The sequence below is a fragment of the Mesorhizobium sp. M6A.T.Ce.TU.002.03.1.1 genome (assembly GCF_003997275.1).
GTDB lineage: Bacteria > Pseudomonadota > Alphaproteobacteria > Rhizobiales > Rhizobiaceae > Mesorhizobium > Mesorhizobium mediterraneum.
In genome coordinates, this window is sequence record NZ_RZTI01000009.1 from 1 (window position 1) to 56,430 (window position 56,430).

General features: G+C 60.6%; 56 protein-coding genes (1 of these 56 only partly in view). 21 read left to right on the plus strand and 35 right to left on the minus strand.

Features of this window, described 5'->3' with window-relative positions; genetic code table 11:
- The 7 genes from EOC93_RS04615 to EOC93_RS04645 form a co-directional block, all read right to left on the minus strand.
- Positions 1-2,542: NAD-dependent epimerase/dehydratase family protein (locus tag EOC93_RS04615; RefSeq protein ID WP_127203990.1), on the minus strand; the 2,542-nt coding region annotated here is incomplete at its 3' end.
- 92 nt (positions 2,543-2,634) lie between these two features.
- A complete protein-coding gene (locus EOC93_RS04620; RefSeq protein WP_206532212.1) occupies positions 2,635-2,931 on the minus strand; it encodes a hypothetical protein in 297 nt (98 codons plus the stop codon).
- An 85-nt stretch (positions 2,932-3,016) separates the two neighbouring features.
- Entirely contained in the window at positions 3,017-4,327 is a 1,311-nt protein-coding gene (locus EOC93_RS04625; RefSeq protein WP_127203991.1) for an HlyD family type I secretion periplasmic adaptor subunit, read from the minus strand.
- Complete coding sequence (locus tag EOC93_RS04630; RefSeq protein WP_127203992.1) at positions 4,327-6,072, minus strand: type I secretion system permease/ATPase; 1,746 nt, start codon at positions 6,070-6,072, stop codon at positions 4,327-4,329. The genes EOC93_RS04625 and EOC93_RS04630 overlap by 1 nt, the downstream gene beginning before the upstream one ends.
- Positions 6,073-6,177: 105 nt before the next feature.
- Positions 6,178-7,569, minus strand: a complete 1,392-nt coding sequence (locus tag EOC93_RS04635) for a family 16 glycosylhydrolase (protein ID WP_126103051.1) — start codon at positions 7,567-7,569, stop codon at positions 6,178-6,180.
- A 242-nt stretch (positions 7,570-7,811) separates the two neighbouring features.
- A complete protein-coding gene (locus EOC93_RS04640) occupies positions 7,812-9,155 on the minus strand; it encodes an SGNH/GDSL hydrolase family protein (RefSeq protein WP_127203993.1) in 1,344 nt (447 codons plus the stop codon).
- Between the two features lie 266 nt (positions 9,156-9,421).
- On the minus strand, positions 9,422-9,715 hold the full coding sequence (locus EOC93_RS04645) for a hypothetical protein (RefSeq protein WP_127203994.1): 294 nt from the start codon (positions 9,713-9,715) through the stop codon (positions 9,422-9,424).
- Between the two features lie 328 nt (positions 9,716-10,043).
- On the opposite strand from EOC93_RS04645, the gene EOC93_RS04650 reads away from it, so the two are divergent.
- Positions 10,044-11,057 (plus strand): alpha/beta hydrolase, encoded by a 1,014-nt coding sequence (locus EOC93_RS04650; RefSeq protein ID WP_127203995.1) that lies wholly within the window; start codon positions 10,044-10,046, stop codon positions 11,055-11,057.
- Positions 11,058-11,428: 371 nt separating this feature from the next.
- Complete coding sequence (locus tag EOC93_RS04655) at positions 11,429-12,103, plus strand: protein-L-isoaspartate(D-aspartate) O-methyltransferase (RefSeq protein ID WP_127203996.1); 675 nt, start codon at positions 11,429-11,431, stop codon at positions 12,101-12,103.
- 246 nt (positions 12,104-12,349) lie between these two features.
- Here the strand turns inward: EOC93_RS04655 and EOC93_RS04660 are convergent, their stop codons facing one another.
- A complete protein-coding gene (locus EOC93_RS04660; RefSeq protein ID WP_127203997.1) occupies positions 12,350-12,976 on the minus strand; it encodes a CDP-alcohol phosphatidyltransferase family protein in 627 nt (208 codons plus the stop codon).
- Between the two features lie 355 nt (positions 12,977-13,331).
- Between EOC93_RS04660 and EOC93_RS04665 the strand changes: the two genes are divergently transcribed.
- Complete coding sequence (locus tag EOC93_RS04665; protein WP_095486364.1) at positions 13,332-13,805, plus strand: phosphatidylglycerophosphatase A; 474 nt, start codon at positions 13,332-13,334, stop codon at positions 13,803-13,805.
- Between the two features lie 161 nt (positions 13,806-13,966).
- Here the strand turns inward: EOC93_RS04665 and EOC93_RS04670 are convergent, their stop codons facing one another.
- The 7 genes from EOC93_RS04670 to EOC93_RS04700 all read right to left on the minus strand — a co-directional run bounded on the left by EOC93_RS04670 (position 13,967) and on the right by EOC93_RS04700 (position 21,546).
- Positions 13,967-14,659, minus strand: a complete 693-nt coding sequence (locus EOC93_RS04670; protein WP_095486363.1) for a class II aldolase/adducin family protein — start codon at positions 14,657-14,659, stop codon at positions 13,967-13,969.
- Positions 14,656-16,110, minus strand: a complete 1,455-nt coding sequence (locus EOC93_RS04675; RefSeq protein WP_127203998.1) for an FGGY family carbohydrate kinase — start codon at positions 16,108-16,110, stop codon at positions 14,656-14,658. Before EOC93_RS04675 ends, EOC93_RS04670 begins: the two co-directional genes overlap by 4 nt.
- A 4-nt stretch (positions 16,111-16,114) precedes the next feature.
- Positions 16,115-16,963: a sugar phosphate isomerase/epimerase family protein gene (locus EOC93_RS04680; RefSeq protein ID WP_127203999.1), complete on the minus strand. Its 849-nt coding sequence runs from the start codon at positions 16,961-16,963 to the stop codon at positions 16,115-16,117.
- Positions 16,964-16,968: 5 nt separating this feature from the next.
- Positions 16,969-17,964, minus strand: coding sequence for an ABC transporter permease (locus EOC93_RS04685; RefSeq protein ID WP_095486360.1), 996 nt, complete (start codon positions 17,962-17,964; stop codon positions 16,969-16,971).
- A complete protein-coding gene (locus tag EOC93_RS04690) occupies positions 17,961-18,962 on the minus strand; it encodes an ABC transporter permease (protein WP_127204000.1) in 1,002 nt (333 codons plus the stop codon). The genes EOC93_RS04685 and EOC93_RS04690 overlap by 4 nt, the downstream gene beginning before the upstream one ends.
- Entirely contained in the window at positions 18,955-20,469 is a 1,515-nt protein-coding gene (locus EOC93_RS04695; protein WP_127204001.1) for a sugar ABC transporter ATP-binding protein, read from the minus strand. Before EOC93_RS04695 ends, EOC93_RS04690 begins: the two co-directional genes overlap by 8 nt.
- Positions 20,470-20,556: 87 nt before the next feature.
- On the minus strand, positions 20,557-21,546 hold the full coding sequence (locus EOC93_RS04700) for an autoinducer 2 ABC transporter substrate-binding protein (protein WP_095486357.1): 990 nt from the start codon (positions 21,544-21,546) through the stop codon (positions 20,557-20,559).
- Between the two features lie 210 nt (positions 21,547-21,756).
- Here EOC93_RS04700 and EOC93_RS04705 point away from each other — a divergent pair, with 210 nt between their 5' ends.
- Positions 21,757-22,815: a LacI family DNA-binding transcriptional regulator gene (locus tag EOC93_RS04705; protein WP_095486356.1), complete on the plus strand. Its 1,059-nt coding sequence runs from the start codon at positions 21,757-21,759 to the stop codon at positions 22,813-22,815.
- A 223-nt stretch (positions 22,816-23,038) separates the two neighbouring features.
- Here the strand turns inward: EOC93_RS04705 and EOC93_RS04710 are convergent, their stop codons facing one another.
- The gene (locus EOC93_RS04710) at positions 23,039-23,920 is read right to left on the minus strand and encodes a hypothetical protein (RefSeq protein ID WP_127204002.1); all 882 of its coding nucleotides are present in this window, start codon (positions 23,918-23,920) and stop codon (positions 23,039-23,041) included.
- A 214-nt stretch (positions 23,921-24,134) separates the two neighbouring features.
- On the opposite strand from EOC93_RS04710, the gene EOC93_RS04715 reads away from it, so the two are divergent.
- Both EOC93_RS04715 and EOC93_RS04720 read left to right on the plus strand, forming a co-directional pair.
- Positions 24,135-25,046: a hypothetical protein gene (locus EOC93_RS04715; RefSeq protein WP_095486354.1), complete on the plus strand. Its 912-nt coding sequence runs from the start codon at positions 24,135-24,137 to the stop codon at positions 25,044-25,046.
- Positions 25,047-25,129: 83 nt separating this feature from the next.
- The gene (locus EOC93_RS04720; protein WP_126103067.1) at positions 25,130-26,620 is read left to right on the plus strand and encodes an FAD-dependent oxidoreductase; all 1,491 of its coding nucleotides are present in this window, start codon (positions 25,130-25,132) and stop codon (positions 26,618-26,620) included.
- 46 nt (positions 26,621-26,666) lie between these two features.
- On the opposite strand, the gene EOC93_RS04725 is transcribed toward EOC93_RS04720, so the two are convergent.
- The 3 genes from EOC93_RS04725 to EOC93_RS04735 form a co-directional block, all read right to left on the minus strand.
- Positions 26,667-27,104 carry a DUF2267 domain-containing protein gene (locus EOC93_RS04725; protein WP_095486353.1) on the minus strand — a complete coding sequence of 146 codons (438 nt, stop codon included), beginning with the start codon at positions 27,102-27,104 and terminating at the stop codon, positions 26,667-26,669.
- Positions 27,105-27,264: 160 nt separating this feature from the next.
- Entirely contained in the window at positions 27,265-28,671 is a 1,407-nt protein-coding gene (locus EOC93_RS04730) for a Do family serine endopeptidase (protein ID WP_127204003.1), read from the minus strand.
- Positions 28,672-28,734: 63 nt separating this feature from the next.
- Positions 28,735-28,941, minus strand: coding sequence for a sugar phosphorylase (locus tag EOC93_RS04735; RefSeq protein WP_095486351.1), 207 nt, complete (start codon positions 28,939-28,941; stop codon positions 28,735-28,737).
- A 358-nt stretch (positions 28,942-29,299) separates the two neighbouring features.
- Between EOC93_RS04735 and EOC93_RS04740 the strand changes: the two genes are divergently transcribed.
- A complete protein-coding gene (locus EOC93_RS04740) occupies positions 29,300-30,226 on the plus strand; it encodes an NADP-dependent oxidoreductase (protein WP_245461362.1) in 927 nt (308 codons plus the stop codon).
- Between the two features lie 106 nt (positions 30,227-30,332).
- Here EOC93_RS04740 and EOC93_RS04745 read toward each other — a convergent pair whose 3' ends face one another.
- Genes EOC93_RS04745 through EOC93_RS04755 form a run of 3 tightly spaced genes read right to left on the minus strand, consistent with a single transcriptional unit; the run spans position 30,333 to position 31,559 of the window.
- Positions 30,333-30,797 carry a YbhB/YbcL family Raf kinase inhibitor-like protein gene (locus EOC93_RS04745; protein ID WP_245461363.1) on the minus strand — a complete coding sequence of 155 codons (465 nt, stop codon included), beginning with the start codon at positions 30,795-30,797 and terminating at the stop codon, positions 30,333-30,335.
- Entirely contained in the window at positions 30,794-31,099 is a 306-nt protein-coding gene (locus EOC93_RS04750; protein ID WP_127204004.1) for a hypothetical protein, read from the minus strand. Before EOC93_RS04750 ends, EOC93_RS04745 begins: the two co-directional genes overlap by 4 nt.
- A gap of 28 nt (positions 31,100-31,127) precedes the next feature.
- On the minus strand, positions 31,128-31,559 hold the full coding sequence (locus EOC93_RS04755) for a hypothetical protein (protein WP_127204005.1): 432 nt from the start codon (positions 31,557-31,559) through the stop codon (positions 31,128-31,130).
- Positions 31,560-31,725: 166 nt separating this feature from the next.
- On the opposite strand from EOC93_RS04755, the gene EOC93_RS34595 reads away from it, so the two are divergent.
- The gene (locus EOC93_RS34595) at positions 31,726-31,908 is read left to right on the plus strand and encodes a hypothetical protein (RefSeq protein ID WP_095486348.1); all 183 of its coding nucleotides are present in this window, start codon (positions 31,726-31,728) and stop codon (positions 31,906-31,908) included.
- Between the two features lie 9 nt (positions 31,909-31,917).
- The gene (locus EOC93_RS04765; protein WP_095486347.1) at positions 31,918-32,139 is read left to right on the plus strand and encodes a hypothetical protein; all 222 of its coding nucleotides are present in this window, start codon (positions 31,918-31,920) and stop codon (positions 32,137-32,139) included.
- A gap of 102 nt (positions 32,140-32,241) precedes the next feature.
- Here the strand turns inward: EOC93_RS04765 and EOC93_RS04770 are convergent, their stop codons facing one another.
- Complete coding sequence (locus EOC93_RS04770; protein ID WP_095486592.1) at positions 32,242-32,703, minus strand: DUF2267 domain-containing protein; 462 nt, start codon at positions 32,701-32,703, stop codon at positions 32,242-32,244.
- Positions 32,704-33,119: 416 nt separating this feature from the next.
- Here EOC93_RS04770 and EOC93_RS04775 point away from each other — a divergent pair, with 416 nt between their 5' ends.
- Both EOC93_RS04775 and EOC93_RS04780 read left to right on the plus strand, forming a co-directional pair.
- Positions 33,120-33,284 carry a DUF3309 family protein gene (locus EOC93_RS04775; RefSeq protein ID WP_095486346.1) on the plus strand — a complete coding sequence of 55 codons (165 nt, stop codon included), beginning with the start codon at positions 33,120-33,122 and terminating at the stop codon, positions 33,282-33,284.
- Between the two features lie 172 nt (positions 33,285-33,456).
- Positions 33,457-34,863, plus strand: coding sequence for a PAS domain S-box protein (locus EOC93_RS04780; RefSeq protein ID WP_245329922.1), 1,407 nt, complete (start codon positions 33,457-33,459; stop codon positions 34,861-34,863).
- Positions 34,864-34,923: 60 nt separating this feature from the next.
- Here EOC93_RS04780 and EOC93_RS34390 read toward each other — a convergent pair whose 3' ends face one another.
- On the minus strand, positions 34,924-35,265 hold the full coding sequence (locus tag EOC93_RS34390; RefSeq protein ID WP_206072970.1) for a hypothetical protein: 342 nt from the start codon (positions 35,263-35,265) through the stop codon (positions 34,924-34,926).
- 249 nt (positions 35,266-35,514) lie between these two features.
- On the opposite strand from EOC93_RS34390, the gene EOC93_RS04790 reads away from it, so the two are divergent.
- Both EOC93_RS04790 and EOC93_RS04795 read left to right on the plus strand, forming a co-directional pair.
- Complete coding sequence (locus EOC93_RS04790; RefSeq protein ID WP_127204006.1) at positions 35,515-35,751, plus strand: hypothetical protein; 237 nt, start codon at positions 35,515-35,517, stop codon at positions 35,749-35,751.
- Positions 35,752-36,027: 276 nt separating this feature from the next.
- Positions 36,028-36,444 (plus strand): HD domain-containing protein, encoded by a 417-nt coding sequence (locus EOC93_RS04795; RefSeq protein WP_126103074.1) that lies wholly within the window; start codon positions 36,028-36,030, stop codon positions 36,442-36,444.
- A 54-nt stretch (positions 36,445-36,498) separates the two neighbouring features.
- Here the strand turns inward: EOC93_RS04795 and EOC93_RS04800 are convergent, their stop codons facing one another.
- Positions 36,499-36,909, minus strand: coding sequence for a DUF427 domain-containing protein (locus EOC93_RS04800; RefSeq protein ID WP_126103075.1), 411 nt, complete (start codon positions 36,907-36,909; stop codon positions 36,499-36,501).
- 335 nt (positions 36,910-37,244) lie between these two features.
- Here EOC93_RS04800 and EOC93_RS04805 point away from each other — a divergent pair, with 335 nt between their 5' ends.
- Together EOC93_RS04805 and EOC93_RS04810 are read left to right on the plus strand one after the other, a co-directional pair.
- Positions 37,245-37,682, plus strand: a complete 438-nt coding sequence (locus tag EOC93_RS04805; RefSeq protein WP_126103076.1) for a CBS domain-containing protein — start codon at positions 37,245-37,247, stop codon at positions 37,680-37,682.
- A gap of 97 nt (positions 37,683-37,779) precedes the next feature.
- Positions 37,780-38,910, plus strand: a complete 1,131-nt coding sequence (locus tag EOC93_RS04810; protein WP_127204007.1) for a site-2 protease family protein — start codon at positions 37,780-37,782, stop codon at positions 38,908-38,910.
- A 91-nt stretch (positions 38,911-39,001) separates the two neighbouring features.
- Here the strand turns inward: EOC93_RS04810 and EOC93_RS04815 are convergent, their stop codons facing one another.
- A complete protein-coding gene (locus EOC93_RS04815) occupies positions 39,002-39,658 on the minus strand; it encodes a TerC family protein (protein ID WP_127204008.1) in 657 nt (218 codons plus the stop codon).
- A gap of 396 nt (positions 39,659-40,054) precedes the next feature.
- Here EOC93_RS04815 and EOC93_RS04820 point away from each other — a divergent pair, with 396 nt between their 5' ends.
- The gene (locus EOC93_RS04820; protein WP_245458079.1) at positions 40,055-41,164 is read left to right on the plus strand and encodes an ionic transporter; all 1,110 of its coding nucleotides are present in this window, start codon (positions 40,055-40,057) and stop codon (positions 41,162-41,164) included.
- A 275-nt stretch (positions 41,165-41,439) separates the two neighbouring features.
- On the opposite strand, the gene EOC93_RS04830 is transcribed toward EOC93_RS04820, so the two are convergent.
- The 4 genes from EOC93_RS04830 to EOC93_RS04845 are packed head-to-tail and all read right to left on the minus strand — an operon-like array spanning position 41,440 to position 44,856.
- Positions 41,440-42,078, minus strand: coding sequence for a phosphoribosyltransferase family protein (locus EOC93_RS04830; protein ID WP_126103079.1), 639 nt, complete (start codon positions 42,076-42,078; stop codon positions 41,440-41,442).
- A 5-nt stretch (positions 42,079-42,083) separates the two neighbouring features.
- Entirely contained in the window at positions 42,084-42,788 is a 705-nt protein-coding gene (locus EOC93_RS04835) for an energy-coupling factor transporter transmembrane component T (protein WP_245458080.1), read from the minus strand.
- A complete protein-coding gene (locus EOC93_RS04840) occupies positions 42,746-44,239 on the minus strand; it encodes an ABC transporter ATP-binding protein (protein WP_245461364.1) in 1,494 nt (497 codons plus the stop codon). The genes EOC93_RS04835 and EOC93_RS04840 overlap by 43 nt, the downstream gene beginning before the upstream one ends.
- Before the next feature lie 44 nt (positions 44,240-44,283).
- Complete coding sequence (locus EOC93_RS04845; RefSeq protein ID WP_095486336.1) at positions 44,284-44,856, minus strand: aminotriazole resistance protein; 573 nt, start codon at positions 44,854-44,856, stop codon at positions 44,284-44,286.
- Between the two features lie 385 nt (positions 44,857-45,241).
- On the opposite strand from EOC93_RS04845, the gene cyoA reads away from it, so the two are divergent.
- From cyoA to cyoD, 4 genes are read left to right on the plus strand one after another with little or no spacing between them, the layout of a single operon-like run.
- Positions 45,242-46,192 carry a ubiquinol oxidase subunit II gene (cyoA, locus tag EOC93_RS04850; protein ID WP_127204010.1) on the plus strand — a complete coding sequence of 317 codons (951 nt, stop codon included), beginning with the start codon at positions 45,242-45,244 and terminating at the stop codon, positions 46,190-46,192.
- Between the two features lie 3 nt (positions 46,193-46,195).
- Positions 46,196-48,190 (plus strand): cytochrome o ubiquinol oxidase subunit I, encoded by a 1,995-nt coding sequence (cyoB, locus tag EOC93_RS04855; RefSeq protein ID WP_127204011.1) that lies wholly within the window; start codon positions 46,196-46,198, stop codon positions 48,188-48,190.
- A complete protein-coding gene (gene cyoC / locus EOC93_RS04860) occupies positions 48,187-48,870 on the plus strand; it encodes a cytochrome o ubiquinol oxidase subunit III (protein ID WP_127204012.1) in 684 nt (227 codons plus the stop codon). Before cyoB ends, cyoC begins: the two co-directional genes overlap by 4 nt.
- Entirely contained in the window at positions 48,867-49,268 is a 402-nt protein-coding gene (cyoD, locus tag EOC93_RS04865; RefSeq protein WP_095486332.1) for a cytochrome o ubiquinol oxidase subunit IV, read from the plus strand. The genes cyoC and cyoD overlap by 4 nt, the downstream gene beginning before the upstream one ends.
- Before the next feature lie 157 nt (positions 49,269-49,425).
- Here cyoD and EOC93_RS04870 read toward each other — a convergent pair whose 3' ends face one another.
- Positions 49,426-51,495 carry an NAD(P)-binding protein gene (locus EOC93_RS04870; protein WP_127204013.1) on the minus strand — a complete coding sequence of 690 codons (2,070 nt, stop codon included), beginning with the start codon at positions 51,493-51,495 and terminating at the stop codon, positions 49,426-49,428.
- Between the two features lie 242 nt (positions 51,496-51,737).
- On the opposite strand from EOC93_RS04870, the gene argE reads away from it, so the two are divergent.
- Entirely contained in the window at positions 51,738-52,901 is a 1,164-nt protein-coding gene (gene argE / locus EOC93_RS04875) for an acetylornithine deacetylase (RefSeq protein WP_127204014.1), read from the plus strand.
- Positions 52,902-52,936: 35 nt separating this feature from the next.
- On the opposite strand, the gene EOC93_RS04880 is transcribed toward argE, so the two are convergent.
- The 4 genes in view from EOC93_RS04880 to EOC93_RS04895 are tightly spaced (at most 50 nt apart) and all read right to left on the minus strand, a layout consistent with a single transcriptional unit that may run on beyond the window.
- On the minus strand, positions 52,937-53,887 hold the full coding sequence (locus EOC93_RS04880; protein ID WP_095486329.1) for a LysR family transcriptional regulator: 951 nt from the start codon (positions 53,885-53,887) through the stop codon (positions 52,937-52,939).
- Between the two features lie 50 nt (positions 53,888-53,937).
- Positions 53,938-55,428, minus strand: coding sequence for an aldehyde dehydrogenase (locus EOC93_RS04885; protein ID WP_095486328.1), 1,491 nt, complete (start codon positions 55,426-55,428; stop codon positions 53,938-53,940).
- A gap of 27 nt (positions 55,429-55,455) precedes the next feature.
- Entirely contained in the window at positions 55,456-56,130 is a 675-nt protein-coding gene (locus tag EOC93_RS04890; RefSeq protein ID WP_095486327.1) for a DUF1028 domain-containing protein, read from the minus strand.
- Between the two features lie 5 nt (positions 56,131-56,135).
- Positions 56,136-56,430, minus strand: partial view of a RidA family protein gene (locus tag EOC93_RS04895; RefSeq protein ID WP_095486326.1) — the 3' portion only. Its footprint extends 146 nt past the window's final position; the window shows 295 of its 441 coding nt (coding positions 147-441); its start codon lies off the right edge, out of view; the stop codon is at positions 56,136-56,138.

Below are 56,430 nucleotides of genomic sequence, written 5' to 3' on the forward strand. Positions count from 1 at the left end.
CAATCGCTCGATCCCAACCGCCATAATGTTGGTCGCTGCGCGTGCCGCGCGGCAAGCTGAGCACGATCAGCGCCAGACCGATCACAACGTCCGCCGCGATCGCGATGGTTCCACCGCCGGCAAACACGAAGGGTGACACCGCGATCCATGCACCAAGCACTACATTGAGGAAGCGCAGCGGCCGGACAATTTCGGCCATGGCCGTGACTGCGACCATGATAATGAGACAGCCGACGACGTGATCGCTGAAATAGAGCGGCGGTTGCGTGCCAAAGATCAATGGCGTTGTCATCAGCAAGGCGCCGAGCAGCGTGCTCGCAACCAGCGTCCACGGGAAGTTCACGCCGCCGGTGACAAATTCCTTCAGCAACGCGGAAGCTGGACGGTCTAGGTCGGTGTCAGGCGTCTGGTTCTCCGACAGCGCAGGTCCGCCCCTCCAGAAGGTACGCCAGAACGGCTCGCCCGCCCTCGTGGCGCCCCAGAGATACTGGATGGTCGCCAGCACCTCATCGACCGAGTAGGGGATCAGCACCACCGTGACGGCGGCCTGGAGGATGCAGAGCGTGCACAGCGCACCAATCAGCGGTGGCTGGATGATGATGAAGGAGACGCTGACCACGCCGAGCGGAACGATCAGCAAGCCGAAGAGGAGCACCATCCACGGCATGGTGCGCCAGCGCCGGCGGTCGCCGATCGCGCCGGCGAGGATATCGAGGCAATAGGCGAAGGCGCCGACCCCTGCATCGGCTATTGGAAAACCTTGCGAGACCCATGACGTCACCACCGCTTCGCTGCCGTTGCGCACCGGTGCGCCGCCGGGGCCGAAGAACGGATCCCATAGCCCATCTATGTGGCCCATCTGGTAGGCGGCGAGATAACGCGAAACGAATAGGCCGACGAAGGCCAGCGCCACGATGGGGATCCGCTGCGTGAAGGTGGATGGCGAATAGGTCCAGCCCAGCGGGCGGTCGTCGTCGGCCGCCAGCGCGCGACGGCTGATACCTGGGGTCGGCGGGATCATCACCGCGAAGGCGACGATCAGCATGCCGACAAGCGTGTCGACAGCATAGGCGGCAGGGCTGGTCGTCCAGAACAGCAACGGCGCAAGCATCACCCAAAGACCGAGCGACGCCGTGATCCACTGCACCCAGCGCCAGCGTTGGAGCATGCCCAGCAACGCAAAGACCGTCACGAGCAGGCCGGAAACGATTTCGCTAACACCGAGACCGGCGTTGCGGAATTCGGGCTCCGCAATAGCATGTCCCAGAGCGGGAGGTATTGCGGCTGCGACGGGATCGAACAGGCCAACCGTCATCGGCGACGTGACCAGCCACAGTCCGAGCGCAGCGTTGGTCATCGGCGCCCAGAGCGTTCTGAACCGATGCCGTTTTGTGGCCGCCTCGACGTCTTTCTTGCTTCGCTCGAGCGGTCCCTTGAGGCGCCTTTCCGCCTGCTCGATCTCGGGATCCGAAGCCGCGACAACGGGCGGATTGAGCTTGTTGGCCGCGTACCAATCCGTTGGGTCCTGTTTCAGCCGCCGGATCATCTCCGGCAGTGTGTCCAGCAGGCTGTGTCGTGGTGCCCAACCCAGCAGAGCCTCGGCCCGCGAGATATCGATCTCGTAGTGATCGTCCGAGTTCTCGATCATCCACGGCTTGATGTCGGTGTCCTGATCGAGCACCTCCGTCTGCAACCAGGCGCCCAGCTTCGTCAGCTCCTTCGGCAGCGCCAAGGTTCGCCAGTCCTCGCCATGGATGAGCCGGCCGATGCGCTTCTGCATCTCCTCGTATGAGGGTGTGTTTTCTTCGCCGATCAGAAGCACGGTCTCGACTGGAAGTTCGGCGCGCCGGTCGACGGTGCGCACCACCGCATCGACGAGATCGTCCTTATGCAGATAGGGCTGGCCGGCGGTGATATCGCCGGCGAACAAATAGGCGGTCGGCAAGCGCTCGAAGATGCGAGCGATCTGCTGGGCAACGAAGGCCGCCCGGCAGTCTTCGTCATAGACGCCGGCGAACCGCAGGATCACCGTTTTGATTTCGCCGCGCTCCCTCGAGATCAGCGCCTCGGTTTCGGCTTTCGATTGGGGGTAGGCCCAGGCCGGGTCGAGCGGCGAGTCTTCATCTATTTTCGTGCCCTTCCCCGGACTTGGCGCATGAACGAGAAGCGTGCTGGAAAACACGAACTGCTCGGTCTTGATCGCCGTCAGCGCATTCAGGAGCCGGCGCGTGCCCTGCACGGTGACGGCGTCATATTTCGGATTGTCCTTGCCGGTCGTGTCGTAATAGGCAGCAAGATGGATGACCGAGGCGATGCGGCCACCGCTGCGCACCCGTGCCGCCTCCACAGCCCTCCCCACGCCCTCATCGGAGGTGAGATCGATCTCGATCGTTTCCATGTTGGCGGGGGGATGTTTCGGCATTGCTACATCGAGGCCGATGATGCGGTAGCGGTCAATCAAGCCTCGCGCAATCGCCTGCCCGAGGAAGCCGCTGCTACCGGTGATAAGAACCGTCGGAAGGGTCGTGCCGTGATTTGCCATAGGTCAGGCCCGTTTTCGTGTTTTAAACAAGACCCGATGACACGATGCGCTTTGGCCATGGTGCAGCATCGCACTCGCTGGGCTCGCGATTTTCAGCTAGCCCCTCTTATGGGTGGCTTGTCCGTGTCGTTCCATTCGGCGTTGCGTGCCCGCGCTTCGTCGGCGATCAGCTTGAACTCCCGCATCATCGCGCTCTCAATGGCGAATGCACTGCTTGGCAAGGCGCCGGGGTCTTCCTGATTATTCTGGAATTGAAAACGGGCCTCCAGTTCTGCCCATATTCGCTCGGAAGTGGCGTCGAGGCCGGCAAGCAGCGCGACGACTAGCGACAAAGTCTCCCGCTGGGCATTCAGCCGCCCCTCGATCTCTTCATTCGTCAACTCGGACATGTGGGATCGCTTCCAGTTTCAGGCGAAACGGCAAAATCGCGCCCTTGTTCCGGAATTTAGCTCGGCGGCTCGCCCAGAGACGCGGCTACTCTTCCCTGAACGCCCGTTGGATTTGGTCCGCCAAAGGTTTCACGAGATAGGACAGCATGGTGCGGCTGCCGGTGGAAAAGAACACCTCGACGGGCATTCCAGGCGCCAAGGTCAGGCCGTTGAGCCTGTTAAGCTCGGTGCGCGGCAAAGCAACATGCACGGTGTAAAAGCCGGCGCCTGTTTTCTCATCAAAATTCAGGTCGGCGGAAATCTTACCCACGACACCATTCAGCTCCGGTGTTGTTTGCTGATTGAATGCCGACAGCCGCAAGGTCGCGCTTTGCCCTGGCGTCAATTGATCGATATCTTGGGGTGCCACGTGCGCCTCAACAGTCAGGTCGTCGGTCACCGGGACTATCAGCATGATGAGTTCTCCCGGAGAAATCACACCACCGACCGTGTGCACGCCGAGCTGATGAACGACGCCGGTCTGCGGACTGCGAACATCGATACGCTTGAGCTGATCTTCAGCCGAGACCTTGCGCTCCACGAATTCAGAGATCCTTGCCTGGACGTCACGCAGTTCGGTCGCCACCTCGCTGCGCAAATCCTGGTCGATCTGAATGATCTGCAAACGGATCTCCGACGTACGACCCTTCGATTGCGCTATGGCCGCAGTCAGTTGCCCGTGCTCACCTTTAAGCCGCACGGCATCGCGTTCAAGCGCAGTTATGCGATCAATTGAAACCAGCTTGCGTTGCCAAAGTCCGCGCATGCCTTCGAGCTCAAACCCGATCAACTTGATTTCCTGGCTCTTGGCATCTCTTTGCTCGGTCAGGCCGGAAACTTCTTCGGCAAGCTGCGCAATGCGCTCTTCCAACTGGGCCTTCTGACCGGCGCGTGCCTGTCGGCGAAATTCGAATAGAGATTGCTCGCCGGCCATCGCCCGACCAACCTCAGGGGCATCCTGCCGTGACACAAGCGAAGCTGGAAAGGTGATGCTTCCTTTGCCGTCGCGTTCGGCCTCAAGGCGAGCCAGTCGCGCTTCGAATTCGTCCAAGCTCTTGGTAACGATTGCCAAATTGGCCCGAGTGATCGTCTCATCGAGGCGGATCAAAACCTTGCCCGATTGCACGGCATCGCCTTCCCGGACGAAGATTTGACCGACCACGCCACCAGTTGGATGCTGGACTTTCTTGACGCTGGAATCGACGACCAATTTTCCCGAAGCGATAACGGCTCCGGAGAGCGTGGTGACCGCAGCCAAACTCCCCGCCCCGCCGACCAGCAGGATGCAGGTTGCGACACCGCCAAGCAGATAGCGTCGAATAGTGCGATCCGCCGCGAATATCGTGCGTTGCGCCATCAGGATGCCGTCTCTTCAAGCCCGGAAACGACCTTCAAGGGAACGCCTGCTGGGCGAGTTATCTTGTTCAAGATCTCATTCTTCGGGCCAAAGGCCACGATGCGGGCGTTCGCCATCACAAGAACCTGATCCAGGCTTGCCAGCGCGCTCGGCCGGTGTGCGACCACGATGGCAACGCCGCCTCGAGCGCGGACACTTTGAATTGCTTCCGTCAACGCGGCCTCGCCTTCCGCATCGAGGTTGGAGTTAGGCTCGTCGAGAATAACAAGAAACGGGTCACCGTAGAGAGCCCGTGCAAGCGCAATCCGCTGTCTCTGGCCAGCCGAAAGTGCCGACCCGGCCTCGCCGATCCGCGTCTCGTAGCCTTCCGGCAGGTGGATGACGAGATCATGGACACCAGCCACGCGCGCAGCCGCCAGTATCTTGTCCGAGGGCGCTTGCGGTTCGAAGCGCGCGATATTCTCGGCAATGGTGCCGTCGAACAATTGCACATCCTGCGGCAGATAGCCGACATGGTTGCCCAGCTCTTCCGGCGACCACTGGTCGAGCGTTGCGCCATCCAACCTGACGGTTCCACGAACTGGGAGCCATATACCGGCAATAGCGCGCACGAGCGATGACTTGCCAGAAGCGCTCGGCCCGACAATGCCGAGGCCGACGCCCCTTTCCAATGCAAAGGTGGCGTCTTGCACGACCATACGGCGCTCTCCTGGCGGTGTGACACTGATATTTTCGACCGAAAGAGCAGATCTCGGTGCAGGCAGGGAGACACTTATCGCAGTTTCGGGAAGCAGGACCAAAAGCTGGGTCAACCGGGTCCATGCCTGGCGGGCGGTGACGAAACCCCTCCAGTGCGCGATAGCCAGTTCGATTGGTGCGAGCGCCCGGCTCATCATGATCGAACTGGCGATCATGATGCCGCCGGTCGCTTCCTGATGGATGACCAGATAAGCGCCTATCGCCAGGATACCCGATTGCAGCATCATGCGCAGGATCTTCGAGATCGTTCCGAGCGTCCCGGCAAGGTCACTCGCCGTGGCATTGGTGTCGAGATAGTCAGCATTGATCCCTGACCAGCGCTCGGCGATGCGTGATCCAAAGCCCATGCCCTGCAGAACCTCGACATTGCGACGTGTCGCTTCGGCAAGCGTATTGCGCGCTGCCGCTTGACTGTTTGCCTTTCTGGCGGGCTCTCTCGTGCGAATTTCGGCAAGCAATGTCAGGCTGAAGAGAACCACCACGCCGGCCAGCGCCGTCATGCCGATCCAGAAATGGAACAGGAAGCAAATTGCGAGGTAGAGCGGCATCCAGGGCAGGTCGAAAAGCGCGGTCGGACCGGCGCTCGACATAAACGATCGCACTTGGTCAAGATCGCGCAACGATTGGAGGCCGTCGCCTGCGAGCTTGGTGCGCAACGGCAAGCGCATGAGAGCGGCATAGACCTGTCCGCTCAAGCGCGCATCCAGCGCCATTCCGATGCGCACCAGCAAACGCGACCGGATGAGTTCGAGAACGCCCTGAAAGACGAAAAGTGTGCCGGCAAACACGGCAAGCCCGACGAGCGTCGGCACGCTGCGGCCGGGTATGACGCGATCATAGACCTGCAGCATGAAGAACGAGCCGGTCAGCGCCAGGACATTGACGACGCCGCTCATCAAGGCAATTCCCGCCAACGCTCGCCGGAAGGAAGCCAGAACCGCCGCGAGGGTCGTTCGCGGCGGCTCGGGTGGATGGGGATGCGACATCGCCTTCACATCAGTCCCGGTTCAGTCTCAGGCGGCAATGACCGCGCCCGAAATCAGGCCTGATGACGAACGCGTCCGTGCCGAGCCCACCGTCAGGTGTTACGCCTAGATAATCCAATCGTTCAACGCATAGGCATGGATGTAGTCGATCTGCATTTCCGCCGGCGTCGCAAGCCCGTCGGCAGGCGCTCCCGCGATGCCACCAACCGCCAGATCGACCAGCATATACATCGGCTCGTGCATATCGGCAGGCGTTGCGGCACGAGCAACTTCGACGTCATCGAAATACCAAACGAGTTCGTCTTCTGTCCACAGCACGCCATATGTGTGGAACCCTTCGGTATCCGCGGCATACGCCGTCGAGGTCACTGTCGTCTGAGTCCCCGTCTCGTTCGAGTGGCTTGTCAGAATGAGCTTGTTTGGATCCTGACCGACCATCTCCACGACGTCCAGTTCCGGTGGCCAGGAGCCGTCTGCCGGGAGAAGCCAGAAGGCCGGCCATACACCCTGTTTTTCGGGCATGTCGGCTCGAATTTCGAAATAGCCGTAGGTCTGCGCGAAGGATTCGTAGGTCGTCAGCAAACCTGACGTGTATTGGTAGTTGTTTATCTCGGGCCGGATCGCCGCAGGGGCCTTGGCGGCGGTAATCGTAAGAATACCGTCGTCAACGCTGAACGGGTTGACGGAACGCGTCGGGGCGTAGTTGGTATCGATATACCATTGAAGCTCTTTGTTGCTCGTGAGCGAGCTGCCGTTTGCGGCTCCCCACCAGAAATTCGAGTCCCAGGTGCCGCTCGAGCCATTCCACAGGTCCAGCGTGTCGAACTCGTCCGAAAAGGTGAGTTCCAGAGCCGACCTGTCCACGGCCATCTTGAACTGACTTGCGGTAAACTCGCCGATGGTCTTGTTGGCGAAGACGAGAAACTCGTTGTCGGACAGATTGAGTCGAACGTTCGCTCCCGACTGGACCATGTTGGCGCGCACCTCCTCGAAGGAGGTGAAGCCGTAGCTCCCGACACGGACGGTATCCTGAGCGCCAAAGTCCAGGATCAGATCACTGCCGTTGCCGGGGGTCACGATGAAAATGTCCGCCCCGGATCCGCCCTTGAGCACGTCATCGCCCTGTAAGCCGTCGAGCGTCTGTTGGCCGGAGCCGCCGGTAATGATGTTGTTCAGCTCGTTTCCGAAAGCATAGCGTTTGTCGCCCGTGACCGTCAGGTTCTCGAAATTCGCTGGGAGCTTATAGCTCATCCAGGTCGAGATGGTGTCGACACCCTCGCCGGGCCGCTCGACCGCCTTGTTTTTCGAGGAATACAGATAATAGATGTCATCGCCCTTGCCGCCATACATCGTGACGGTGACACTGCCGTCCCCATATATCGAGTCGTTGGACGTGCTGCCATAAAGTGTTGGGCCGGAATTCGTCGCTGAATACCACTTTACGGAGGACCCGCTATAGGGAAGTGGAACGCCCTTGGCGTTCAGTACCGTGGCCATCCCGGTCTTTTCTCCTTTTGTCTCGCCCCGATGTCAGCCCTAACACCTATCGCGGGCAAAAGGAGCCAATACCTTTTGGCTTTCGACTTAGGAGAGTTACCAAACGCTTAACACGTCGTGGGACCTGTGTGGGAAATCCGGATCCCAGTCCCAAGCACCAGGTTGCAATTCTCGGTCTCGATATCCGGGGGAACCGACCTTGCCGCGCAATACCTGAGCAGCGCGGCAAGGTCAGCAGTGACCTATTTAGCTGAACCCAACAGGACGTCGAGATCGACCGCGTCTGCCATCGCCTTGTATCCCGCGTCGTTGGGATGAAGATTATCGCCGCAGTCGTAGTCGTCGCGCAGATACCCCGGTTTGGCCGGGTCTTCCATCACCTTGTCGAAGTCGACCACGCCATCGAAGCCGCCACCGGTGCGTATCCATTCGTTCACTGCGACGCGTATCTTTTCCTTCTCGGGTGTGTAGTAACCCTCGGTGGGAAGTCCTTTGAAGGTGTCGGCGAAGGGGGTCAACGTCGCGCCTACAATGCGTATGCCGTGGGCATGCGCGCGGTCGATGAGCTGTTTGTATCCGGTGATGATCTCTTCGGCGGCCGGTTCCTTGTCGTCCGGCGTGATTGCATTTTCGCCGGGCCAGCCGATATCGTTGATGCCCATCATTACGACGACGGTCGAGACTTTCGGATGGCTCAGGATATCAGAATCGAAACGCGCCAGCGCATTGACACCCATACCGTCGGTCAACACGCGATTGCCCGAAAAAGCTTCGTTAATCACCGCGACCTTGTGGGCGGTTTCCTGCAATCGCTTGGCGATATGGTCTGGCCAGCGGTTATTGGCGTCGGGGGTCGAACAATTCCCATCCGTGATGGAATCCCCGAAAAACACGATCGCCTGGGATTCCGGCGCGGCGTCAACCCATATATCGCTCAGAAAAAGGCGTGATTTGAGTGTGCTGTCAGCCTTGAACGCCGCCTCGTTTGTGAAGTTCCCCGGGCCGGAAATGTAGGCGGTTTGCACACCATCCCAATGCACCGACGAGAGCGCCGTCTTCTTCGGCAGGAAGATGCTGACCGAGATTTCGGAAAGCGCTTCTGCCGGCAGGTCGACGGGGTCGCTGAGGATCGGGGCTCCCGGCGGAACGACCACAGAACTCTTGCCGCCCCAGGTCAGGGGCTTCAGGGTCGCCTGATCGACGTCGCCGTTCTTGCCTGCTATTCCGACGCTGCCGGCCCCGATAGTCAGCGGCCTAGCGCCGAAAGCATTCGATAGGACGACCCGGACGGTATTGCCGCCAACGCTGATGCGGGCAACTTGGCGGACGGTCTGATTCTCCAATACCTCCGGCACTCCAAAAGGCGCAGGAAGATCACCCAACCAGCGCGGAGCAGGTGTGGCAGCCCAAGTGGTGATCCAGGCTCCCGTTTCGGCGCTTTGTGCCCCGAAACCAACCGTCGCGGAACCGGCCGCCACAGCTGCACATATCAGGATAGTCTGACGCAGACGCCGTTTCCTCCCTGCTGCGGGAGAAAGCACCGATGAAACCTTACCTGCAAAATTGAAACACCTATTGAGCCGCATTTTCATCTCCTCCTCGAGACATTGCTGGTAATGCCGCCGCCGGCCTAATTATGACGGGCTTCAGAGGAAATGAAATTGAACTTCCGTTGCGATCTAGACCAGCGCCAGGAGCAAGATGTCCGACCGTGGCAGAGGGATGCCGCCCGCCTGTTTCCTGCGAGCGGCGGACTGAGCAGGCCGTCCGATCGTGACCGCGGTACTATATCAAAGTCATCGCTGCGGTTCGAGTGAAGGCCCCCAGAACCAGACTTGGCGTGCGGAAGGCGTCAGCTTTGCCCCAAAAGTGCACGCGCTAACTCTTGCCATTCCTCATCAAGCGTCAAGGTCGACGGCGCGGCGCCGCAGCGACGATACCAGTATTCCGCATTCGATTGATCGCCTTCCTTGCGATGGAGGTAGGCATGCACGCGCATACCCGCGATATCGCCGCGCACCTGCGCGTGCTCGTGCGCCTTAACCCAATCGCCCTTTGCATCCCACCACAGCGCCTGCAGGGCAGGGTTCAAGCCGGCGGGCGGCTGTAATTGCACAATCGAATCTCTGAAGGCTTGCAGATCCATCTCTCTACCGACGTAATGTATATGGGCGGCGCCGATGATAGTGTAGCCTCGAATTCTCCAACAGCGAAGTCGCGCCGTGCACGGCAAAGAGCCTGCCATTGTCCAATCTCGGGCGGTACAAAAGCGCCGCCGATTACGGTTCGCTCGCTCGCGGTAACTGATGGCCGGTGAGCTAGGACCCGAGCCCATCGGATCACACCGCGAGGCTCACATTCGGCTCCCACGATCAACTGATCGTTATCTCTGTGCCGACATGGTGATGAGGCCTGTCACAAGCCGCTCGTATTGATGGCCATAGTTCTCGCCGAGAATTACAGAGAGGACTTCCATGCGCATTCCAGCCAGCGCCGCCATCTTCTTCACCATAACGACATCGACTCTCGCCCAAGATCCCGGCGCGACCGCCTCCAGTGCCGTCTATGGGCCTCGGCTGGAGGGCTTCAGCTATGCCCATCCGGTCAAGATCCACCGCTTCACTTCGCAGCGCCAGCCCATCGAAATGGCTTATCTCGATGTTCCGGCGCGCGGGAAGGCGAACGGCAAGACCGTCGTGCTATTGCACGGCAAGAATTTCTGCGCCGGAACCTGGGAAGTGACCATCGACGTGCTGACGACAGCGGGTTACCGTGTCATTGCGCCGGATCAGGTCGGCTTCTGCAAGTCGACTAAGCCGCAGAAATATCAATTCTCGTTTCAGCAACTGACCAATAACACCGCTGAGCTCATCGAATCCCTCAATGTATCCGACGTCATCCTTGTCGGCCATTCTATGGGCGGCATGCTGGCAGCACGCTACGCTCTGCAGTTTCCTCAAACCGTGGAGCGCCTGGTGCTGGTGAATCCGATCGGTCTCGAGGACTGGCAGGCGAAAGGTGTTCCCTATGCCACCCTCGACGTGGCATACGCCAGCGAACTGAAAACCAGCTTCGCCAGCATCAAGGCCTACCAGCAGCGCGTCTATTACAATGGCGACTGGAAGCCGGAATACGACCGTTGGGTGAGCATGCTGGCTGGCATGTACGCCGGCGAGGACAAGGAGATAGTGGCGTGGAACCAGGCCCAAACCTCGGACATGATCTTCACCCAACCTGTGATCCATGAGTTTGGCAATATCTCCGTACCGACAACGCTGATCATCGGAGGCAAGGATCGCACAGCCCCGGGCAGCAATCGCGCCAGCGCGGAGGTCGCGAAGACGCTCGGCCAATATCCAAAACTCGGACGCGCCGCAGCCGCGGCCATTCCAAACGCGACGCTCGTTGAGTTCCCAGAGCTTGGACATTCACCACAGATAGAGGCACCCGACGAGTTCCACTCAGCACTCGTGGAGGCGATAAAGTAGCGGCCTGCCCGGACTTTGGCTCGACCTTTGGGAACGCCCGTTGTGGCATTCCGCTGCCCGAAGCCATGCAGCAGTCGCTGCATCGCTCGGTGAAACCGGCGTCCACTACTACAACGACAACGCCCCGATCGCGATCGCCGGCTGCCCACGCATGCGGCAATTCAGCCGTTCGTCGTTCGATCACCGCGAGCTAGGACATACCGTTATGGTAGCCGGATCTCCAGGGCTGCCGCCGGTATATACCAGACGCAACGCTAAATTGCCTCCGGTCGCGGTGGCCACCCGCAACTGGAAACCATGACGGGCATTGCTGTGACGAACAGGATATAAGCCTATTTGGCAGCAAGCTGGTTGAGGAAAGCCCCACCGTCATGAAGCCAATGAACGAACAACATCTCGCAGTTTTACGCCGACACATGGTTGAGATGATTGCGATCCATACCGACCTTGCAAACGACGAACTCGGCAAGGCGGCGCTCGATGAGCGGGTGATGGCAGCGATGCAGCGGGTGCCGCGCCATCTCTTCGTGCCAAGCTCAGTCGCTCCTTATGCCTATCAGGACATGCCACTGCCGATCGGCTTCGACAAAACCGTCTCGCAGCCGTTCATCGTCGCTCTCATGACCGATCTCCTTGCTCTTCAACCGCGCGAGGCTGTGCTCGAGATCGGCACTGGCCTGGGCTACCAAACCGCAATTCTCGCGGAACTCGCCGGGCACGTTTGGAGCGTCGAAATCATCGAGGAATTCGCGAGCCATGCCGAGGCTCTCCTGCAGGGCTTCGGTCTATCCAATGTCAGCATTCGTGTCGGAGACGGGTCTCGCGGCTGGCCCGAGCACGCCCCGTTCGACAAGATCCTAGTCACCGTGGCGGCTGGGCGGGCGCCGTCGGCTTTGCTTGAGCAACTCAAGCCGGGGGGCCGCCTGGTTATGCCTGTGGGGCCCGAACAAGGGCAGTTGCTGACGGTCATCGACAAGGATTCGGTAGGGCAACTGAAGACCCGCAAACTCATCCCGGTTCGGTTCAGCCGGCTCGAAACGGTCTAACGAGGGTGCGGACATCGGCCCACAGGGTCAGCAACTTCGCTATGCCAGAGGACGCAGGTCGCGCGTGGATCGTTTTTAACCCGACTGCGCCCGTGCTAGCGCCTCACGTTTTCCACCGGCCAGACCGTTGTCATGACCGCCTTTTCTGGGCCAGGGCGCGCTTAGGAAACGTGGGAGCAGATCGACCAGACGGGTCTCCCAGGTGAGGCTGCCGTCATCGATGCTTGCGTTATGGATTTCACCGTCTCATGGCTGCTTCGCGTCCGCTCGTTTGAGCATCGCAAATGCGCGATTGGTCCGTTGCAGCGCTGTGGCGTTTGCCAGCAGTGCGTAAAGCGCGAACCCGCCCGTGAGAATCCAGGGCGAAGTGGCGCCCGTGGCGATCGCGATTCCGTCGGCGACCAATAGCACGCAAATGAACACCAGGCGCTCCATCCGTTCCAAGAAGTCCGGCCACGCCTGATTTTCTATGGGGATTTCGATCGCCGTCCGCGCCTTGGCGTAGCTGGTGAGGATTCCGCCGGCGAACGCGATCATTGCGATCGCCCACAGATCGGCGACCCAGCCTATTGCCGCAAACGCGGCAAGTTCCTGATACCGGTCGGCCATCGCGTCGAAATAACCACCGGCCTTGGTGCTCATATGTCTCCGACGGGCAACCGCGCCGTCCAGCGCGTCGAAGGTAAACGCCAACGCGAGGCAAAGGCCAAAGGCAAGGGTTGACTGGTGGTACACATAAGCGGCGCACGACAGGGCGACGAGCACCAGCCCGCCTGATGTAACCTGGTTCGGGGTCATGCCGATCCCGATCAGCGGGGAAGCGGCGTGCTCCCATAGCGGGTCGATACGACGTTTCATGAGGCCGGCGATCATGATGACTTGGCTCCTCTGATGATGTCGCTTTGCGAAGTTTAACCGGCAAATTGTGGGTTCGTTCCAGCCCGTCGGCGCAGATCGAGGTGGTCAGCGCGGTCGAGACCGGATCAGGCTCTTCCCCGGCTCAAGTCTTGGCGAATGCGCCCATGGATTGAGGCAGTCAGAGAACTGTCAAGCCGACGGCGAAACACAAAAGCTCCGGTCGCTGCGATAACATCCGATGTTGTTTCGAAGTTTCTGCAATGCCCCTTGTGTCCGCCGTCGCAAATCGACCGGCGGTCTAGCGGCAGTAATCGGAAAGATGTGAATATAATGCCTATTTACAATTCACGGGGAAGCCGCCCGAAACTCGATGCGTAAATTTCTGCCTAAGTTCGCTTACCTGCTCGCGACCTCGGCCGGCGCAGGATTATCCCCGTTATGGCCGGGCACGGGCGGCGCGGCTGTTGGAGTGGTTCTTGCCGCGATCCTGATACCTGCATCGCCTTGGCTGGTCGTGGTTGCCTACATGGCCGTATTCGCCGTGGGAGTATGGGCGTCGTCGCATGTCGTCTCCCGTACCGGAACGGAGGATCCGCAGATCGTCGTCATTGACGAGACCTTCGGTACCGCCGCAACACTTTCCATGCTGCCGCTCGACCCGGTCTGGTGGGCAGCAGGTTTCCTTGCATTCCGGTTTTTCGATGTCGTCAAACCCTGGCCCATCCGCGTCATGCATGACAAGGTAAGGGGTGGTCTCGGCATCATGCTGGACGACGCGGCTGCGGCTGTGTTCGCCGGGGCGTCGCTGCTCTTGCTGAACGATTTGATTCAACGTTTGTCATAAGGGCGACATTCAGTCTTCACCTGCCACAGTCGAGCTCAAGGCGGCGATTGGGATAAAGCGAGAACGATTGGCAGGCGATCCCTCAGCCTCGCACAGCCGCCGCCAGTCCGCTGCCCACGCGGCCTCAGGCATCTCTCCACTAAAAATCTGCCAAAGCCGTGCTAGGCCGCAGCACCGCGCGGCCGCGCCAAATCGTTCGTTCCTTCCGGATCCGGCGCTTGGCCATAGCTCATCTTCTTCATCTGCTCGATCACCCGCGCCATCTCTTCGTCGGAAAGGACCGGCGGCTCGCCAAGGGTAAGCGCCTGGACATACATGCGCGACAGGGTTTCGACCTCGTTCGCCAGCCACAACGCGGCTTCCATGGTCTTGCCGAGCGAAATCTGACCGTGCTGGCCGAGCAGGCAAGCGAGGCGATCCTTGAGAGCAACCAAGGCATTGTCGGACAAGGCCTGCGTGCCAAAGGTTGCGTAGCCCGCGCAGCGGATGGTCGTACCGCCCGCCACTCCTGTCATATAGTGGAAGCTCGGGATCGTCTTATGATGGCAGGCCAGCGTCGTGGCATAGAGCGAGTGGCAATGCAGCACGACGTTGATCTCCTGCCGCTCCCTCAAGATGTCACGGTGGAAGCGCCACTCCGAGGAGGGTCGTCGGCCGACATAGGTGCCGTCAAAGCCCATCTCGACGATGTCTTCGGGCGTCATCGTTTCGTAGGGTAGCGATGAGGGCGTGATCAGGAAACCGTCGCTGGAGCGCACCGACAGGTTGCCGGCATTGCCCTGGTTGATACCGCTGGAGTTCATCCGGCGGCAAACATCCACCATCTCGCGGCGCAGAGCGCTGTCATCAGTCATCGGTCAGTCCTTCTGTCTTGTCTCGGAAGAATGTGTCTGTTTGCCAGTTCGCGCCACCGCTGCGCATAGGCCGCGAGCGCCGCACGATCGCCGGCAAAGGCGGCCGGCAGGCTGAGCGCGATCGGAGCCGGCGTGTCACGGGCTTCATGTTCGCCAAGTAATGCCGCACCCGAAGCGGTGCCGTAGGAGTCAAGGTTGTAAACCGTTTCGGCGTTTGGCCGCAGCGCGGCAACTAGCGTGGCGTAGAGCGGGTCCCGCAGGAATGTGCCATCCAATGCAACCAACCCGTTTTCCTTCAGCGCATCGATACATTCCGCTGTCAGCAGCGCGGCATAGAGCACCGCGAGCGCCTTGCGCTCCTCAGGGGTTTCTGCAGGCGGCCCTTCAAACCGGCCGCGCCCAGCGCTGCCGGGAAACAGTCCGTCATCGTCGCCGAACGACGGCAATGCGAAGGTGCCTCGCCCAATCAACGAACTGACCAGCGCGGCGTCGGCCGCATTTCCTTCTTGCCCCTGCCCTGCCACATGACTGAACTCTCGTCCGCCCATGGTCAAAACACCGCCAACCGGGCGTCCTGTCACGTCGCTGTTCAGCACCATTCCGCGATTTTCATCGAGTTGGTCGAGAGGTGTCGCGGCGCACATTCCGACAATCCAGGTTCCGGTGGAGATCACGCAGGCGTCGCGCATGCCTGCCGCCTGATAGCGGTAGAGGTTCAGGCTGCTGTCGTGGCCGCCGGTCAGAACAGACAGCTTTTCCGATATGCCGTGCCGGCGCGCTAGATCCTGCCGGATTGGCCCCAACGTCTCCCAGGCCGGATGGAATGGTGGCATGAGGCGCTTCCAGCCCTGCCCCGCCACAATGGGCGACCACTCCTTGCGCACGTTGTTCCATAGATGTGATTGCGCCGAAAGAACCGTCGTTTCGGCCGATGGCACGCCTGACAGCCGCCAGGCCCAATATTGGGGCAAGCCCAAGTACCAACGAGCTTGAGCGACGCGCTCCGGATCAACCTGCTGCATCCAGTACAGCTGGCGCGCCTGGTGGGCGGCCTTCAGCATGATCGAGCTGCTGCGATCGAAGAAATCGCCCGAAAGGGGCGCGTAGCCATCGCGAATTGCAGGCGGCAGGTCCTGCTCGTAGTCAATCATCGGCAGGGCGGAAGTGTCGTCGGGATCTGCGTTCACCAGAACCCCCGCGGAGCCATGTCCGGTGCCGACCATTTTTTCCAACGGATGACGACGGCACAAAGTGGCGAGCGAGCCGAACAGCCAGTCGCTAATGCCATTGAGATCGTGGTGCCGCCAAGGTGGACCGGGCCGCACTTCGTTGCGGACGCAGAGGCTCTCCGCGAGCATGCCGTCGAACGTCATCGCGGAGAGCTTTATATTGGTCTTGCCGACATCGAGGACGGCGATCCTTGCGCCGTCCACCTTCTGCCTGTCACCCATCGTTTCAGATCAGACCGTATTGGCGAGCCTTGTTGCGCAGGAACGGCAAGCCATTGCCCATCACTTCGGCCTCGTCCTTCGCGACTGGCCGCCAGACTGAGAGACCGTAGGAGACTTCCGGCGGCATGTTGATGAAGCTTTCCATGGCAAGTCCGCCCTTGAAGCCGATCGCCGCCAGCGTCGCGTAGATCTCGTCCCAGGGGCAGTTGCCGGTGCCTGGTGTGCCGCGATCGCTCTCAGACAAGTGGATGTACTTTAGATAGTCGCGTGCGGCCAGAATGCCGTTGGCGGCCCCCTTCTCCTCGATGTTCATGTGGTAGGTGTCGAGATGAACAAAGATGTTGTCGGCCCCGACCTTCTCGACCATCCAGACGGCCTGCGCGCCGGTATTGATCAAGTGGTTCTCGTAGCGGTTCACCGCCTCGATTCCGAGCTCTATGCCGCGCTTTTTGGCGTGCTTGGCGGCGACGGTCAGCACATGCGCAATATTGTCGTATTCCTTCTCGGTCGGTGGCAGGCCGGTGCGTTCGCCGATACCGCCGAAAATCACGCCGGAAAGCGCCAGCGCGCCCATCTCGGCGGTCTTGTCGATCGCCACTTCGAGATGTTCGATGGCAGCATCTGGCCGCACCGAGGCCCAGGCGCGCTCCGGCAGGCCAAGCGAGCAAACGGCAGGAAGATTGTGCTGTTCGAGCAAGGCGCGCGTATGCGCGGCATCGACCGCCGGCGCGTTCAGAAGCGCGATCTCGATAAAGTCCATCCCGTATTTGACCGAAGCCGCGATCGCCTTCTCAGCGCCGGCCCGATCCCAGTTCATCGTCCACATCGAGGTGTGGACCCCAAAACCATGCATCTAACTCACCCTCTGTTTGTGTTTAGGAATTTGAGACGCCCGGCAAGCCAGCGCAGGATCATAACCGTGATCATCAAAATGCCCCAGACCGCCGTCGCAAGATGCTGGTTTGCGCCCATCAGATTGAGCCCCGAGGACAGAAGCTGGAGCACGACCAGCGCAACGAAGACCGGGATCACCCGACCGAAGCCGCCGAACGGATTGACCCCGCCAAGAAAGCAGGCAAGCACGGTGATCAGCAAGTAAGACTCGCCGTGGCCGACACGCACCGAATTGAAGCGCGCCAGCATGATGATACCGGCGACCGCGCACATCGCGCCGGACAGTGTGTAGACGAGAACCTGTACCTTGCGCGTATTGATACCGGAATAGCGCGTGGCTTCGATGTTGGAGCCGATCATGTAGGTGTTGAAGCCTAGCTTCATGCGTGTCAGCAGGATGTGCCAGATCAGCACGCTAGCGATGAAGATGAGCAACGGCACCGGAATGCCAAAAATCGAACTATAGCCGATCCGCGCCAGGAACCCGGGAATGCCGGACACGTCGCCGCCACGCGTCAGGAATTCGCCGAGACCGCGCAGGAAGATCATCATCGACAGCGAGACCAGGATCGGGTGAGCCTTGGTGTAGGCGATGACGAGCCCCATGATCAGCCCACTCAGTGCTCCAACCGCGACAGCAAGGACCGAGCCAAGGACAAAGGCGCCGATGCCCGCGTCGACGCCTCCCTGGCTTTGCAGTACCCAAGCCAGCGTCAGGCCGGCCATGTTGGCCGTGAAGGTGATGGCCAGGTTCAGGCCGCCGGTCAGGATCGGCAGCAGCATGGCGAGTGTGAGGAGGCCGAGCTCCGGCAGCTGGAAGGCGACGGATCCAAAGGTGGCGCGGGAAAGGAAGTTCGGCGCGGCAATGCCGAACACGACCATGACCACCGCGAACGCGGCAAGCGGACCTGCCAGTTCGGGGCCAAGCGCATTGCGGGCGCGGTCAATCAAAACCGTCATGAAGGCACCCGTCGGCTTTTCAGGAACGGCAGCAGGCGTTCGATGCTGGTGTTCGACAGGGTGATGGCGGCAAGAATGATGGCGCCGACGATCATCTTGAACGCGAAAGGCGACACACCCATCAAATTGAGTCCGTTCTGGGTGATCGAGACCAACAGAACGCCCAGAATGCAGCCAAGCACGCTGCCTTTGCCGCCGCCGAGCCGCGCACCGCCAAGGACTGCCGCTGCCAGGACGTCGAGTTCGCGCCCATAAAGGGCGTTCGGCACGACTTCCTGCGCGTAATGCGCTTGGACGAGACCGGCGATGCCCGCCATCATGCCAAGCCAGCCGAAGGCGATAAATTGCATGGCACCGATATTGATGCCGAAGCGGCGCGCGCCCTCCGGATTGTCGCCAAATGCGTAGAGCTGGCGACCAGTGGTGGTGCGCGTGATCAACGCCCAGGTAGCGAACACGCATATGGCCATAATGAGCACAGGTAGGGTGATCTCCGCCCAGGTCCCGTCAGCCATCTCTCGCTCGAACAGCACGACGCGGGTGGTGAGCCAGTCCGGCAGATTGTAGATCGACACGCCACCTGTGAAGAACATCAGCAAGCCGAAGAAAATGTTGAAGGTCGAAATCGTGGCGACGATCGAGATGATCCTGAACCCGTGGATCAAGAAGGCATTGATGCAGCCCAACGCGACGCCCAAAGCGCCAGCGATGATGAGGCCGACAATCCAATTCCCGCCGCCGACCCAACCGAGGACAGTCGCCGTCAGATATTGCACAACGGAGGCAGCAACCGCGAAGGAGATGTCAATGCCGCCGGCAATCAGCACAACGAGCAGGCCGACAGCGAAGATGATGTTAACCGAGCTGGTGTTGAGAAGGTCAAACGCGTTGCCGAGGGTGAAGAACCGGTCTGTCGCAAACGAGAGGAAGACGCAGATGACTGCGATCACGGCGAGCAAAGCCAGTTCCGTTGCGTGGGAGCGGACAAACCTACGCATAGACCGCCTCCTCGATCGCCTGGAGGGTCGTAGCGCCCGGTGCATATTCGCCGACAATGCGCCCCTGAGCCATGTGCAGCACACGGTCCGCGTTGAAATAGACTTCAGGGACCTCATCCGAGATCAGGATAATAGCCAGGCCGCTGTCCGCCAGCTTGGAAACGATGTCGAAAATGCCGGCGCGCGCGCCGACATCGACGCCGACTGTCGGTGCGTCGAGGATAAGCAGTTTCGGATCGGTCGCCAGCCATTTTGCGATGGCGACACGTTGCTGATTTCCCCCAGACAGGGTCGAGATCGCGTCGTCCTGCTTTCCGATCTTGACGCCGAGATCCCTTATCCAGCGATTGACCAGAGATCGCTTGCGATCGCTCGAAATGAAACCGCGCGAAAGGATCTTGTCTAGCGACGCGACCACCATGTTATCGGCGATTGCCTGGGGCTGAATGAGACCGAGCGACAGCCGGTCTTCCGAAAGATAGGCGACGCCGGCGGCGATCGCGTCACGGTTGGAACCGAAGCGAACGGGGTTGCCATCCAGGACGACAGAGCCCGACTTCGGCTTGCGCATGCCAAACAGCGTCAGCGCGAGCTCGGTGCGCCCTGCCCCGAGAAGCCCGGTGATGCCGAGTGTCTCGCCGCGCCGGACCGTCAAGGATACATCCTGGAATTCACCGGGCCGCGACAGCCCCTTAACCTCAAGCATGACCGGGCTCGTGCCCAAATCCCGATGCAGGGCGGAATAGCCGAAGGTCTTGCCTGTCATCAGCTCGGTGATGCGCGATTGGGTCAGGCCTTTGGTTGGATAGACGCCAACGAGCGCGCCGTCGCGCAGCACGGTCACGCGGCTGGAGATTTCAAGAACCTCCGCCAAGCGATGGCTGACGAACACAACGGCGACGCCCGACGCCGACAGATTGCGCACGATATCCAGCAGATAGTCGGTTTCGGATTGAGTGAGCGACGCCGTCGGCTCGTCCATGAAGACGAGCTTCGCCTGGCCGACGAGGGCGCGTGCGATTGCTACGATCTGCCGCTGTGCGATGGGGAAATGGTGAAGTGCGAGATCGACATCGAGGGTAACACCAAGACGTTGCAAGGCATTGGTCGCGACACGGCGCATTTCGGCATAATTCACCAGCCGCGGCCAGCGGGCGATGACCGTCTGGAACGCGATGTTCTCGGCGACAGTCATCTCGGGAAACAGGGCGAGGTCCTGCCAGATGACCTGAATCCCGCCCGCCTGCGCCGTTACCGGCGACATGTGGGAGTAGCTCTGGCCGTCATAGTCGATCACGGCGCCCGCCTCGGGCCTGTACACGCCTGTAATGACCTTGATCAGCGTGCTCTTGCCGGAGCCGTTCTCGCCGGCCAGGCAATGCACCTCGCCCGGCAGCACCTCAAAGCTGACATTCTTCAGCGCCTTCACGCCGCCGAACGTCATGTTGACGTTGCGGAGCGACAGCAGCGGCCGTGATGCGGCGCCATCGAGTGCCTGATCAGCCATCGAGTTGAAACCCTGGATCCAATCGCATTTGCAATCCTGCAGCCGGGCGGCTCGAGGCCAGCCCGGCTGCCATAGCCTCGGGAGGCTTTACAGGCCCATCGCCGCGAGATCGTCGACAGTATCCTTGTTGATGGGGACCAGCTGATCGACGATGATGTTACGGTTTTCGAAGTCGGGCTTAACTGTCCCTAGCCCTTCGATCGTATCACCATCCTTGATCTCGTTGCCCTTCATGAGATGGTCGGCCAGCGTGACGAAAACCTCGCCCGCCTGCTTCGGATTCCACATGAAGCCGCCGGAGATCGCGTCGCTTTTGATGAGCTTCTGGCCCTGGCCTGGCGAGAAGGGGCCGAGCACGAATATTTCGCCCACCTTCCGGCGCTCTTCGATTGCGCGGCCAGCGCCTATCGGTCCTTGGCTGCCGAAGGCGAGAAAGCCCTTCAAGCCGGGATTGGCGGAGATCAAGTCAAGTGCAGTGCTGCGGCTCTTGTCCACATCCTCGGCGACGCCATAACGTTCGCCGACAAGTTTCATGTCGGGATTGTTCTTCTTCAGATACTCGATTGCCGCATCGGCCCAGGCATTGTGCAGCGGCACCGTCAGCGAGCCGACGAACACTGCATACTCACCCTTGCCGCCCATCTTCTCCGCCAGGAGCTTGGCATGAGCTTCGCCGAAGCCGGTGGCAGACGCGAGTTCGAAGTCCCAGTCGGCGCCCTTCTGGCCAGGCGATTCATGCGTGATGACGATGATGCCGGCGTCCTTGGCCTTCTGCAGCACTGGTTCAAGCACTTTTGCATCATTCGGCACGACGCCGATGACTTTGACGCCCTGAGCGATCAGATCCTCGATTGCGCGAACTTGCAGTGCCGGATCAGCGCTGGTCGGGCCGACCATGAATGCGTCGATCCCGAGCTTCTGGCCGCGTTCCTTGATACCCGCCTCCATTGCGTTGAACCACGGAATGCCGCCGATCTTGACGACGACGCCGACCTTGCCGGCCTGCTGTGCCATCGCAGCGAATGAACCGCCAAGCATAAGGGTCGCGGCAAGCGCCGCGATCATGAGCTTTTTCATCTGTACTCCTCCCATAACGTTCCTAGTGGAAACACACTCGAGCCGTCGAACGACGGCGGCCGTTAGAAACCTCCCCGAAAAGACGGGACACTCCCCCATCGATCATGCAGCGGTTTTCGCTTGCACAATCGATGGTGCAGAAACTATTGTGCATCGAGAAGCTCTCGTCAAGCGGGATGTTGCTCTAAAAAGACGCGCCGGAGGCGCCAGATGGATCAGCGGGTCAAGAAGAAGGCGACGATCTATGATCTGTCCGTGCTATCGGGTAGTTCGCCGTCGACCGTGAGTGCCGTGCTGAACGGCACTTGGCGCAAGCGCCGTATCAAGGAAAGTACGGCGGAAACAATTCTCGGCCTCGCCGAACGCCACCAGTACACCACCAATCTGCAGGCGCGGGGTTTGCGACGCTCGCGATCGGGCCTGGTCGGCCTTATGCTGCCCGTCCACGACAATCGCTACTTCTCCTCCATGGCGCAGACGTTTGAGGGGCATGTGCGTAGCCGCGGTCAATGCCCGGTGGTGGTCAGCGCCAGTCGCGACCCGGAAGAGGAACGGCGGACCGCGGAGACGCTGATCTCTTATTCAATCGACCAACTCTTCATCGTCGGCGCCACCGATCCGGACGGCGTGCATGAGGTCTGCGAACCGGCGGGGCTGAAGCATATCAACATCGACCTGCCGGGAGCGAAGGCGCACTCGGTGATCAGCGACAATTATGAGGGCGCGCGGATGCTGACGGAAGCAATCATCCGCCACTTCGGCAATGACGCTCCCCTACGGCCGGACGAGCTGTTTCTGTTTGGCGGCCGCAACGACCACGCCAGCCGCGAACGCATCGCCGCATTCCATGCGACCAAGAAGGCACTGCTGGGCGCCGACCCTGAAGACGGTGTGCAGTCCTCCGGGTATTCGCCTGATATAACTTTGCGCGCCTTCGAGACGTTTTACCAACGCCATGGCAAGCTGCCGCGCGCGCTATTCATCAATTCGTCGATTAATATGGAAGGTCTGCTGCGTTTCATGGCGGGCCGGCCAGCGGAAATGTTTAGCGAGCTCGTCGTCGGTTGCTACGACTATGACCCATTCGGCTCATTCCTGCCCTTCCCTGTGATCATGGTGCGGCAAAATGTTGAGGCGATGATCACGAAGGCATTCGAGCTGATCGATGAACCGCCGATGGTACCGCAGACCTTCCTGATTGCGCCAGAGTTGATCCAGCCCAGATCTGCGCTGAAAGGGCCGCTGGACACTCTGAAGGATATAGCCTGAGTGTGAATCGACGCTACAGGGTGACCCCGCCCGCCCTGAGACTTCAACCCTTATCCTGCCGCTCGGTATTGAGACCCCCATGCGGAACCACACTCCTGGCGGCTTCGCTTCACATGATCCCATATTGGAGCCATGGTCAGCATATCCCGTGCAGATGTCGCCGTCTCCACTGACAGCCCAATACGGCACGTTGGCGCCTGCAAAAGGCCAACAGCACCGAGCGTTAGAAGCGATACCGGATTCCAAGAGTGTTCGCATTAGAACCCTCTTTCATATTTCCAAATGTACCGTCGGCGCCGGATCTATGGTGGAGTTGGTAGACAAGTTCGACATTGGGTGCTTGCCTAGCTCTGAAAGAAAGCTCCGCACCAACGAAGCCGAGGAATGATGCATCGCCATCGTCGCGGATTTCGCGATTGCGCTCGATCTCGGTGGGGCCCGTAACGGCACTAAATCCAGCCGTCACTGCGGGCGCAATCGCCAAATCACCAATGACAAGGCCCTGATGGCGAAGTCGCGCTCCGGCCCAAAGTTCGCCAGACGTATCATCGTCCTCGCCAAATCTTATGGCCGCGCCGGTGACGCCACCAAGAACGAAACCAGCGCCTATATCGACGAGATCGCGACCATATGCGGCCCCGATTATGTAGTTGTCTGTATAGTTGGCATCAAAAAGGTCGATTGTATCCCCGAAGGACCCGCGCGCAAAGACGCCACCAAAGACATAAACATCATTCTTCGTCGGCAGACCGTCTGTGAAAGGGTCTTGGGTCGCAAAATAGATAAAGGGGGAGTTGTCATCGGCGCGTCCAGAACTGACTGAAGTGCTCAAGATCACCGCAGCCAAGGCCGCTTGCAGTCCGCGCATAGACAAGCTCCGAATCGATCCCTCAGTCGACCATCCATGCTTCGTGAATTTCACGGGAAAGAACAAGGTGCGAATTGGTTTGTCGCCAGAATGCTGAATGCGGGTACGTTCTGGTAGCTCAAACGCTTGTTTAGGCTTTGCCAGCCGGTGCGTAACGACAATGGCCGCAGTCAGACGGCCGTTCCGGCAGAACGGGCTTTCTTGAGAAGAGCGGAGCGAACTCGAAATGCCGTCCATCTTCTGTTCTTATCGCGACGGCCAAGGAACCCGCCGCCGACCAGTTCGTTTCGCGATATCTGACGCAGACTAACCGGAGGCAAACATGCTCGACATGCCGCATGCTCGCAATCGCAGCGTCGACGCGCATATAACCCGGCGGGACTTCGCTCGGGCCGGAACATGCCAAGACCGGAGCACCCGTACTTATCCGTTAGAGCTTTAGATCGCGGCTATGCTGCGCGACGTTGACTATGTCTTGCGAAAGCTCGACTGGATGCGCGCCGAAGGCATCTGGCCCAACGGTCTGCGCTACCTTTGGACCGATGCTTTCGGGGTCGTACTCTATGTCTCGCTTTACAAGGAGCTCGGCGAGGAACGTTGGCTGGGTGAGGCCGAGCGACTGGTGGCGGAGGTCGAGCGTGTGCTCGGTCGTCTGCGCGGAGTGAGGATCGGCGAAGCGGCAGATCGCGACGGACAGTATTTCCATTACCTGGCGATGTGGCTGTTTGCCTTGGCGCGTCTCGGTGATCTGAAGCCGCGATACCGCACGCGCGGCATCGCGCTGGCGCGGGACATTCATCCGGCCTTCGTGATCCCCGGCCGCGGCGTTATCTGGAAGATGCAGGAGGATTTGAGCAGACCTTATCCCGGCTACGGCCTCGGCAGCATGGACGCCTATGATGGCTACGTCTCCTACCGGATGCTCGACGAAGACGCACTTGCGCCCGAGATCGCGCAGATGCGTGACCTGATGGAGCGCGACTGGCGCACCCTCGACATCGAACAGGATCTCGGCCTCGGCATGATGCTGTGGCTCGCGCACTTCTTTCCTACCGAGCCATGGGCTGAGGCGCAGACGAAACGTTCGCTGGCAACGTTGGAAACGATGTGGGTCGACCCGCCGGGTTGTTTCAGCCGCGCGCCGTGGCTGCGCGATACGAAGTTCGCCTTCACCAATTACGGCGTGTCGCTGGGCCTTCAAGCCGCCGGCGTCTGGCCGGAGCGTGTCGAGAGGCTGAACGCTTTCTTCGAGAACTGGCGCTCCGGCGACGAATACGATCGCGAGGCGATCACCTGGGTGATGGCTTGCACCTCGCATCTTCCCGGTGCGTTTGTAGCTTCCGGACGGCCAAGGACCGATTGAAGACGGTAAATCCCGGGAACGTTCTCGCGCCGGCGCGGGTTGTCGATGACAAGTGCATCGAAAACGCAAAGGATGCAGGTGAAATGGCCATTCTTTCGGGAAAACCGGGAAGCTGTTGGGTGGCTGCCGCCACCGCTACAAACTATCCCCCGCTCGATGGCTCGATCCATGCGGAGGTGGTTATCGTGGGCGCTGGGATTGTCGGGCTGACGACGGCGCTTCGCCTTTGCGAGGCCGGTCGGTCGGTAATCGTCGTCGAAGGCTTGCGGACAGGCGGCCAGGTGACCGGCCGCTCGACGGCCAAGATCACGACGCAGCACGCGCTGATCTATCGCCATCTCATCGACACATTCGGCCGGGACATGGCGCAAGCCTATGCCGATGCGAATTCCGCCGGCGCCGTCCAGATCCGGGAATGGGTTCGCAACTATGCCATCGCCTGCGATCTCGAGACCAAGGACGCCTATACCTACACCTGCGACACAAGCCGGGGCGCGGAGATCGCAGCCGAGGCAGAGGCCGCGCGCCAGGTTGGGCTGGACGCCGATGTTCTCGAGCGCGCGCCGCTGCCTTTCGAAACGGCCGCCGCTTTGCGTTTTTCCGACCAGGCGCAGTTCAATCCGGCGGCGTATCTGGTTGGCCTGGCTCAGGCGGTGACGGCCCGTGGCGGACGGATTTTCGAAAACAGCCGCGCGATCTCGATTGGCGAGGCAAGCCGCTGGCGCGTCGTCACCGACGGCGGCACCGTTCACGCCGAATATGTGGTCGTCGCCACCAACATGACAGTGAAGAGCCCCATCGGCATGGCGAACCGGACCCAGCCGCGCTGCCACACTGCCATGGCGTTTCGGGTCGATGACCCTCTTGCTGTCGACGGCATGTTCATCGGCATCGACGATCCGACGCACTCCATCCGCACGGGCCGCGATGCCGAAGGCCCGCTGCTGGTCACGCTCGGCCCCAAGTTCGATACAGGCCAGGACGGCGACGTGGCGAAACGGTTTGTCGAGCTGGAGCAATGGGCAAGAATTAGTCTTCCTGTTGGAGACATTGCGTGGCGCTGGTGCAACGAGGACTATGACACGGCCGACAGAGTTCCGTATGCCGGCGAGCCCGATCCGGACAAAGCCTCCGGTTTTCATATCGCCACGGGATTCAACGCCTGGGGCATCACCAACGGAACGGCCGCAGGCACGATGATTGCGGATTTGATCTGCGCTCGGCCGAGCCCATGGCAAAAGCTCTACGATCCGGCGCGGTCTTATCCTGAGGACTTTCACAAGAATGGCCGCAGCCAATCCATTGTCTCAAGCGTCGACGACATAGCGCCGGGCATGGGCGGTGTGATCGTCAGGAGTGACGAAAAGATCGCGGCGTGGAGAGACGCTGAAGGGGTGCTCCATCCCGTTTCCGCGGCATGCACCCACAAGGGCTGCACCGTGACCTGGAACAACGCTGACAACACCTGGGACTGTCCTTGCCATGGCTCGATCTTCGCTGCCGACGGTTCGGTCATCCACGGCCCGGCTCGAAAACCGCTATCCCCGGCCGCGCTGTGGAAAGGCGACGACTGACACGGCCCGGCGTCACGGCCGGGATCGTCGAGATTCCCGAGTCATCTCACGCCGCTTGCTGCGCTTCCGCGACGCGCCTGATTTCTGCTGGCAAGGATTCCCAAACCTTGATCATCTGCCCCTCTCCCACGTGGTGAGCGAGAACCTTGGATACGACCTTGAATGCATCCTTGGAATCGACCGGTCGGGTGAACTCCAGCTCCGCCTTGATTTTGGCTAGAAACTCATCGAGCGATCGCAACTTCTCGGGCGTCTTGGAGGGCTGATATTGGTCATAATAGGCACCGCGCACGAGGATCGGCAGCTGCGAACCGAGATGGGCAGCAAGATCCGGCTGCATGCGATCCCGCAGGGCGTGGAGCACCGCCCCAAGAACGTGCCATGCGATCTGCCGATCCGGTCCGATCTCGGCCATGATCTCGTCAAGCCAGATGTTTGTGGTCTGCAGCGTCTTGTCGAATACGTCGAGTCCAGTGGCGCTCATCGAAGCCTCCTTTTTCTGCCAACTGTTCGAACAACTCATTGGACGAAACGACCTTGGTCGGCTGTTGTTCCCGTTGCCAAGCGTAAAGACCCTCGCCCGCAAAGCGTGTGATCCGTCCGGCCAAGCTTACGCTCCATGCGTTCCTATCAAGATTTGCCCGTCAAGATTTGGCCATAGCCACGGCAACGAAAAGCGTTTGCCCTTGCCTGTTGATGCGGAACAAGATGGGCTTGTTCTGTTGACGGGATTTCGTCCACTCCGCTTCGATGTCGGACGGCTGGCTTACGTTCTGATTGTTGGCCGAAACGATCACGTCGCCCGCGCGCAGGCCGTTTTGGTCGGCGAGGCTGTTCGGCGCCACTTCTTGCACGAACAGCCCGGTGGTGCCCGGCGGGAGTCCGAGCTGCTGGCGCGCCTCATCGGGGATGGGACTGAGCGACAACCCGAGACGTTGGTCCGCCGCTTCCGGTCCGGGAATGGCGCCGGTCGGTTGCTCTTCATCGTCACGCTGACCGATGGTCAGAGCTATTTCCTGCTGGCTGCCCCCGCGGTTTCTTGTGAGCGTCGTCCTTGTCCCCGGCTTTTGGCTCGCAGCCGCGAGCGTCAGGTCGTGAACGCTCTGGATGTCCTTGCCGTTAAAGCGCGTTATCACGTCTCCCGCCTGTATGCCTGCCTTCTCCGCCGGACTGCCGGGCTCGACCGAGGCGACGAGCGCTCCCTTGCTGCCCGGTATTCCAAGCGCCTCGGCAATCGAGGGCGTGATCTCCTGGAGACGCACTCCGATGAAACCGCGCTCGATCCGACCGGTGCGGATCAACTGGTCGACGATCCTCTGCGCGGTCCGGGATGGCACGGCGAAACCAATGCCTATGCTACCGCCCGAAGGCGAGACGATGGCTGTATTGACTCCGATCACTTCGCCGCGTGCATTGAACAGGGGACCGCCGGAATTGCCCTGATTGACGGAGGCATCCGTCTGGAGAAAGTCGTCATAGGGTCCAGCCTGAATGTCGCGCGAACGGGCTGAAAGCACGCCGACGGTAACGGTCCCACCAAGCCCGAACGGACTGCCGATCGCGATCGTCCAGGCGCCGGGCTGTACTGCATCGGAGTCACCCCAGGCGGTCGTTGTCATATTGGGCCGCGGATCGACCTTCAGCACCGCGATGTCGGTCGCCGGATCCCGGCCGACGAGCCGCGCAGGCGAAATCTGCTTGTCGGAGAATACGACATGGATTTCGTTTGCATCGGCAACGACATGGTTGTTCGTGACGATGTACCCCTCAGGACTGATCACAAAGCCGGAACCAAGGGCCCCTCGCACCTGTGGTTGCGCCGGCTCGAGGCCGGGACTACGGAAAGGACTAAAAAAATCGTCCAGCGTCGTCTGGCCCTGGATAATCTGTTTGGTCGTTATGGCGACCACGGCCGGAATTTTCTCCAGCACGATCGCCGTGAAGTCGTTCGGGATTTCCTGAGCTGCGAGCGGAGCAAGGCCGCCGGCCGGGAATATCAGAATTGCGGCAATCAGGCCGGCGCAGAGTCTTTTGTTCAACACCGGAAACATGGTCTGAGACTCCTTCAGCGTTCAGTGATCAAGCATATGGCCGCTCCAGCAGGCGCAAGCCGCTCACCAGCGGATTACGACGACCTTGTCGTTCCCATTGGTGAGTTCGACAGCTTCGGTGCCGTCCGGCTTGCGGCTTTCGATCCGGGCGCTTTCTACTGTTTCTATGCCAGCAATGTTGGCCGCAAAGGCCTCGTCAATCTCGGCAGTACAGACCAGGGTATCCGGTGGCAGATCCTTCACTTGGTCCATCAATTCGCGAAGCTTCATGGCGAATCTCCTTGGCACAGGCCCGGATTCTTTCGGCCGCACATTCCAACCATGTCCCTCCAGAAAAGTTCCAAGACGAGATTGCGGCGATGTTGCAGGATGATCTCCGCGCAAGCTCTCTCGTAGAACTCGAGAGAACGGTCTTTGAATGCCACGACCGACCTCGGAACTTCATTGGAACTTCCAGCCCGCAATCCGGTTAGGTGGGCAAGGATTTGAAGCGGATTGAGTGGAAGGTGATGTCCTCAGTGATTGGTGAAAATCCGCGCTCGACTGCCAGGATCGCAGGCTATCCCATTCACCCGATGCTCGTCCTTTTTCCGGACCTGCGCTGGACCCCGAAACGAGGAGGAAACCCATGGCGACCATGAAAGCAGTTCGTATTCATACTTTTGGCGGGCCAGAGGTCCTTTCGCTGGACGAGGTTCCCTTGCCTCAGCCCCGTGACGACGAGGTCACGCTCAAGGTCTGCGCAGCAAGCGTCAATCCTGTTGACTACAAGACCCGAGAAGGATCGGCGGGCGGGGATCTGCCCGTTACGCTCGGCCGCGACGTGTCCGGCGTGGTGGAGCTGTGCGGCACGCGGGCTCATACGTTGAAGAAGGGCGATCCGATGTTTGCCATGCTTGGCCCCAACCGCGGCGGGAATGCCGAATACGTCGTCGTCAAGGCGACGGAGGCGGCAGCAAAACCGGAACGGTTAAGCCACGTGGAAGCAGCCGCCGTGCCGCTTGCCGGCATTACAGCGTGGCAGGGCCTTTTCGACCATGGCGACCTCAAATCCGGGCAGCGGGTTCTCACCCATGGCGGCGCCGGCGGTGTCGGCCATCTGGCGATCCAGTTTGCCAAGGCTGCGGGCGCGTTTGTCGCGACGACCGTTGCTGCCGAGGATTTCGATTTCGTCCGCAAGCTTGGCGCCGACCAGGCCGTCGACTACAAGAACCAGCGCTTCGAGGACGAGGTCGAGGACATCGATATGGTTTTCGATCTGGTCGCGGGCGACACACAGGATCGCTCCTGGAACGTGCTGAAGCCCGGTGGGATACTTGTTTCCACCGTTTCTGAGCCCTCGGCCGAACAGGCACGCCTGCATCAGGCGCGTGGCGTTTCCTATCTGGCTGAGCCAAACGCGGCGCAGCTTGCGAGGATCAGCCGCCTCATCGACGCCGGCAAGGTAACTCCGTTCGTGCAGGCAACTTATCCTTTGGAGGAGATCGCCAAGGCCGAGGAACGGCTGGAGAGGGAACATACGCGCGGCAAGATCGTGCTTGAGGTGGCCGCCTGAGCCCGGAATGCTCAAGTTCAAAGTGAACCAGTTCTGCTGGCAAGCCATTCGGGAGGTGATCGGTGCGTGGCCGACAGGCAGCCCGCCTGCAGGACTTGGCGCTGATTCATCCGTAAGTGCCGATTAATTCCGCCTCACCCAGCATGTTTTCACGGGCAGCCTGCCACACGACCAGGGCGTCGGGTTCCGGGCCGATGGGAAGGTTGGCAATGCCAAGGGCGGCGAGCCTGAAGCGGTAGGTGTGTGGTTTATAACCCGGATGCAGGTCGGGTCCATCATAGTGAAGATTGCCGAAATCATTGAAGCCATGAGGCAGGTCCTCGGTTCGCGCTTTGGAACTGCGCCCTTCGGCCAAATGACGCCGGTCGCCGCCGATGTCGTAGACGACCCAATGCCGGGACGCCTGTGACGGTGCATCCGTATCTTCCATGACGAGCACGTAGCTCCGAGTGCCCGGCGGCGGATCGCTCCATTCCAGAAACGGGGAGAGATTGTCGCCGCGCCGGGCGTGACGATCTGGAATAGGCTGGCCGTTCTGAAAGGCGGGACTGGTCAAAGTGAACGCCATCATTCTCCTCCTTGCTCGGCTAAACTCGTCGAAATAGACGCTTCGGGCGCGCCCGTCGCGGCCTTCTCTCCATCAGACGACCCCAACAACCACAACCGGCTATGGATCGTATCGGCGCGGGCCGTGCTCACTTGAAATTGGCGCCCCGATTGCTCCTCAATGTGCTCGCCGAAAAAAGAACCGCGCCCGGGCGAGCATGAGGTCTTCACCCGGCTGCTTTGAAGCAGTGCGTTGGCTCCACCATCCATGGCGTTGCCGGCGATGCCGCCGGCAGTTGGCGGCCAATCGCTAACGAGAACGAGCAAGACTTTTCGTCACCGTCCTGCGCGGGCCTCAATGCACAAACTTCGTCCTCAGCCAAGCCAGAAGTCTGTTCCCGACAATTGTCCGGCGGACTCTGGCGGCAGCCCATCGCGCTTGCATCGTGGCACCAACGTGGCAGTGACAGACGATGTTGTGCAACTGCCAGTCACTTAGCTCGAAGAAGCGCTTTGCCTCACCGTAGGTGTCATCTTTCAGACCCATGGCGCGCAGCACCGGATCCTCATAGGCAACGGTGATCGGCGATCCCGCGCCACGCGCTACAGCACGGGCTTCAGGACTGAGATATTCGGTGCCTGAAAGCGCTCCGAGGCAGCGCCGTGGATTTTGTTCGAGAAGATCTGCCCAACGCTCGATCCGCTGCGTCCGAGTCATGACAGGGTATGTCGCCGAGGGCTCAACTTTTGCAATTGTCTGCAGTTGGTCGAGTGTTTGGTGTCTCATGGTCGGCTCCTTTTGATAGGTGCACCCACGCCCTAACAAAAAATTATTGCGCTGCGACGCGCCGACAAGGCCGGGAATTGGCAATCTGAGGAGTTCACCCCCTCACGGCTCATATCCGGAACCTTCTCAGGGGCCTGCTTGTTTTGGCTGGTGAAAGGAGACCGTCATGAGCACAAAACCACCACCCGTTCCGGCAGAGAACCAGAGCCCTAAGGGTCCGGGCGATAAGAAGTCGGTTCCTGTCGACCAAACGCAGCACAGCCATTCCGCCCCAAATCCCGACAAACAGGGCCAGCAGGGCAACACGAGGGTCAATACGACCCACCAAGGCTACCAGCAGGACCGTTAGGTGATTTTCATGTCCACGTCGAAGAAGACCCGCGCCAGCATCCGCCACGGCGGTCCTGGCGCATCGCACGAGAATGCCAAGGAGCCGCTGGTGATAGAAAAGCCGCCAGCCGATTCCGATCTGCGCAGTCGCAGCAAGATCTCAGGCGGCGGAGGTGAACGCGACAGCCACCATACTCATGATCCTGAAAAGAAGGGCGGCGGCACCCGACCGGCGCGAGAAGGAAGGTGAATGGTCGCTGAAGCCTGCGGCGTCGCGCCTCGCATTCTTTGCTGAAAATGCGGGGCGCGAATAGGCCGTCTGATTGTGAGCACCGCCTGACGGCGCGGTGGTCTAGGCAGCGCTTTGGTCCGGGGGGACGACCCGTTCTTCGGCCAAGCGCCACATGGTGCGCAGCTTTTCCGGTAAAGTGGCTTGGACCTTGGCGACCTGACCACGCGAGACATGCCGCGATAACGTGGCAAAGACAGAACGCACCGCATCATCGGCATCCATGAGCCGTGAATCGGACAAACGATCGGTGACTTCGATGACAAACTCGTCCCAGTCCCAATCGCTCGGCTGCCTTGCCGGCTCGAACTGATCATAATAGGCGCCACGCACCAAAACTGGCAGTTCTGCGCCGAGATGCGCCGCTAGCCCCAAAGGCAGCCGGTCACGCAGCATCTGCAGGACTGTCGACAACACCTTCCAGCAGAGCTGCCTGTCTGGGCCGAGCTCTTCCATCAAGTCATTGAGCCAGACGTTGGTTGTCTGAAGCGTCTTGTCGAAGACGTCGAGGCCTGTCGCGCTCACTATACCGTCCTCCCGGTCACGTCCGCCGCGCACAGTTATTCGTGAACGGATTACATCCGCATGAGTTCCCTCAGGTCTTCAAATTCCGCGACTACTGTCTCGTTGCAAGATGCGGACACTGTCTCGGCAGTGGCTGTGGGCTTTTTTGGCTTACCGTCGCAACTTCGGCCCACGTTATGCATTCTTACTTTAGATCGCCCGTCCCTCCAGGCGGTCCGGGGCTGAAAAAGCCTGTTGCCCGCTGGCTCCCGGCCGGCGGGCTTTCTCGTGGGCCTACCGGCTTTGCCGCTAGACAAGCCATAGCAAATGCTACTTCCGGTGGAACAGGAAGCCCTTCTGGGAGTTCATGCTTCATCAACAGGCGCATGGACGTGCCCCTGTGAGTGGCGCGCCGGCGCAAGAATGGGAGAACCACCATGAGCCTCGGAACCATACTCATCATCATTTTGATCCTTGCCTTGCTGGGCGGGTTCAGCGGTCTGGGTGGTGGACCGTTTTATGGCACTGGCTACTATGGCGGAGGCGGCCTCGGTCTCGTGCTGTTGATCGTGATTATCCTGGTCCTTCTCGGACGCATTTAGGGCCCGCACGATTTAGCCGATAACTTCACTGGTGATCCTGTGTCGGCCTGGCACCTCGTCCAGGAATGTCGCCGCAGCCGGCGGGGCAAAGGGGGGATTGTCACGACGGGGAACCGAAATTGCTCAAGCGCATTATAGCCTTCTGCAGAAATCCACTGGAATGGCGCCGTACGTGAACTTCGTTCAACAAGCCGATGTCGGCCTCGGAGTTCCGGGCGTTCCCTCTGCCGATCTGCTGCAGGCACTGCCCGTTGCCGTCTATACCGTCGACGAGCAGGGACGCATCACCTTCTTCAACGAAGCCGCAGCTGAGCTCTGGGGCCATCGTCCGGTTATCGGCCGGGACCTATGGTGCGGCTCGTGGAAACTTCGTCATCTAGACGGTCGGGATATGGCACATGGCGAGTGTCCGATGGCCGTGGCGCTGCGCGAAGGACGGGACGTCTCATGGGACCAAGCGATTGCGGAGCGGCCGGACGGTGAATTCGTCCCGTTCAAGGCTCACCCACGCCTGCTTCGCGACGAAGCGGGCAACGTTGTCGGTGCCATCAACACGCTGCTCGACCTGCGCACGCAGACGCTGGGCGATGAAGCCCGCATGCGTCTTGCCGCCATCGTCGAATCGTCAATGGACGCCATCGTCTCGAAGGACATGAACGGCATCATCACCAGTTGGAACGATGCTGCAGAACGCTTGTTCGGCTACAAATCTGCCGAGGCGATCGGCCGGCCGGTGACGATCCTCATTCCACCCGACCGTCTCGACGAGGAAGTCTCAATCATCAGCCGGATCCGCGTCGGCGAACGCGTCCCCTCCTATGAGACGATGCGCCTGCGCAAGGACGGCACGCTGGTTTCGGTCTCGCTCACCGTCTCGCCGATCCGCGACGCCATCGGGCGGGTCGTCGGCGCCTCCAAGATCGCGCGCGACATCAGCTCCCACAAGGAGAACGAACGGCGCATCCGTCTGCTCATGCGCGAGGTCAACCATCGGGTGAAGAACCAGTTCTCGGTCATCATCTCGATGATCCGCGAGACCAGCAAGCTGACGAGCACACCTGAGGCTTTTCTCGGGCAGGTTCGGGAGCGCATCACGGCACTTTCTGAATCCCATGATCTCCTGGTCAATGCCGAGTGGCGCGGCGCGACGGTCGGCGAGCTCATCCAGGCACAGCTCAAGGCCTTCGCAGCGCAGCCTCGCGTGTCGACGGCCGGGCCACTGGTGATGCTGCAGCCGAACGCAGTGCAGTATCTCGGCATCGCCTTTCACGAACTCGCCACCAATTCGGCAAAACATGGAGCGCTGTCCTGCAGCGACGGACGTGTCGAAATCGATTGGAATCTGATCCCTGCCGGCGACGGTGCCGAAACCTTTCGACTAGTCTGGCGTGAGTTGGGCGGGCCGATCCTGGACGCTGTCAGGGGTCGCGGTTTCGGATCCGTCGTCCTTGAGCGGGTGGCGCCGCAGGCTTTCAGCGGCAGCGGCCGGCTGGAGTTCCATGAGCAAGGCGTCACCTGGACACTCGAGGCACCGCTGCACTTCGTCCAGGCGTCAGTGGCGGATAACGCGGCCGTTTGAAAGCGCCCGTGAAGCTAAACCCTTCCCCTCCGACTCGACTGTGCTGACGCTCGGCCGGACCTATTGCATTCGATCCGGCTCGCGATGATGGAGCGAAACAGTTCTGCCCTCCAGAACATCGAGGTTGCCCCTCTCGGGCAAAGCATCGCGATTAACTGAAAGCCGATGGACGTTATCTAATTCAAAGACGCTCAGGCTGTCGAATTCCATGGCTGCCCCGTAGAACTGGGCCGCTTGCAGCACCAGGCATTCGATGTCTTCAAGCGCGACGTTTTCTGCGAGGTTTCGCAGCCGCGCGGCCTCAGCCACCGCGGTGACATTGACGATCCCCTTGCACCGGGCGGCTGCCCAAACTTGGCGGTTAACATCGTGACACAAACGAGCCGAATAACCGTCTCTCATGGAGAACCCTCCTTTCAGGAGCGGTTTGTCCCTTGAGATTAGCATCTGCCACATCGGCTCCAATAACAAGCGAAATCCATAAAATAATTCGTGAATTCAATAAGTTAGCATAGAACGCAGGCTGCACAATCGACTTCTCACAGTAACTGCAAGCCTTTCACGCCGACGGCCCATAAACCGATCTTGACGTTCGGCGAGGCTTTTCCTAATTCTTAGGTAAATACTAACTTTGAGCGGCTGGAGGCAAAAGTGGCCGAACTCGAACGACCCGAACGACTGCAGATCATGCTAACTGCTGACGAATTGGCTGCGTTGGAAAACTGGCGCTTCGAAAGGCGCATGCCAAGCCGGTCGGCGGCCGTGAGAGAGTTGCTGCGGCGCGGTCTCCATGCAGACGGGTTTCTGACGGCAGCACAGGGTGCCAAGTCACAGGATTTTGGAATTCTGCCCAATTCCGGGATTGTCGATGGGCCGTCCGGCGACTAACTGCCCTCAAACACCGCACATCTGCGCCTGCCGCTCAAGTCCAGCAACTATCCCGGTGTTTCCCAAAGATCGGCGACGGCAAGCTACACGGCAGTTTCGGTAACGCGAAGCTGGAATCCTTCGGCAGTGTGCCGGAGCCCTCCCGCGCTCTGGAACCTCAGGCAATCGTCGCGCGTTCGGTGACACGGCTACGGTGCAACACGCTCGTTTTGAACCACGTCGTGCATCGCAGCAAGGTCGGTTTGCATCATCACATATCCAGCAAGGATCGAAGCAGTGAGCGTGCTTTACCGCGCGGCAAAAATCGCCGAACAGGCTCATGCCGGGCAGACAGACAAGACCGGCCGGCCCTATATCGAACATTGTCGCCGGGTCGTTGACGCCGTCGAAACGCTCGACCAGAAGGCCGTTGCCTATCTTCACGACGTCCTTGAGAAAAGCGACAGTTGGGACCGCGATCGGCTCGAGGCGGCCGGTTTCGGAACCTCCATCGTATCGGCTGTCGATGCCATGACACGCAGGCCGGACGAGGACGAGCTTGCTTTCGTGCGCAGAGCCGCAGCCAACCCTTTGGCACTGCGGGTGAAGCGCGCGGATCTCGTCGACAATTTATGGCAGGCACGGCAGATTGGCGCCTCGACATCGAAGTATGAAGACGGCCTGGGGATCCTCGATCAAGAATTCTCCGAATGACGGAAAGATTGGCGCCTGCGGTGTGACTGACCGATTGGAAATTCAAGCGCCGCTCTACTCGGGGATGTGAGGCGTATGCCGCTTATCCTCGGCAGGGTCGGCATCGATCCGCGCCTTATCGGGATCGAAGGCGCCATGGCGGGCGATGGCCAATGCCGGGGTGTCGGGCGTCTCATAAGCCCACATGAAGTCATCAGCCGATCCGCCGACCGCTTGAACCCGCCAGTAGCTCGCCGTGCCCTTCAACGGACTGCGCGTTGTGGTGTTCGTCTTCTCCAGAAGGTCGAAATAGATGTCCTCGAAAGGGATATAGAAGACAGGATCATGTCCTTCTTCGTGAAGCACTTTTGCCCGCTCGGTTGAGGCAATAATCGCGTCGGAGAACCTGACCGTCACCGTCCCATTGAACGGGGTAATAGTAAGCGCGCTGGGGTGGCGGGCGGAATTTGCGGCTAAGGGCTGCATTCGACTTCTCCGTTGGCTGCGTTGGCTGCGCTGTCTCCCTGAAACGTCGTATTGTCCATCAGGGTTCCAGTTTGGCCAGTCATTGGCGTTTGTCGCTGCGGCGGCAGCTACGGCGATGGGCGCGCATTGGAGCGCACGACCGTGGGTGGTTCGACTTCGCGTCAAAGACATACCGCAAGATCCCGGCGATGTGGGCTTTCCCAGCCCTTCCGGCTGCAGGTGAGAGACCTGCTGCGGGCCGTTCAGATTCGAGGGAACGTTACTGCCGAAGAGTTCGTTTCCTAGGTCGACACCAAAACCGGCGGCAGGGCTTCGCAAGTAGAAGGGAGATTGCCATGAAAGTCGGCAACTGCATGACGAGGAATGTCCAGGTCGCGAACCCCGAACAGTCCATTCGCGAAGTAGCGCAGACTATGGAAAGGCTCGACGCCGGCGTGATGCCTGTGGGCGACCACGACCGGCTGGTCGGGATGATCACCGATCGTGATATCGCGATCCGCGGCGTAGCGTTGGGCAAGGGACCTGACGCCAAGGTGCGTGATGTCATGAGCCCGGAGGTCAAATATTGCTTCGATGACGAAGACGTCGAGCATGTGCTTGAGAATATGGGCGACCTGCAGGTGCGTCGGCTTCCGGTTCTGAACCGCGACAAGAGGCTCGTCGGGATCATCTCTCTTGGCGATCTCGCGACGAATGGCGAAGCGGCAGAAGCGGGAGAGGCTTTAAGCGGCATCTCGAAGCCGGGCGGCGAGCACTCGCAAACCACTCACTGACCGACGCCGCGACACGTCGGCGCCTGATATTCTCGAACGATTGCAAGCGCCCTGCCAAAGCCTATGGTGAAGGTGGGGCCTCTCGGAGTGGATAGATTTGGGTTGGTCGCTGAACCTCGGGACGATCGCAGGCACCACCGTGCGCGTTCACTTTACCTTCCTGCTTCTGCTCGTCTGGATTTGGTTGACGCACTATCGGATCGGCGGCACGCCGGCGGCCTGGGAAGGTGTTGCGTTCATCATTGCCGTCTTTGCCTGCGTGGTCCTGCATGAGTTTGGCCACATCGCTGCCGCACGATATTTCGGCATCAGCACGCCGGACATCACGCTTTTCCCGATCGGCGGCGTGGCCAGGCTGGAACGCATGCCCGACGAGCCGGGGCAGGAGTTCGTGATCGCGGTCGCGGGGCCGCTGGTCAATGTCGCGATCGCCGCGCTGATCTTCGCCTTGCTCGGCGGGTCGGCGGGTGTCGAACAGATGGCCGGGATCGAGGACCCGCGCACGAATTTTCTCGCCAGGCTTGCAGGGGTCAATGTCTTCTTGGTCCTTTTCAACATGATCCCGGCCTTCCCGATGGATGGCGGCCGTATCCTGCGCGCCGCCCTCGCCGCCCGCCTCTCCTGGTCGCGCGCGACCCAGATCGCCGCCACGATCGGGCAAGGATTGGCCTTCGTCTTCGGTTTCCTTGGGCTGTTCTACAACCCTCTGCTGATCTTCATCGGCATCTTCGTCTATCTCGCCGCGGCAGCGGAAGCCCAGAACGCACAGATCCGGGAGGTAGCCACAAGCGTCCTTGTCGGGGACGTGATGATCACCGAGTTCGCCCGGCTGGAACGGTCGGCGACGCTCGACGAGGCAGTCGAGATGCTGCTTGCTACCACGCAGCATGACTTCCCTGTCATCGACTCCGCCGGCCATCTTGAGGGATTGGTGACACGCAACGACATGATCCGAACATTGAAGGAAAAAGGACCCGCTGCACCGGTTGCGAGCGCAATGCGCAGCGATATCCCGAAAATACATTACCGCAAAAGCCTCGAGGAAAGCCTGCGTCTCATGCAGCAGGCAGATGTGCCTGCCGTTGCCGTCGTGGATAATTCCGATCGACTGGTCGGGCTGATGACACACGAGACCATAGGCGAGATGCTTATGGTCCGCTCAGCCGTTTCAGATGCCTTCCGATTTGGCCGTTTGCGTGGGGGCAAGCCGCGACTTACGCGAATCTGAGTACGAGGGAATTCTTTCTACCGCCGGATCGAGCGAGTGCGCTCCAAATCGGCCGGAACAACGTTGTTCCGGCCGGCCCACCTTTTGCGTCTTAAGAGTCCGCGACGTGAGGCAGAAGCTCGAGCGTACCGCGGTAGATCATGTCGCCAGCTACGTAGAGGATGACGACAAGGCCGACATAGGCAATCCAGCGATGCTTCTGAAGCAGATTGGCAATGAAATTTGCTGCAATGCCCATCAGCGCGACGGAGAGGACAAGGCCGAAGATCAGTACGTTCGGATGTTCGCGCGCAGCACCCGCTACCGCCAGAACATTGTCGAGCGACATAGAGACGTCGGCAATGATGATCTGCCAGGTTGCCTGCGCCAGCGTCTTGCGAGAAGCTTTGCCAGCTACGATGCCGTCGTAGTCGACATCACTTTCCGAAAGCGCTTCGATCGCCTGTGTTTCCTGCGCATGGTTTTGCCGGAGTTCGCGCCACATCTTCCAGCAGACCCACAACAGCAATATCCCGCCGGCAAACAGCAAGCCGACGATCTGCAGGAGCTGGGTTGTGGCGGCCGCAAAGCCGATGCGCAGAACGGCCGCTGCGACGATACCAATGACGATGGCGTTTCTGCGCTGCTCTTTGGGTAGCCCGGCCGCGGCAAGGCCGATAACGATGGCATTGTCGCCGGCCAGCACCAGGTCGATCATGATGACCTGCAAGAGAGCGGTCATTGCTTCAGGACTGAAAAATTCTGTCATACGGCACCCTTGCGTTCAGCTAGGGGTGACGAGGCTTGCGAGCATAACCGTAGAGCAACGCGGACACCGCGTATGATGAGAGAAATGCCGCTACAGCTGAAGAAACTCAAAGCCAGGCCACCCGGATTGGAATTCCAGTCCGACATCACAGTCCTGATGGACTGCCAGAGGGGCCCGGCCTGGTAGCACCTAGCTATTGCCGGAAGCGTGAAAACTCAAGGCTTAATTGTGATCCGGCCTATGCGGCATCGAGCTCGGCCAATTTCGTTACGCCAAGTCGGTCGTGCACGCGGCCATTGAACGGGCCGGCAGCCGCAAGTAGACTGACACCATGGGCTTCGGTCAGTCTCTGTAATACCCAGTCTGCGACCGTCGATGCGATGAGGGAAATCCGTCTTGGCTGTTCATCGACGACCGATCGGCCAATATCTGTTCCCAATCGGCTCCTTGGGCCTGGCCGCATTAATTCATTTCGGCGGCGCGTCGATCGAGCATTCGCTGCTTTCGATCAAGATCCTGGCGTTGATCGTGGTCGCTATCTTCATCTTCGCGACCGTGTTTGTGGTTTTGCATCATGCCGAAGCCGTCGCACGGCGGCTCGGTGAACCTTACGGCACGCTGCTGTTGACGTTTTCGGTCACTGCCATCGAAGCATCGGTCATCGTTTCGATGATGCTGCACGGCGCGAACAATCCGACGCTGGCACGCGAGTCCGTGTTTTCGACGGTCATGATCGTGTGCACTGGTGTGGTCGGGGTCTGCCTCACCCTGGGTGGGCTGAAGCATCGATATCAGGACATCAAACGACAGGGCACCAACGCTTCCCTTGCCGTTATTATGGCGCTGACGGTTCTTACACTGATCCTTCCAAACTACACTCTTGCAACAGTCCCCGGTGCGTTCTCCGCATCGCAACTCGCATTCGTGAGCGTCCTTTCAGTTCTCCTCTATGGTGCGTTCGTCTTTGCACAGATGGTGCGCCAACGGGGCGATTTTATCGAGGATCTGACGTCCAGAGCCGAACATGAGGAGCATGTATCTGAGGGTGGGAAAGTGACTACCAACGTGCTCCTTTTATTTGTCGGGCTGGCAGGGATCGTTCTTCTGACCGAGCAGGTGGCCGGCAGCATCGAGGATGGGCTCGCGTTTCTTCAAATTACCCAGGCGGACGCAATCGTGGGCTTCTTCGTCGCTGCGCTTGTGCTTATGCCGGAGGCGGCATCGGCCGTTCGGGCTGCGCTTAACAACGAACTTCAGCGAGGGCTGAATGTCGCCCTCGGCTCCGCTTGCGCCACGATCGGCCTAACAATCCCGGCAATCGGGGCAGCGAGCCTGCTCACGGGACGAAGCCTGATGCTTGGTCTGGGTCCGGGGGATACTGTGCTTCTCCTGCTCGCGCTCGCCATCAGCATCGTGAGCTTTGGGACGGGCCGAACAACGATGCTGACGGGGCTCGTTCATCTCGTCGTGTTTGTCGCCTATCTGTTCCTTATCTTCGTGCCCTAGGATGCGGGACCGTGTCGTGTCGATTTTGCACGCACATGGCCGCAGCTACTGGATCTTCGAGCGCAAGCGATCCGTCGCGAACTCTATCAACACCACGACGACGAAGATCACGAGAATGATGGTCGAGGCGTTCTTGTATTGGAGAAGATCGAACGGTCTTTCCCGCTCATCTCTTTCCCGACTTCGAGCAGAGATACGATGTGTGTCAGTCGGTGACTGATGTTTTCCGCACGTATGGCGCTACCGGCAACCGGCTAGTGTACGGGACCGGTTCGCTAGAGAAAGGTTTCTGGAATGGGCCTCCAGCCGTCCTTGCCTAATGCGAATTGCGGGATATGCGCAAGGCTGTGGATCAGTGCCTGGTCCGGCCCAAGCGTTTCTTGCCAATCCCGCGCCTCGGTGAGGATCACACCGATGCCGACCACTTCCGCGCCCGCGCTGCGCGCCAACTCGACCGAGCCCTTCAGGCTTGAGCCGGACGCCACGACATCGTCAACCACCACGACGCGTTTGCCTGCTAGGAACGGTATCGCGCGGCGGTCGAGAAGCAGGCGCTGCTCGCCCTTCGAGGTGATGGAGGAGATGTGCTGGACGAGCGCGTCGCCCAGATGGATCTTTGGCGATTTCTGCAAGATCACGTAGTTATCGAGGCTCAAGGCGCGGCTCACTTCGATGGCGACGGGAATGCCAAGCGTGGCCGCGCCCACGATCACGTCGGGTTTGAGCGGTCGCAGTTTCTCGGCCAACTTGCGGCCGACATGCTCGCCGAACCTTACTCCGAGATCGATGACCATCATCAGCGAGATGGCGAAATCCGGCCTGATCGCGACGATCGGCAAGTCGACCTGCAAGCCGGCGACGTCGACCGGCCAGTTTTGCCCGGTTATCGGCGAAAAGGCGGTTTCCTGGGTCATTTTGTTTATCCTTGATGAGCGAGTCGGGGTTCGACCAGCAGGCCCACATTGCGCCACGTTGTGCGCTTTCGGTTCATGTCGAACCCGTAGATGGAAAGCGAAAGCGAGATGGCGTGCGCCAAGCGGATGGCCTGCACTAGAAGCGGCACACCGCGTGCCAGCGCAAAGCGCAACCGAGTGGGTAGCGAGACGTCGTCGATCTCCATGCCGCGTGCGCGCTGCGCGTCGGCGATGCGCTCGAAATCCTCGCGCAGCATCGGGATGATGCCGAAGGTGAGCGACAGGATCAGAGTGACAATGGGCGGGAGACGAGCTGCACTGGCCGCTGCCAGGATAGAGCCTGGAGTGCTTGTCTCCATGACGAAATAGAATGCCGCGGTCGTCGTGATGAGGCGTGCAGCCATCCCGGCGGCGATCGGCAGGGCATCGGCAGGCGAAAGCCCCTGCAGCAGGAGATTGCCGATCCAACTCGCCATGACCAGAAGCACGAGAAGCGCCGCACCCTTGAGATAGCCGCGCAAGCCGGGCACCTGCATCACGCTCAGGAAAACGAGAGAAAGCAGGGCCAGGGGCACGCCAAAGCGCCAGTCCGGCGCAAGCCAAGCCACCAGCATGATCGTGAATGCACCCGTCAATTTCACGAAAAAGTTGAGCTCATAGATCCGTTTCATGCCGCTGCTCCGGTCGATAGAGCCGTCGGTGCGGGCCAACCGAGCTGGGAGAACGCGCTCGACGCCCAGGCTTGCTGCGGCGCGCCGTCGAAGACGATCTGCCCTTCGTCCAGTATCAGCGTGCGCGAGGCGACATCTTGGACGAGGTCGAGATCATGCGAGATGAGCATGATCGCGCGCCCCGACGACAGCATGGACCCGATGAACAGGTCCAGCATGCGTCTGCCGTGCAGGTCGCGCGCAAGCAGCGGCTCGTCCAGGATCGCTATCGATGCCTGCGCCGCATCGGCGCAGGCAAGCCCCAGCAATGCCTGCTGCCTCGTCGAAAGCGCGAAGGGGTTGGCTTCGGCCAACCCTTTAATTTCGTATTTCTCTAGCGCGGCATGCGCCTCCCTCCTTACTAAATCGTCGGCTGCCGCGCCTGCGGTCATGGAGAAAATGACTTCCTCGAGCACAGTCATGTTGAACAGGATGCGGCGCATGTTCTGCGGAAGATACGCGATCGCGCGGGCGCGGCGCGCAACGGTCCAGCCGTCGGCCGGTTCGCCGCCAATACGGATCGATCCTGCGGCGAGCTTCGCCAAGCCGAGGATCGACTGGAACAGCGTCGTCTTGCCTGCGCCGTTGCGCCCTATCAGCGCCACGTGCTCCCCGGCGCGAATCTGGAGCGAGACATCACGCAATACCGGGACGCCGTCGGGGCGCGCAAGCCGGGTGCGGATGCCGGAAACCGAAAGCAGCACGTCGCCGGCAGGAAAGGACGGAGTGCAGGTCGTCCGATGATTGGGCGGCAGGATGCCCGCCTCCAGCCATGGCTCTTGCTGTGTCATTATCGTGCGCGCGGCGACGGCCTCCGAAAGCCTGCCCGACACGAGCAGGCGCACATTTTCAGCGACAGATTTGAATGCACCCGGATCCTGCTCGGCGACAAGCAACGAGGGCACCTCGTCGGCAAGCTTCGCGAGAATTCGAACCAGCCGTGCACGGGCAGCTGGATCGAGCCCTGTCGTGGGCTCGTCGAGCACAAGCAGCACAGGCGTAGCCGCAAGGGCAGCTGCGATTGCCACCATCCGCCGTTCGCCGCCGGAGAGAGTGAGCACTCGCCTCCCCCGCAGCGGATTGAGTTCAAGCTCATCGAGCAGAATCTGCAGCCTGCGGCGGATAAGTTTCTTTTCCACGCCCCGGTTTTCCAGCGGGAACGCGATCAGGTCCTCGACACCGAGGTCCCAAAGCTGGTCCTCGACATTCTGAGTGACGATGCCGATCTTGGTAAAAAGGGCATCCTTCGACAAGGTCGACAGCGGCTGGCCATCGAATGAAACCGAGCCGGAGAAGTGGCGAGGGGCAACGAGGCGGGGGATGATCCCTCCCGCCACGTTGAGCAACGTGGTCTTGGCCCCGCCTGCCGCCCCGCACACGAGCAGGCGCTCGCCACGTGCAATGGTCATCGTGGCTTCGGTGACTGCCATCGGCGCATCGCCGAAGCCCACCGTCACATCGTTCAGTTCAAGCACTTTTCAAATCTTACCTGCGCTCAAAAGCGCGTGAAACCGGCCGGATGCGCGCTCTTGAGTATCTTCAGCGCTGGGACAACAAGAAGCGGCGTGCCTATGATCATCGGCACGATGTCCGACAGGCCCAGATACATCACCGCCCACCAGAAGGGGAAAATGCCGAGATAAGCGAGACTGGCCGAGACCGCGACGACCATCACAAGGCCAACGATGAGGCACACTGCCGCAATTTTGATCAGCGTGTTGCGATCGAATTTCGTCCTCGCTGGGTCGAATATCAGCCCGGGCAAGAGGCCAGTGAGGCCTACCATGATGCCGTCGACGATGAGCGAATGAGCGGGGATGAAGGTACCGGCCAGCAGCGACCAGACTATGGTGCCGAGATAGCCGCAGATGAAACCGCTCTTCCAGCCGAGCAGGATGCCCACCAGCGGGGGCAGAAAGGCGAAGATGCGCCACTGGATGACGCCGGGAACGAGTTGGATCGGGTTCGCATAGGCCCAGAGCACTCCGGTCGCCGCTGCAGCGACGATCGAAAGCACGATCGGGAAGAGGGTATTGCCCTCAGGATGAGTTGCAGTTGCTTCTTGCATGACGAAATTCCCCTGATGTGTCTCCCGTATTTGATAAGCAAGTTATGTGCCGACCTTGGCGGGCACATCGGACTGGGCCGCGGTTGCCGCTTCTCACGGACTGCACACCAACTCCGCCAAACGTTAACTTTGCCTCGCGTAAATGCCCGGGAACAAATTCGGCCCCTGAATGTTCGGCTTTCCGCGGACCGGCGGCTTATCTGTTTCGCACCTAAAACCAGAGAGACAGGAAATTCTTCGACGTATACGGTCTTTCTCACTGCAAGTTGAAGCCGTTGCTGAGGGAGCTGATTTCGCGTCGATGCGCATAGTTTCGGCCCGTGGCCGGTGGCCACGAACGAACCGGAGCCGGGTGACTATGTGATCACCTACCATAGGGACGAACATGAAGCGGGCTGGCTCGTCAGGCCTTACCATTCTCTTGCTGGGCACGGTCGAGCTCGCCGGCTGCGCAGGCGGCGTGCTCGACCCACAAGGGCCGGTCGGCGCCGGCAATCGGACAATCCTGCTCAACTCGCTGGCTGTCATGTTGGTGATCGTCGTCCCGACCATCGTCGCCGCGCTATGGTTTGCATGGTGGTTTCGCGCTTCCAACATCCGCGCCAAATACGATCCAGGATTCACCTATTCAGGCCGGATAGAGCTCATCGTCTGGTCAATTCCGACGCTGACGATCCTTTTTCTTGGGGGTCTGATTTATTACGGATCCCATCAGCTCGACCCTCGCAAGCCTCTATCGTCGACCAATTCGCCGCTTGAGGTGCAAGTCGTCGCGCTCGACTGGAAATGGCTGTTCATCTACCCCGACCAGCAAATCGCGAGCGTCAACGAACTTGTCATGCCTGCTGGCACGCCGGTGCGGTTCCGCCTGACCTCGGCGAGCGTAATGAACACATTTTTCGTACCGCAGCTCGGGAGCATGATTTACGCGATGAACGGCATGGAAAGCGAGCTCAACCTCCTGGCCGACAAGCCTGGCGTCCTGTATGGCCAGTCGGCCCACTACAGCGGCGATGGTTTCTCGGACATGAATTTTCGGGTGCGGATCGTGCCGCCCGAAGCGTTCGCCCAGTGGACGGCGGGCCTCCGCGGCGGCGGCCAGACCCTGAATGCGGGGGCGTACCGCGAACTCGCCCGACAAAGCCAGGACGTGGCGCCGTTTGCGTTCTCGCATGTTCAGCCAGGGCTGTTTGATGCCGTGGTGCGTCAATACCTGCCGCCAGCACCCGGGCCAAACGAAGGCCGCGGCGGCAATCCACGGGTCCACCCCGATCCTTTGGGTCCGGCCACTCCGGCGGACCCGAATGCCAGACATGAACGACACGGAGGCGGTTGAACCATGCTGGGAAAGCTCGACTGGTCCGCGATTCCCTTCGATGAGCCGATCCCCCTCATCGCCGCTCTCGTCGTCTTCCTTGCGGCTATCGGCGTGTTGGCCTGGATCACCGTCAAAGGCTTCTGGCCCTACCTGTGGCGCGAGTGGATCACCTCGGTGGACCACAAGCGGATCGGCGTCATGTACGTACTTTTGGCGGTGCTTATGCTGCTGCGCGGTTTCATCGACGCGATCATGATGCGCACCCAGCAGATCGCCGCCATACATGGGCCAGGCTATCTGCCGCCCGACCACTATGACCAGATATTTTCCGCGCACGGCACCATCATGATCTTCTTCGGCGCAATGCCGTTCATGATCGGCCTCATGAATCTCGTGGTGCCGTTGCAACTCGGCGTGCGCGATGTGGCCTTTCCGACGCTCAATTCCGTCAGCTTCTGGCTGACTGCGTCGGGTGCACTGCTTGTCAACATTTCACTGGTGATTGGCGAATTCGCCCGCACCGGGTGGCTCCCCTACGCGCCGCTATCGGAGCTCGACTACTCCCCGGGCGTCGGCGTCGATTACTATCTCTGGGCGATCCAGATCTCGGGCGTCGGCACGCTGATGACCGGCGTCAATCTGGTTACCACGATTCTGAAGATGCGCGCTCCGGGCATGGGCTATCTGCGCATGCCCATGTTCTGCTGGACCTCGCTCGCCGCCAACCTCCTCATAGTCGCAGCGTTTCCCATCCTGACGGCAACTTTGGCGATGCTCACGCTCGATCGTTATCTAGGGTTCCACTTCTTCACGAACGAGGCTGGCGGCAACCCTATGATGTTCGTGAACCTCATCTGGGCCTGGGGCCATCCGGAGGTCTATATCCTCGTGCTGCCCGCCTTCGGCATCTTTTCGGAAGTGTTCTCCACCTTCTCGTCAAAGCCGCTATTCGGTTATCGTTCGATGGTGGCCGCTACGCTCTTCATCTGTATCGTCTCGTTCATGGTGTGGCTGCATCACTTCTTCACCATGGGCGCCGGCGCAGATGTGAATGCCGCCTTCGGCATCGCCACCTCGATCATTGCAGTCGGCACGGGCGTGAAGATCTACAACTGGCTCTTCACCATGTATGGCGGACGCATCCGCTTCGACACGCCGATGCTGTGGGCCATCGGCTTCATCACCACCTTCACCGTCGGCGGCATGACCGGCGTGCTGCTGGCCGTTCCGCCTGCCGATTTCATGCTGCACAACTCGATGTTCCTGGTCGCGCATTTCCACAATGTCATCATCGCGGGCGTGCTGTTTGGGGCTTTCGCAGGCTTCACCTATTGGTTCCCGAAGGCGTTCGGCTTCCGGCTGCATGAGGGCTGGGGCAAGGCAGCGTTCTGGTTCACGCTGCTGGGGTTCATTCTCGTCTTCCTGCCACTGTATATCGTCGGCCTGCAGGGCATGACGCGCCGCCTTCAGCACATCGAAATCGACCCTTGGGTGCCTTGGCTGATCGTTGCGGCCTGCGGTATTCTTGTGATGATCCTTGGAGCGGCCTGTCAGATCACACAGCTTGTTGTATCGATCAGGCACCGTGATGAGTTGCGCGACAAAACCGGCGATCCATGGGACGGCCGCTCGCTGGAGTGGTCCACATCGTCTCCGCCGCCAAGCTTCAATTTTGCCAGACTTCCGCATGTGGGAGGCGAGGAAGCCTACTGGACCATGAAGCAGCGCAGGATCGAAATGCAAGATTCGGGCGAGGAGCCGGCCTATGAACCGATCGAGATGCCGAAGAACAGTCCTACCGGATTCGTCGCCGCCTTCTTCGCGACCCTCGTTGGATTCGCGCTCATATGGCACATCTGGTGGCTAGCCATTGTCGGTCTTGTCGGCGCCTACGCCACCTTCGTGGTCTTTGCCTGGCGTGACGTCGCCGAATATGAGGTGTCCGCCGAAGAGCTCGAGCGCATTGAACGCGCCGGTCAGCCTGCTTGGTCTAAGCACGGGGAGGAACTCGCATGAGCGCGGTTTCGGGAGCGCTGCCAGGCGCCATTTCGCCTGGCAGGCCAGATCCACATCGGCTCGGCCACGGCTCCGGCCACAGTCATGGTGCGACGGGGCACGGCGAAGGTGGACCGGCTTCGAAATTCGTGACCGTCGCCTACGGCTTCTGGATTTTCCTGCTGTCCGACATCATCATGTTCTCGGCCTTCTTCGCGGCCTACGCCGTGCTGGCGAAGGAGATCGCCGGGGGCCCGTCCGGCCGCGATCTGTTCGAGCTCCCCAGGGTCGCGATCCAGACCGGGCTGCTTCTCACCTCCAGCTTCACTTGCGGTCTGGGAAGTCTTGCCAGCCACCGGCGCGATATGGTCTGGACACAGATCTGGCTGCTTGTGACAGGGATCCTGGGCGCCGCATTTCTTGTCCTCGAGGTGCAGGAATTCGCCGGAATGATCGAGGAAGGTGCCGGTCCTTCGCGCAGCGCCTTCCTTTCTGCCTTCTTTGCGCTGGTTGGATGCCATGGCCTGCACGTGGGAATGGGCCTGCTCTGGCTGGGCACGATGATCGCGCAGCTTTGGGTGAAGGGTTTTCGCGCCGACATCTTGCGTCGCCTTCAGTGTTTCAACCTGTTCTGGCATGCGCTGGACATCATCTGGATCGCGATCTTCACTCTCGTGTATCTTCTGGGAGCCAGCGCATGAGCGATCGTGACCACCGCCCCGAAGAATTCGCCGACCTTGACGATTCCGCGCCTGGCGAAGAGCGCATCAACGAGCAGGAGGTGGCCGGCGGCCTGCTGGGCTACGTGACAGGGTTTGGCCTGGCCATCCTGCTGACCATCGCCTCTTTCGTCGCGGCGCAGAGCGGTCTCATCTACCAGCCGGCGATCATCTCCGCGCTCGTTGTGCTCGCCATTGCGCAGATGGGCGTGCACCTCGTCTTTTTCATTCATCTCACCACAGGCCCGGACAACACGAACAACGTCCTGGCGCTGGCCTTCGGCGTATTCATTGTCGTGCTTGTCGTGCTCGGTTCCGTCTGGATCATGACGCACCTCAATCACAACATGATGCCGATGAACGGAATCCAAATGCAGTAGTGCAGCAAACGAGAACTGGGCTATCTGCCTTCTCCGTCTGGGCGCCTGGCTATCTCCAAAGGTTCGGGGCGCCGATACATCCTCGCGAATTTGTGGCTCGTCGAATGCTGAGCAACAGAAGCATGAACGGCTTCAAATCTATCTATTTCTTCTCAAACTATTCCGCGGCCAATGCCGTGATCTCGCGACGGAAGGGCAGTGCGTCGCCAATATCGGCTTCATCCAGCTCGCGAGCAAAGCGGTGCCCCGCATAAGTTGCCCACGCGATCGGCCCCGGCGCCTCGGCATCGCCGATGACCTTGATCGAGCGAATGCCGTTATCGGCCCATTCGTCCCTCCGCGCCTTCAAGCCCTGCCAGACGCCATCGTCCTGTTGGCGCGACGTCACCAGCACCACAGCGTCTGCGGCGATGTCACGTCGGTTGCCAGTATATGCACAGGCGGTGGCAACACCTCCCGGCACAATGCGCGTCACGATCCGGTTCAACACGATCTCAACGCCGAGGTCAGCCAGCCGGCGATGGATGGCGCCCTGCTCCAGCGTGTTGCGGGTCCAGTCGGATACATAGGCGGATGGCGTCACCAGCGTCACCTTCGCGCCCTGGCGCGCCATAAGCTCCGCCAGAACGCCACCCATGTAGTAGTGGTCGTCGTCGAACAGCACGACATTGCCGGTCGGCACATTGCCGCCCATCAGATCGTCCGGCGTGTAGACCGGCATGGCCGGATCGATCGGCATCGGCACGACATGCGCGCGCGCCACGCCGTCGCTGCGCCATGTCGAGCCGGTGGCGATGGCAACGTTTTGAAAGCCGAAGGCCAATATGTCCTCGGCAGACAACCGGCTTTCGAAATAGACGTCGACATTCGACATTTGGCTGAGCTGATACTGGCGATAGTCACGCACGCGGCCCCATGCGGAGAGGCCAGGCAAGCGGCACTCGCGCGCCACGCGGCCGCCGAGTTCGGTGCCGGCTTCGGCAACGGCCACCTGATAGCCACGCAGGCCGAGTGCGCGAGCGGCCTCCAGCCCGGCAGGGCCGGCGCCGACGATCAGCACGCTCTCGCTGTCGCCCTTGGCCTGCATGCGCTCCGGATGCCAGCCCTTACGCCACTCCTCCATGAACGTTGGATTTTGCGTGCACCGCGAGATGGACATCGTCATGTCGCCGGTAATGCAGATGTTGCAGCCGATGCATTCGCGAATATCCTCGATCCGCCCCTCCTCCACCTTCTTCGGCAGGAAGGGATCGGCAATCGATGGCCGCGCGCAGCCGATGAAATCAAGCGTGCCGGACCTGATCATCTTCACCATCACATCGGGCGACGTGAAGCGACCGACACCGACGACCGGCTTCGAGGTCAGCTTCTTGATGCCGGACACGAGGCTCTCCTGCGCGGCCTCCTCCTTGAACCGCGACGGCCCGGAGCAGTCCTCCCAGGCGCCATGAGCCAGATCCCAGAGATCGGGCAGGTCGGCGTGCATCTCGATCATGTCACGCACTTCGGAATTGGCGAAGCCAAGCTCGCCGATCATCTCGTCCAGCGACAGCCGCAGCGTCAGGCCGCAGGTGTCGCCGATGGCATCCCGGCCCTCTTCGATCAGCTCACGCATCAGCCGCGAGCGGTTTTCCAGCGAGCCGCCATATTCGTCGCTGCGCTGGTTGGTGGCGGTAGACAGGAAGTGCTGGATGATGCCGAAGCCATGCGCGCCGTAGAGACAAACCAGGTCGAAGCCCGCCCGCCTGGCACGCTTGAAGGCATTGCGGTGCCAGCGGCGCAGGTCGCGGATATCTTGCTTGTCCATGGCGCGCGCCTGAACCGGATCGTTGGTGAAGGTCCGGATGGGCAGGGCCGACGGTCCGCGTGGCACTTCCTTGGTGTAGAGGTTCGGGCCGTTGATGCCTGAATAGGCCAGCTGGATGCCGGCCAGCGCGCCATGCTGATGCATGGCGCTGGCCATCTTGGCCAGTGCTGGGATATCGGCGTCGTCCCACAGCCTGAGCTCGATGAAGGGCGTGATCTCCGAGGTATGGTGCATCTCGGTCTGCTCGGTGAAGATGACGCCCCAGCCGCCTTCCGACTTGATGCGGCGCATCTCGGCGGCGGCGGAAGGATCGCGGTAGCCGCCGCCATTGCAATGCGGAACCTGATAGAAGCGGTTCTTGGCGGTCACTGGACCGATCTTCATGGGCTCGAACAGAATGTCGTAGCGTGGATCGCGCATGGAACTTTCCTCGAGCCGTGGCGCAAGCCGGTCTGCCAAGCGCCATTGGGTTGATGCCGAGAGACTACTCATAAGTTGAGGCAGGCGCCGGAAAACTACAGATTTCTTCCGTGCCGATTAGGACCCGCCTAATCGGCACGGCCTGGATTAGCATCCGGTGAATCCCGGCTGAGCCAAATGCGACTTCAAGGCCGTGGCCACGCGATGCTAGATAGCTCGCACGGGCAACGAGATTTAGACGCATGGACAGCATCCGGATCCTTGAAAAGCTGATCGCATTCCCGACGGTGAGCCGTGACCCGAATCTCGACCTCATCGGCTACGTAGCGGACCTGCTGGACGCACATGGCATTGCCTGCCAGATCATTCAAAGCGGGGATGGCCATAAAGCCAACCTCTTTGCCACCATCGGACCGGCCGGGACTTCCGGCATCATGCTGTCCGGCCACACCGACGTCGTTCCCATCGACGGCCAGAACTGGACGCTGCCGCCCTTCGAGATGAGCGAGCGCGACGGCAAGCTTTACGGACGCGGGGCGGCCGACATGAAGGGCTTCGTCGCCTGCGCGCTCGCTGCATGTGTCACGGCTTCGAAAATGACACTGCAGACCCCGTTGCACCTGGCACTCTCCTACGACGAGGAGATCGGCTGCATCGGCGTGCGCAGCCTGATCGACATGCTGCGAGGAGCCCCGCAACGGCCGTTGCTATGCATCGTCGGCGAGCCGACCGGCATGAAGGTGGCGACGGGTCACAAGGGCAAGCTTGCCGCACGCGCCATCTGCAAGGGACGCGAAGGCCATTCGGCGCTGGCTCCACTGGCGCTCAACGCCATCCATCTCGGCTGCGACTTCGTCGCCGCCTTGCGCCGGGAGCAGGACCGGCTGGCGCGTGATGGCGCCCGCGATGGCGACTACGACATTCCCTACACAACCGTCCACGTCGGCAAGATGAACGCCGGCGTGGCGCTGAACATCGTGCCGAACCTCTGTCAGATCGACTTCGAGATCCGCAATATTGCAGCCGACAACCCTCAGGAGATCCTCGACGGTCTGCGCGCGGAGGCAGCGCGCATTGCCGTCGAAGCTTCGGCCATCGCGCCCGAGGCGGCGATCGACATCGACATCACCAACACCTATCCCGGCCTGGATACGGCGCTCAGTTCGCAAGCCGTCGCTTTCGTCAAATCGCTGACCGGCGCCAACGACACCATCAAGGTTGCCTTCGGCACGGAAGGTGGCCTGTTCAGCAGCGATCTCGGCACGCCGACGGTCGTATGCGGACCGGGGTCGATGGCGCAAGGGCACAAGCCGGACGAATTCGTCAGCGTCGAGCAGATGCGCCGCTGCGACAACATGCTGGACGAATTGCTGCGGCGGCTTGCCGACGACCAACTTCGAGCTTAGCAACAGAGCAGTTCGGATTTGATTGGGTAGCTGATCTAGCCAATCGACTGGTGTTCCACCGCCCGCCCGGCGCCGAATACGCCTTGCTCAACCACAAAATGCCGGCAGTGATCGATGAACGCCTGGACGGTTTGCGTGCGATGTTCGGAGTTGGGCAAGGCGACGCCCATGGTCAGAGGTCGCAGGTCACCATCCAGCGGCACAAAGACAAGTGGCTTGCCGTCCGGCGCCAGGGTGTTGAGCGGCCGCATATTGGCGATGCCGTAGCCGAAGCCATTGGCCACCATGGTGCGCATAACCGCAATGTCGCCTGTGCGCTCGGCGATGTTCGGTCGGATTCCCCGCTGGTGGAACGCCGACAGGAAATATTCGCGACTGAAAGGCAGGTCGAGCAACACCATCGGCTCGTCGGCCAATTCTTCCGTCGTGATCGACGCCTTTCCCGCAAAGCGGTGCCCCGCTGGCAGCATGACATAGGCCGGCACCAGGATCAGCGGCTCGAAGGTCATGTCCTGCGACAGTTCGAGATCGTATGTCAGGGCAAGGTCGATTTCGCCGCGCTGCAGCATCTCGAGCAGCTGCCCTTGATTGCGCTCGAACTGCCGCACACGCACATCAGGATAGGCGCGCTCGAACTTCATGCGCAGAGCCGGCAGAACGATCTGCGCGAACGTCAGCAAGCATCCTACTGCCAGCGGGCCGCGCACCTTTTCTGCAATGTCGCCAGCGACGTCATGCAAGGCGTCGGCGTCGTTGAGCAGGCGGGCGGCTTCCTTCAGGAAGACGCGACCGCCGGCGGTGAGCGACAGGCCGTGCGAATGCTTGCGAACAAAAAGCTGGACGCCGAACTCAGTTTCCAGCTGCGCGATGGAGGCCGAAATCGATGGCGGCGACACGTTGACCTGTTCGGCCGCCTTCGCAATGGAGCCCGCCTCGCCAACGGCGACGAAATATTCCAACTGTCTGAGCGTAAAGCGTAGCGGCATGGCTGGCTATGTTGCCGGTTTAGGTGCTTCGATCAAGCCTTTGCCATCCATCAGTATTTGATCCACGTCGTCTTGAGCGCGGTGTACTTGTCGAGCGCATGCAGCGACAGGTCGCGGCCGAAGCCGGATTGCTTGAAGCCACCGAACGGCGTCATCGGGCTCAGCGCATCGACCGTGTTGACGGAAACCGTGCCGGCATGGAGCCGGCCGGCGATGCGGTGTGCACGCGACATGCTGTCGGTCCACAGCGATGCGGCCAGCCCGTATGGACTGTCATTGGCCATACGGATCGCCTCCGCCTCGTCGTCGAAGGCGATGACAGAAAGCACCGGCCCGAATATCTCGTCCCGCGCAATCGGATCGGTATGCGCGACATCGTCGAAGATGGTGGGCTGGATAAAGCTGCCGCGCCCGTTGACCGTGACCAGATCGCCGCCCGCAACCAAGCGCGCGGTTTTCTTGCCGGCCTCGACAAACCGCATGACATTGGCCGCGTGACGGGCATCGACCATTGCGCCCATTTTCGAAGCCGGATCGAGTGGATCGCCGGGCTGCGTGGCCGCCGCGCGCTGCACGAGCCTTTCCACAAGAGCGTCCTTGATGCCGCGCTGCACGAGCAACCGTGAATTGGCGGAGCAGACTTCGCCCTGGTTGAAGAAGATACCAAAGGCCGCCATATCGGCCGCTGCGTCGAGGTCGCTGCAATCGGCAAAGACGAGGTTGGGGCTCTTGCCGCCGGTTTCCAGCCAGACCTGCTTCATGTTCGACTGACCGGAGTACTGCAGGAACATCTTGCCCACGGCAGTCGAGCCGGTGAAGGCAAGGCAATCCACATCCATGTGGCGGCCAAGCGCCTGGCCGGCGGTTTCGCCAAGGCCGGGCACCACGTTGAGCACGCCAGCCGGCAGGCCCGCTTCAACAGCCAGTTCCGCCAGCCGCAGGGCCGACAAGGGCGACTGCTCGGCCGGTTTCAGCACGACCGAATTGCCCGCCGCCAGCGCCGGCGCGCACTTCCAGGTCGCCATGTCGAGTGGAAAATTCCACGGCACCACTGCGCCGATCACGCCAAGCGGCTCGCGCCGCACCAACACCAGATCGCCTTCACCGGTCGGCGCCACTTCGTCATAGATCTTGTCTATGGCCTCGCCATACCATTGGAAGATCGCTGCCGAGCCGGGAACGTCGACCGAGGCCGCATCCTTGACGAGTTTGCCCATGTCGAGCGATTCAAGCAGGGCCAGTTCATGCAGGTTTTCGCGCAGCAATTGCGCCAGCCGCAACAACACCTCCTTGCGGTGCGCCGGACTGGTCCGTGACCAGACGCCGGCGTTGAAGCTGCGCCGGGCCGCGGCAACAGCCAGATCGATGTCTTCTTCGCCACAGGACGCCACTTCGGCCAAGACTTCGCCGGTTGCCGGATTGACGCTGGCGAAGGTTCGGCCAGAACGCGCCACAACCGCCTTGCCGTCGATGAACGCCTTGTCGCAAAAACGGATCGCGGATGCTTTGCCGATCCAGTCCTTGTGGCTGAGTTCGCTCATCGCAGATGTTCCGTGGCTGTCTCTTGACTATTCATCGCCGGGCACGCCGTAGCTCGGCGCATCGGATGGATTTATCGCGCGGGTCACATAGGCATCGAGCTGTGGCTTGTAGAGTTCCCACAGCGTCGCCAGTTGCTCGATCGGGCAGTCGTCGGTCCAGTCGCAGCGCAGGTCGGCGACCGGCCACGCAACCTCGCGCACCAGCTTCATTCCGGCGGAATGGATCGGGCCTGCCTCGCCACCTGCTTTCAGCGCGGCGCGCATGGTCGCGATGAGGCGGTCGCCCAGATGCCCTTCCGACACCAGAAAGGCCTCGACCATGGCTTGCGGCACTCCGTCATGGGCCAGCATGTTTCCGCCGCAAGCAACATTTTCCGCGCGCGCTTCCGCCCAGATGCCAAGCGCCCTGGGGCCTGAATGAATTGCGGTCGTCCCAGTGGCATCGACAGCCAGCACCTGCCGGTATTCGCTATAGGCGCCGGTGCGCTTCAATATGGCGACCGCCTCGGCCGCCGAAGCGCCGCGCGCCAGCAGTTCGAGGCCTCGCAGACCAAGCGTCGGATCGGTGACGTTCTGGCTTGCAATGGCGCCGACACCTGCCTGCGCGTAGGCGCAGCGCGCTGCTACCGCCGGCGACGAGGATGACACCGCGACCCCGAACATGCCGGTGCGGCTGCACCGCGCGACAATGGAGAATGTCATCGCCGTTAATCCGGGATGATCGAAGTGCGATCATCCGGAATGACGGCGGTGCCGTCGATCTCGACCAGCCAGTCCGGCCGCGCCAGGGCCTGCACGACAAGGCCGGTTGAGACGGGATGCACGCCTTTGATGTATTCGCCCATGGTGCGGTAGACCGCCTCGCGATGGCGCACGTCGGTGATGTAGACCACCACCTTGACCAGGTGTTCCATGGTGCCGCCGCACTCCTCGATCAGTTGGCGAATGTTCTGCATGACCTTGTGCGTCTGCTCGACGGGATCGTGGCTATCGATGTTCTTG

Coding starts and splice junctions, on each gene's coding strand:
- EOC93_RS04620 (WP_206532212.1), bottom strand. CDS start 2,931: ATGTCCGAGTTGACGAATGAAGAGATCGAGGGGCGGCTGAATGCCCAG.
- EOC93_RS04625 (WP_127203991.1), bottom strand. CDS start 4,327: ATGGCGCAACGCACGATATTCGCGGCGGATCGCACTATTCGACGCTAT.
- EOC93_RS04630 (WP_127203992.1), bottom strand. CDS start 6,072: ATGTCGCATCCCCATCCACCCGAGCCGCCGCGAACGACCCTCGCGGCG.
- EOC93_RS04635 (WP_126103051.1), bottom strand. CDS start 7,569: ATGGCCACGGTACTGAACGCCAAGGGCGTTCCACTTCCCTATAGCGGG.
- EOC93_RS04640 (WP_127203993.1), bottom strand. CDS start 9,155: ATGCGGCTCAATAGGTGTTTCAATTTTGCAGGTAAGGTTTCATCGGTG.
- EOC93_RS04645 (WP_127203994.1), bottom strand. CDS start 9,715: ATGGATCTGCAAGCCTTCAGAGATTCGATTGTGCAATTACAGCCGCCC.
- EOC93_RS04650 (WP_127203995.1), top strand. CDS start 10,044: ATGCGCATTCCAGCCAGCGCCGCCATCTTCTTCACCATAACGACATCG.
- EOC93_RS04655 (WP_127203996.1), top strand. CDS start 11,429: ATGAAGCCAATGAACGAACAACATCTCGCAGTTTTACGCCGACACATG.
- EOC93_RS04660 (WP_127203997.1), bottom strand. CDS start 12,976: ATGATCGCCGGCCTCATGAAACGTCGTATCGACCCGCTATGGGAGCAC.
- EOC93_RS04665 (WP_095486364.1), top strand. CDS start 13,332: ATGCGTAAATTTCTGCCTAAGTTCGCTTACCTGCTCGCGACCTCGGCC.
- EOC93_RS04670 (WP_095486363.1), bottom strand. CDS start 14,659: ATGACTGATGACAGCGCTCTGCGCCGCGAGATGGTGGATGTTTGCCGC.
- EOC93_RS04675 (WP_127203998.1), bottom strand. CDS start 16,110: ATGGGTGACAGGCAGAAGGTGGACGGCGCAAGGATCGCCGTCCTCGAT.
- EOC93_RS04680 (WP_127203999.1), bottom strand. CDS start 16,963: ATGCATGGTTTTGGGGTCCACACCTCGATGTGGACGATGAACTGGGAT.
- EOC93_RS04685 (WP_095486360.1), bottom strand. CDS start 17,964: ATGACGGTTTTGATTGACCGCGCCCGCAATGCGCTTGGCCCCGAACTG.
- EOC93_RS04690 (WP_127204000.1), bottom strand. CDS start 18,962: ATGCGTAGGTTTGTCCGCTCCCACGCAACGGAACTGGCTTTGCTCGCC.
- EOC93_RS04695 (WP_127204001.1), bottom strand. CDS start 20,469: ATGGCTGATCAGGCACTCGATGGCGCCGCATCACGGCCGCTGCTGTCG.
- EOC93_RS04700 (WP_095486357.1), bottom strand. CDS start 21,546: ATGAAAAAGCTCATGATCGCGGCGCTTGCCGCGACCCTTATGCTTGGC.
- EOC93_RS04705 (WP_095486356.1), top strand. CDS start 21,757: ATGGATCAGCGGGTCAAGAAGAAGGCGACGATCTATGATCTGTCCGTG.
- EOC93_RS04710 (WP_127204002.1), bottom strand. CDS start 23,920: ATGGACGGCATTTCGAGTTCGCTCCGCTCTTCTCAAGAAAGCCCGTTC.
- EOC93_RS04715 (WP_095486354.1), top strand. CDS start 24,135: ATGCTGCGCGACGTTGACTATGTCTTGCGAAAGCTCGACTGGATGCGC.
- EOC93_RS04720 (WP_126103067.1), top strand. CDS start 25,130: ATGGCCATTCTTTCGGGAAAACCGGGAAGCTGTTGGGTGGCTGCCGCC.
- EOC93_RS04725 (WP_095486353.1), bottom strand. CDS start 27,104: ATGAGCGCCACTGGACTCGACGTATTCGACAAGACGCTGCAGACCACA.
- EOC93_RS04730 (WP_127204003.1), bottom strand. CDS start 28,671: ATGTTTCCGGTGTTGAACAAAAGACTCTGCGCCGGCCTGATTGCCGCA.
- EOC93_RS04735 (WP_095486351.1), bottom strand. CDS start 28,941: ATGAAGCTTCGCGAATTGATGGACCAAGTGAAGGATCTGCCACCGGAT.
- EOC93_RS04740 (WP_245461362.1), top strand. CDS start 29,300: ATGGCGACCATGAAAGCAGTTCGTATTCATACTTTTGGCGGGCCAGAG.
- EOC93_RS04745 (WP_245461363.1), bottom strand. CDS start 30,797: ATGATGGCGTTCACTTTGACCAGTCCCGCCTTTCAGAACGGCCAGCCT.
- EOC93_RS04755 (WP_127204005.1), bottom strand. CDS start 31,559: ATGAGACACCAAACACTCGACCAACTGCAGACAATTGCAAAAGTTGAG.
- EOC93_RS34595 (WP_095486348.1), top strand. CDS start 31,726: ATGAGCACAAAACCACCACCCGTTCCGGCAGAGAACCAGAGCCCTAAG.
- EOC93_RS04765 (WP_095486347.1), top strand. CDS start 31,918: ATGTCCACGTCGAAGAAGACCCGCGCCAGCATCCGCCACGGCGGTCCT.
- EOC93_RS04775 (WP_095486346.1), top strand. CDS start 33,120: ATGAGCCTCGGAACCATACTCATCATCATTTTGATCCTTGCCTTGCTG.
- EOC93_RS34390 (WP_206072970.1), bottom strand. CDS start 35,265: ATGAGAGACGGTTATTCGGCTCGTTTGTGTCACGATGTTAACCGCCAA.
- EOC93_RS04800 (WP_126103075.1), bottom strand. CDS start 36,909: ATGCAGCCCTTAGCCGCAAATTCCGCCCGCCACCCCAGCGCGCTTACT.
- EOC93_RS04805 (WP_126103076.1), top strand. CDS start 37,245: ATGAAAGTCGGCAACTGCATGACGAGGAATGTCCAGGTCGCGAACCCC.
- EOC93_RS04815 (WP_127204008.1), bottom strand. CDS start 39,658: ATGACAGAATTTTTCAGTCCTGAAGCAATGACCGCTCTCTTGCAGGTC.
- EOC93_RS04830 (WP_126103079.1), bottom strand. CDS start 42,078: ATGACCCAGGAAACCGCCTTTTCGCCGATAACCGGGCAAAACTGGCCG.
- EOC93_RS04845 (WP_095486336.1), bottom strand. CDS start 44,856: ATGCAAGAAGCAACTGCAACTCATCCTGAGGGCAATACCCTCTTCCCG.
- cyoA (WP_127204010.1), top strand. CDS start 45,242: ATGAAGCGGGCTGGCTCGTCAGGCCTTACCATTCTCTTGCTGGGCACG.
- cyoB (WP_127204011.1), top strand. CDS start 46,196: ATGCTGGGAAAGCTCGACTGGTCCGCGATTCCCTTCGATGAGCCGATC.
- cyoC (WP_127204012.1), top strand. CDS start 48,187: ATGAGCGCGGTTTCGGGAGCGCTGCCAGGCGCCATTTCGCCTGGCAGG.
- cyoD (WP_095486332.1), top strand. CDS start 48,867: ATGAGCGATCGTGACCACCGCCCCGAAGAATTCGCCGACCTTGACGAT.
- EOC93_RS04870 (WP_127204013.1), bottom strand. CDS start 51,495: ATGCGCGATCCACGCTACGACATTCTGTTCGAGCCCATGAAGATCGGT.
- argE (WP_127204014.1), top strand. CDS start 51,738: ATGGACAGCATCCGGATCCTTGAAAAGCTGATCGCATTCCCGACGGTG.
- EOC93_RS04880 (WP_095486329.1), bottom strand. CDS start 53,887: ATGCCGCTACGCTTTACGCTCAGACAGTTGGAATATTTCGTCGCCGTT.
- EOC93_RS04885 (WP_095486328.1), bottom strand. CDS start 55,428: ATGAGCGAACTCAGCCACAAGGACTGGATCGGCAAAGCATCCGCGATC.
- EOC93_RS04890 (WP_095486327.1), bottom strand. CDS start 56,130: ATGACATTCTCCATTGTCGCGCGGTGCAGCCGCACCGGCATGTTCGGG.